Here is a 55843-nt window from a genome sequence, read left to right on the forward strand (position 1 = left end):
CCATGAGGCGCGCATGGGTCTTGGCCTTGTTCCATTTGCATCGCTCGTCCGGCGAGCCTAAGCAGAATTAACTTCCTTTCCCCACCAGACCCGCCCCCTTGCTAGAACCCCCGTTAAAAGATCCGGCGCCTGCCGATGACGCCGCCGACGCCGAGCCGCGTCCGCCCCGCAAGCGCAAGCCGATCGGCTGGTCGATGATCGTGATCGGCGTCTTGGTCGTGGTTTCAGCGGCGCTGGTGTACCGGCGCGACGGCATCAACGGCGTCACGGAAATCCTGAGCCATGATCTGGCGCTGTTCGGCGGCATCCTGCCGCGGGTGCTGGCGGGCTGCCTGCTCGGCGCTTTTATCGCGGAAATCCTGCCGCACGAAAAAGTGTCGCGCTCGCTCGGGCCGAATTCGGGGCTCAAGGGCCTTTTGATCGGAACGGCGTTCGGCGCGATCCTGCCGGGCGGGCCGTTCACCGCCTATCCGGTGGCGAGCGCATTGCTCACCGTCGGCGCCGATTTTGGCGCCACCATCGCCATGGTGGTGAGCTGGACCCTGATCGGCTACGGCCGCGCGGTGGCCTGGGAAATACCGATCATGGGTACCGATTTCACGCTGTGGCGCATCGTGATCTCGTTGCCGCTGCCGCTGCTCGCCGGCGCGCTTGGGCGTTTTGTCTATGTCCGGATGTATCCCAAGGGCGAGGCGGAATGAGCGCCGCCCTGCTCATCGATATCATCCTGTGGGGCTCGGTCGCAGCCGTCGGCTTCATCGCCTTTCAGCGCGGCCCCACCGTGCTGACTTCCTCGCTGCGCGAAGGCACCATGGATTTTATCAACATCGTGCCGCGCATTGGGCTGGGCGTAATCGGCTCGGGCTATATCGCCGCCGCGATTCCGCAGGAAATCATCACCGGCTGGCTCGGCCCCAACTCGGGCTGGCTGGGGGTGCTCACCGCCGTGATCGCGGGCGCGGCGACGCCGGGCGGGCCGGTGGTCGGATTTTCCATCGGCGCGGTGGCGCTGAAGGCCGGCGGCGGCCCGCCGCAGGTGATCGCCTATGTGATCGCCTGGGCGCTGTTCGCGTTTCAGCGGCTGTTGCTGTGGGAAATCCCCTTCATGCCGGCCCGTTTCGTCTGGTTCCGCGCCGCGGTGTCGGTGCCGTTCCCGTTCGTGGCCGCCGCCATCGCGATGGCGATCGGGAAGCCGTGAGGGCCTGCCAACAACCTTTCCCGTTCCTGGCGAACTTAATTTGGTGAGTTCAGGAATTGGCAAGGATGGTCTCCGGCTCAGTCGGAGGCTTCCTAAGACGTGCTGAAAGCTCTATATTTTGAACATGACCCGATTGCTCGAACAGGCCGTTGAGGCTGTCCGTGTCCTCCCCGACGACGTGCAGGACGATCTTGCGCGGATGCTTCTCCAACTTGCGGGCGTTGAGCAACCGCCTTACGAACTGACGCCCGAAGAAGCAGCCGACATCGACGCTTCACTCGCCGAAGCCGATCGCGGGGAGTTTGCGACGGACGAAGAAGTCCGCGCCATGTGGGCAAAGCATGGCCTGTGAAAGTCCGCTACACACGCCGGGCAATCCGGCAAATGACCGACATACTCGACTACATTGAAGCCCGTTCGCCGCAAGGCGCAGAGAACGTCAAGAGACGGCTAAAGGCCGCCATTGATCTACTCGCTGACCATCCCAAAAGCGGACGCGCCACGAACAAGCGCGACCTCCGCCGCTTCGTGGCAAATCCGTAACCTTATGTCATCTTCTACCGAACGGACGCGACCGGGATTGTCATTCACGGCGTTCGCCACACCGCCCGTCGTCCCCGTTAAGGCTGCCACGCTTTCGTTTGTAGACAGCCGTTATGTTATAATATAACATTTTTTGATGGTTCCAGCCGATCCCCATAGCCACGCCCACGACCATGGCCACGTGCATGCCCACAGCCATGGGCTGTCCTCGCCGCATCCGGCGCAAGCCGCGCCGTGGTCGATCCTGCGCATGCCCGTGCTGTCGCGGCTTGGTGCTGCGGTCGCGGTCAGTGCGGTCATGTGGGCCGTCGTCTGGCTTTCGATGAGGTGAGCATGGCCGCGCAACTCAAATTCCGCGACGTCACGCTGGGCTACGACCGCCATCCGGCGGTGCATCATCTCTCCGGCGAAGTGGCCGCCGGCGCGCTGCTCGCGATCGTCGGCCCCAACGGTGCCGGCAAGTCGACGCTGTTTCGCGGGCTGGTCGGCATCCTAAAGCCGCTTTCGGGTTCGATCGAAACCGGCGGTCTCGATCTCAGGGATATCGCCTATCTGCCGCAGACGGCCGACATCGACCGCAGCTTTCCGATCTCGGTCTATGATTTCGTCGGCACCGGGTTGTGGCGCGCCACCGGATTCTTCGGCGGCATGGGTAAAGCCGCGCGCGAAAAGATCGCGCAGGCGCTGTTAGCCGTCGGCCTCAACGGCTTTGAGAACCGCCCGATCGGCACGCTGTCGGGCGGGCAGATGCAGCGCCTGCTGTTTGCCCGCGTGCTGCTGCAGGATGCGCGGTTGATCGTGCTGGACGAGCCCTTTAACGCCATCGACGCCAAAACCTCGGCCGATCTCTTGGCGCTGGTGCGGCGCTGGCACGCTGAAAAGCGCACCGTGCTGGCGGCGCTGCACGACATGGATCTCGTCCGGGCCAATTTCCCGGAAACCCTGCTGCTGGCGCGCGGGCCGGTCGCCTGGGGCGCCACGGCCGAGGTCCTGACCGCGGAAAACCTCACCGAGGCGCGGCGGATGTGCGAAGCGTTCGACGACAGTGCCGGCGCCTGCGCGGTGACCGATCTGCCGTCGCGGGCGGCCTGACCGTGCTGATCTATGATGCGCTGATCGCGCCCTTTACCGACTTCGAATTCATGCGCCGGGCGCTTGCCGCCGTGATCGCGCTTTCGCTCGGTGGCGCACCGATCGGGGTATTTTTGATGCTGCGGCGGATGAGCCTGGTTGGCGACGCCATGGCGCACGCGATCCTGCCGGGGGCGGCGATCGGCTTCTTGCTGTCCGGCCTCAATCTGTTCGCGATGACGACCGGCGGATTGATCGCAGGCTTTACGGTCGCAATTCTTGCCGGCGTGGTCGCGCGCACCACCGAGCTGAAGGAAGACGCTTCTCTCGCCACCTTCTATCTGGTGTCGCTGGCGCTTGGCGTGACGATCGTCTCGGTCAAGGGCACCAACATCGACCTCCTGCACGTTTTGTTCGGCAATATCCTGGCGATGGACGACCAGACCCTGCTGGTGATCGCCTTCAACGCCACAATCACTTTGATCGTGCTGGCGGTGATCTACCGCCCGCTGGTCATTGAAAGCGTCGATCCGCTGTTCCTGCGCACCGTGAGCCGGGCCGGTGCGCCCTCGCATCTGGCGTTCCTGGCGCTGGTCGTCATCAACCTCGTCAACGGCTTTCATGCACTCGGCACTCTATTGGCGGTCGGGCTGATGATCCTGCCCGCCGGCATCGCCCGGTTCTGGTCGCGCGATATCACCGGCATGATCTGCATCGCGGTCGTCAGCGCTGCCGTGTCGGGCTATGCGGGGCTCGTGCTGTCGTTTCAAACAAGGGTGCCGTCGGGCCCCGCGATCATCCTGGTGGCGGCATTGCTCTATGTCGGCTCGGTCTTGTTCGGCAGTGTCAGCGGCGTGGTCCGGCAGCTATTTCCCGGCCGTCACCTCGAAGCCTAGCATGCGGCGTCTCTGGCTCATTTGTCTGGCGCTCGTGGCTTCAGTAGCTCCGCTGCATGCGCAGGATCGAATGAACGTCGTTGCCAGCTTTTCGATCCTTGGCGATATTGTCCGCAATGTCGGCGGCGATCGCGTCAATGTCACCGCGTTGGTCGGTCCCGATGGCGACGTGCATGTCTATACGCCGGCGCCCGCGGATGCCGAGAAGGTCGCGAATGCAAAACTCCTGATCATCAACGGCCTTGGTCTGGAGGGCTGGCTGCCGCGGCTGTTGCAGGCCTCCGGCAGCAAGGCGCCGATCATCACCGCGACCAAAGGCATCGCTCTGCTGAAACTTGGCTCCGATGCCGATCCGCATGCCTGGCAATCGGTAGCCAACGCCAAAATCTATGTGGCCAACATCCGCGACGCGGTGGTTGCCGCCGACCCGGCGGACGCCGAATTCTTCCGCGCCAATGCGAAAGCCTATCTGGCAAAGCTCGATGCGCTGGAGCGCGAGGTGCGCGAGGCAATTGCCAAGATCCCGCAAGACCGCCGCAAGGTGATCTCGACCCATGACGCCTTCGGCTATTTTGCCGCTGCCTACGGCGTTGAATTCATCGCGCCGGAGGGCGTTTCCACCGAATCCGAGCCCAGCGCGCGCGACATCGCAGGCATCATCACCCAGATCAAAACTTCGAAAATCCCGGCGGTTTTTCTTGAAAATATCAGCGATCCGCGGCTGATCCAGCGGATCGCAGCGGAGACCGGCGCCAAGATCGGCGGGACGCTCTATTCCGACAGTTTGACCGGTGAAAAGGGCGATGCCCCCACTTACATTGATATGGTCAGGCACAATATAAAGACCCTGACCAGCGCGCTTGCCGGTTAGGGCAGGGCCCCCCTGCCGCGGGCGCGCGCCTACCAAGTCGCGTCCCGGAGCTATCATGCCAGAATTGAACTCCCACAAGATTCCCGTGACCGTGCTGACCGGCTATCTCGGCGCCGGCAAGACCACCCTTCTCAACCGCATCCTGTCGGAAAACCACGGCAAGAAATACGCCGTGATCGTCAACGAATTCGGCGAGATCGGCATCGACAACGATTTGATCATCGGCGCCGATGAAGAAGTCTTCGAGATGAACAATGGCTGCGTCTGCTGCACCGTGCGCGGCGACCTCGTGCGCATCCTCGACGGCCTGATGAAACGCAAGGGCAAGTTCGACGCCATCATCGTCGAAACCACCGGCCTTGCCGATCCGGCGCCGGTCGCGCAGACCTTTTTCGTCGACGAGGACGTGCAGAGGAACGCAAGGCTCGACGCGGTCGTGACGGTTGCCGACGCGAAATGGCTGAGCGATCGTCTGAAGGACGCGCCTGAAGCCAAGAACCAGATCGCGTTCGCCGACGTCATCGTGCTGAACAAGACCGATCTCGTGACAAAGCCGGAACTCGCCGAAGTCGAGGCGCGCATCCGCGGCATCAACCCCTATGCAAAGCTGCACCGCACCGAGCGCTGCAAGGTCGCGCTGTCGGACGTGCTGGAGCGCGGCGCGTTCGATCTCGACCGTATTCTCGAAATCGAACCGGAATTCCTCGAAGCCGGCGACGATCACGACCATGATCACCATCACGGCCATGATCACGGCCACAGCCACGGCGGCCTGAAGCACTATCACGACGAGGAGATGCAATCGCTGTCGCTGCGGACCGACAAGCCGCTCGACGCCACCAAATTCATGCCCTGGCTGCAGGACCTCGTCGCCAACGAGGGCCAGAAGATCCTGCGTTCGAAAGGCATCCTCGCCTTCAGCGACGATGATGACCGCTATGTCTTCCAGGGCGTGCACATGATGCTGGAAGGCGATCACCAGCGGAAATGGAAGGACGGCGAGCCGCGCGAGAGCCGCCTCGTCTTCATCGGCCGCGAATTGCCCGAGCAGATCATCCGCGACGGTTTTGAGCGCTGTATCACCACGTGATGAAAGAGTTCGATCCACCCGATCAATCGGCCTCCATCGCTTCCGTCACCGACAAGGTGCGCCCGGTCGCGATCGGCGCACCCGTGACCTCGGTCTATTTCCTCGGCGAGCGCGCGGCCTTTGTCGGCGCCGAGGAAAACGTCTTCCTGGTGACCGGCGCCGGCGAGGTGTCGCCGGTCGCCGTCCATAGCGGCGGCATTTTGTGCGCAACGTCCGATGGCGATCGCATCGTCATGGGCGGCGATGACGGCAAGCTCGTCGCACTCGATGCCAACGGCGAGGTCGCGCTGCTGGCGACTGACCCAAAGCGGCGCTGGATCGATAATGTCGCGCTGCATGGTGATGGCGCGGTGGCGTGGTCGGCCGGCAAGACCGCCTTTATCCGCAGCGGCAAGGGCGAAGAAAAATCGCTCGACGTGGCCTCCACCGTCGGCGGGCTTGCGTTTGCGCCGAAGGGGCTGCGGCTCGCGGTCGCGCATTATAACGGCGTGACGCTCTGGTTTCCCAATATGGCGGCAAAGCCGGAAATCCTGGAATGGGCCGGCTCGCATCTTGCCGTCACCTTCAGCCCGGACAACAAATTCCTGGTCACCGCGATGCACGAGCCGGCGCTGCACGGCTGGCGGCTTGCGGACAGCCGGCACATGCGTATGACCGGCTATCCCGGCCGCGTCCGCTCGATGTCGTGGAGCGCCGGCGGCAAGGCGCTTGCGACCTCAGGCGCCGATGCCGTGATCATGTGGCCGTTTGCCAGCAAGGACGGCCCGATGGGCAAGGAGCCGGCGATGCTGGCCCCGCTGCAGGCGCGCGTCTCCGCCGTCGCCTGCCATCCGAAGCAGGACGTTCTTGCGACCGGCTATAGCGACGGCACCATTTTGATGGTGCGCATCACCGACGGCGCCGAAATCCTGGTGCGCCGGCGCGGCACCGCGGCGGTTTCGGGGCTGGCCTGGAACGCCAGGGGGACGCTATTGGCGTTTGCCCTCGAGGACGGCGAGGCCGGCCTGTTGGACCTCTAAAGCATGATCCGGAAAAGTGGGTACCGGTTTTCCGAAAAGATCATGCTCAGACAAACAGATAGAGCGGGATGACGATTCGAAGAAAAGTCATCACGCTCTAGCGGCCGGACTTGGTTGCGTTTGCCGGTTCCCTGGGGAACAATGGGTTCCAACGTCCGTTGATCTCCGAGGTGATTTGCGGTGAACGAGATGTCTTCGGACGAAGCAAAGCGCGCTTACAGGCAAGACATGCTGCTCGCGTCCGCGTTGGTCGTGGCGGGGCTAGCGCTAGCAGCTCTTTCCTTGGTCCAGATTGCAGCCGGCGATCGGCAGCTCGCGCAGGCGACGCCGCCCTTGCAATCCTCGCCCGCGCCTTCGCCCTCGAATACCCCGCCCGCGGAATCAAAGCCCGGCGGCGAGCGCCCGACCACGCCGGCGCCCGAGCCCGCCCGCCCCGATCCGCAGGCGCAAAAGGACGGCACCAGGCGCACGCTGCCACCGGCGCCGGCGGAAAAGATGGCGCCGCCAATTCCGCAGAAATAACCCACCGTCATTCCGGGGCGATGCGAAGCATCGAACCCGGAATCTCGAGATTCCGGGCTCATCGCTGCGCGATGCCCCGGAATGACGGGCCTGTGACAGGGAGACCGCCGCTGCCGATTTTCCGGCCTCGATTGTTGCCGCCAGCTGCCGCATAATCGCGTTCCGCGCGGCAACACAAGAGGCAGGCAATGAAGATCGAGGATGTCAGGAAAACCGCCTATTCGATGCCGCTGACCAATCCGGCGTTTCCGCCCGGTCCCTACCGGTTCTTCAACCGCGAATATTTCGTCATCACCTACCGCACCGATCCGGAAGCGCTCGCCGCCGTGGTGCCGGAGCCGCTCGAGATCACCGACTCCGTCGTCAAATATGAATTCATCCGCATGCCCGACTCTACGGGCTTCGGCGACTACACCGAAACCGGGCAGGTGATCCCGGTCCGCCTCAACGGCGAGGACGGTGCCTATACCCATGCGATGTATCTGGACGACGAAGGGCCGATCGCTGGCGGCCGCGAGCTCTGGGGATTTCCAAAGAAACTTGCGAGGCCGAAAATCGAAGTCGAGAGCGATGTGCTGGTCGGGACGCTGCATTACGGCTCGGTGCTCTGCGCCTCCGCCACCATGGGCTACAAGCACCGCCCCGCCGATCATGACGCCGTGCTCAAAAGCATGAAGGCACCGAATTTCATCCTCAAGATCATCCCGCATGTCGACGGATCCCCACGGATCTGCGAATTGGTGCGCTTCAACCTCGAGGACATCACCCTGAAAGAATCATGGACCGGCCCCTCAGCCCTCGGCCTGTTTCCCCACGCGCTCTGCGACGTAGCCAAACTGCCGGTGCGCGAAGTGATCTCCGCGCTGCATTTCAAGGCCGACCTCACGCTCGGGCTGGGGAGCGTGGCGTTCGATTATATGAAGAAGTGAGCTGCGCGCGCCGGACAGCCGCGGCGAGCAAAATCTTTCACGTTCGTCATGGCCGGGCTTGTCCCGGCCATCCACGTCTTGGCCGCAAGCAAGAAAGACGTGGATGCCCGGCATCGCAGACAAGTTTACGCAGTCTGCGCGAGGCAGACTGCTACGGCCGGGCATGACGGTGAGGGGCGTTGTTCGCCTCTACCTAACCAGCACGTTCCGAAACTGCCACGGATCGCTTTCGTCAATGTCTTCCGGGAACAATCCCGGCCGGTCGGTGAGCGGGGTCCAGTCGGTGTAAAAGCCCTTTACCGGGCCGAGATACGGCCGCTGGATTTCGAGGCAGCGGTGGAAATCCATTTCGTCGGCCTCGACGATGCCTTCATTCGGATTTTCCAGCGCCCAGACCATGCCGGCCAGCACCGCCGACGACACCTGCATGCCGGTGGCGTTCTGGTACGGCGCGAGTTTGCGGGTTTCCTCGACGGACAACTGCGAGCCGTACCAATAGGCGTTCTTGGCGTGGCCGTAGAGCAGCACGCCGAGTTCGTCGATGCCGTCCTCGATTTCGTTCTCGGTGAGGATTCGCCACGACAGCTGCATTTTGCCGGCGGCGCCGAACAGTTCGTGCACCGATAACACCGCGTCGTTTGTTGGATGATAGGCGTAGTGGCAGGTCGGGCGGTAAATCACCTTGCCGCCGTCGCGCACCGTGAAATAATCGGCGATCGAGATCGACTCATTGTGGGTAACGAGGAAGCCATATTGTGCGCCCGGCGTTGGACACCATGAGCGCACGCGGGTGTTGGCACCGGCCTGCAGCAGATAGATCGCCGCGCCGCAGCCGTACTCATGGGTTCGGCCATTGTCCGGCATCCATGTTTCATGCGTGCCCCAGCCGAGTTCGGCCGGCTGCATGCCTTCGGACACGAAGCCTTCAACCGACCAGGTGTTGACGAACACGTTCATCGGCTTCGGTTTCTTCGCGCGCTGGGTGTCGCGTTCGGCGATATGGATGCCCTTGACGCCGAGCTTGTGGGCGAGCTCGCCCCAGCCTTCGCGGCTCTTCGGCTCGTTGAAGGGCGTATTGGTGTCGCGCGCGATGTCGAGCAGCGCCTGCTTGACGAACCAGGACACCATGCCCGGATTGGCGCCGCAGGTGGAGACCGCGGTCGGCCCGCCCGGGCTCTTGTGCTTGGCCGCGAGCAGGGTCTCGCGCAGCGCGTAATTGGAGCGCTTCTCGGTCCCGATATTCTTGTCGAAATAGAAGCCGAGCCACGGCTCGATCACTGTGTCGATATAGAGCGCGCCGATCTCCCGGCACAGCGTCATGATATCGACCGAGGAGGTGTCGACCGACAGATTGACGCAAAAGCCCTGGCCGCCGCCCTGGGTCAATAGCGGCACCAAGGTTTCGCGATAATTGTCTTTTGTCACCGCCTGCTTGATGAAACGCACGCCGTGCTGCTTGGCGAGTTCGCCATCCTCGTGCGGATCGATGATGACAAAGCGGGATTTGTCATAGGCGAAATGCCGTTCGATCAGCGGCAGCGTGCCCTTGCCGATCGAGCCGAAGCCGATCATGACAATGGGGCCGGAAATCTTCGCATGGATCTGCTGATCGGATGGGCTCATCATGTATCTCCAGAAAGAAAAAAGGTATCAGGCGGCGCGGCGCTTCAGGGCTCGATCTCAGGGGCTCCACGCGGTTTACGGGCTTTTCCCGGATACGCGCAACCCTTGCATATCAGGGGGAACGCTGTGTGACGTCTTGGGCGACGTCTTGGCGCGGCGCTGCGGTCGAGCCCCAGCGGCGCGCAAAAATGTCCCTGACGATCATGACGGCGAGCATGATCATCAGGACGGTGGTGACGGCGCGGCGGAGGCGCGAAGGCGCAGCATCGCGCGTGGTGGGCAAGCTCTTCGACATGATGCTTGGCGTCAGGCGGCGCGCGGCGCGGCTAGCTGCGCCTTCTTGGCGCGCGATGCCTTGATTTTCGGCAGCGAGCGGCCGCCCGGCACCACCATCCCCGAGGCGCCGTCGAGCGCGCCATCGGATAGTTCGAGGCCGAGCAGGCGGTCGCGTTCGAACGGACCCGGCAGCGACAATCCGCCGGTCTTGGCCGCCGAGAAGCCGAAGCGGGCGTAGTAGGGCGCGTCTCCCAGCAGGATAACCGCGCGATGGCCGCGCACTTCGGCGGCGATCAGCGCGTGCTTTATCAGTGCGGCGCCGACCCCGAGCTTGCGGCACGAGGGGTGAACCGCCAGCGGGCCGAGCACCAGCGCCGAGATATCCCCAGCGCTGACGTGCCACAACCGCAGCGTCCCGACCAGCCGGCCCTGCGCCAAGGCCGAAAACGCAAGGCCTTCGGCGGGCGTGTGTCCGTCGCGCAGGCGCTGGCAGGTGCGCAGTTGGCGGTTTTCGCCAAAGCAGGCATCAAGCAGCGCTTCGCGCGCAACGACATCCGAGGCTCGTTCCGCACGGATCGCGAACGGAGCGGCATCGCCGTTGTGGGCAATCTGGGTCTTCCGCAATTGGATCATGGCACGTCAGTCCTCGCTGCCACCGGCGGTAAGCGCCGGCGGAGCGTTGTCAGCAAATTCGCAAATGAAGGGATGGGAGCCGGCGGACCGGCTCCCGGGTTATCTTGGCCCTAAAGAGGCCGCCTCAGATGTGGTAGGTCCGCAGCGGCGGGAAGCCGTTGAATGCCACCGACGAGTAGGTCGACGTATACGCCCCGGTCCCCTCGATCAGCAGCTTGTCGCCGATCTCGAGCGTCACCGGCAGCGGGTACGGCAGCTTCTCGTACAAGACGTCGGCGGAATCGCAGGTGGGCCCAGCGAGCACGCACGGCGTCATTTCCGCACCGTCATGCGGGGTGCGGATGGCGTAGCGGATCGACTCGTCCATCGTCTCGGCGAGACCGCCGAACTTGCCGATGTCGAGATACACCCAGCGCACCTCGTCCTCGTCGCTCTTTTTCGAGATCAGAACGACTTCGGTCTCGATGATGCCGGCATTTCCGACCATGCCGCGGCCCGGCTCGATGATGGTCTCCGGGATCTGGTTGCCGAAATGCTTGCGCAGCGCACGGAAGATCGACCGGCCGTACTGCACGACCGGCGGCACGTCCTTGAGGTACTTGGTCGGGAATCCACCGCCCATGTTGACCATGGACAGGTTGATGCCCCGCTCGGCGCAGTCGCGGAACACGCTCGAGGCCATCGCCAGCGCGCGGTCCCACGCCTTCACCTTGCGCTGCTGCGAGCCGACATGGAACGAGATGCCGTACGGCTCCAGCCCTAGGCGCTTGGCCGCATCGAGCACCTCGACCGCCATCTCCGGATCGCAGCCGAACTTGCGCGACAGCGGCCATTCGGCGCCTGCGCAATCGTAGAGAATGCGGCAGAACACTTTTGAGCCGGGGGCGGCTCGGGCGATCTTCTCGACTTCCGCGGTGCAGTCGACCGAGAACAGGCGAATCCCGAGCGCGAAGGCGCGGGCGATGTCACGCTCCTTCTTGATCGTATTGCCATAGGAGACGCGCTCCGGCGACGCCCCGGCGGCCAGCGCCATCTGGATCTCGGCCACCGACGCGCAGTCGAAGCACGAGCCCATCGAGGCCAATAGCGACAGCACTTCCGACGCAGGATTAGCCTTCACCGCGTAGAACACGCGGCTATCCGGCAGCGCCTTGGCAAAACTCTGGTAGTTGTCGCGCACGACTTCGAGGTCGACGACGAGGCACGGCTCGACGTCATGGCCCTCGTTCCGGCGGTTGCGCAGGAATTCCTGAATACGTTCGGTCATAGCACCCTCCAAACGGCCCAGCGACGGGACGCGTTCAAATGTGATCTCGGATAAGAGCGCTTCGGCCACATCGCGCGATGGAGGCGCAACGAGGCCAAATGACTCAAACCGAATTGTGCTGCCGTGGATTGGTTGGGAATGATCCCGCCCGCACACCTGGCAATGAAGGACAAGCCTCTTCGGTATTCGCGCCGGCTGGTGGAGAGCCGGCAGAGACCAAAAAAGCCCGATCCGTCGTTGCTTTAAGTCGCGTCCCCCGTTGAGAACGAGGTGCGCCGGTTCGCCTCCGGCTGCCAGTCACGGTTGCAAGGAGCGAAGAGACCTTCAACGGCATCTCTTGAGAGAGGTGCTGGCCTCTTAAGTCTCGCGACTTAAGCGACCCTCGGTTCTTCATCCCTTGGCGGCTGTCCGGCCTCTTGTCCGGATACCTACCGACTGACACACGACCACAGGCACGTGCGAAATTGGGCAGTTCCGCAAATAAGCGTTTTGACTCTGCTATGCAAGAATTTTTTTAGGCTGCGGCAAAATTTCCCTAACAGGTGCTTGCGACACAGCGCACCGCGCGCGCTCGCGGCGTTGAAAATGAACAGGCGTTAAGATTTTCTCGTGAAGCACGAGCGTTCGAGGCAAGAGCGCGCGGCGTGTCGCTCGAAGTTAGCCTACGCGCGCCGCGTAAACGGCTCGACGCGCTGCGCCGCGCGGATGAAGGCCGCCATCACGAACACACCGAGCGCGAACAGCACGGCTTGGAGGATGTGCGCGCCGGTGTCGTCGAGGCCGAACAGGATCGCGAGCGCCCAGCCGCCGGCAAACGCGGCGCCGAACACCTCGGCGCCGATCAGGATCGCCGCGCTGATGACGGTGACGACGCTGGGCCAAACGATCTGGCGGGGGCTTTTCGGAGAGGTCAGTGAATCCATGGATGGGGTCCTGTTGAGGGCCGCAATCTCTCCGAAAAGTGCGCTGCTATCAAGCGCAAAAGGCCCAAAAAAGCCCCACCGCGTGGTATAGATTCCTCCCACATTTGGGACACAAAACGGGATTCGCGATGCCAGAAACCTTGCAAACTGCGGCAACTTCGCAAGCTCAGGAAAACCCGCTTTTGAAGCCGTGGCTGACGCCCTTGGAGACGCCGCCATTTTCGGAGATTGCGCCCGAACACTTCCTGCCCGCCTTCGAGCGGGCCTTCGCCGATCACTCAGCCGAGGTCGCCGCCATCGAGCACGATCCGGCGACGCCTGACTTTGCCAACACCATCACCGCGCTGGAGCGCGCCGGAAAGCTGCTGTCGAAGGTCTCGGCGGTGTTCTACGACTTGGTGTCGGCGCATTCCAACCCGGCGCTGCTCGAGATCGACAAGGAGGTGTCCTTGCGGATGGCGCGGCACTGGAACCCGATCATGATGAACGCGGTGCTGTTCGGCCGCATCGCGCTGCTCCACGAGAACCGCGCTACGCTCCCGCTCACCGGCGAAGAGAGGCGGCTCCTGGAGCGCACCTATACCCGCTTCCACCGCTCCGGCGCCGGCCTCGACGAGGCGGCCAAGGCGCGGATGGCCGAGATCAACGAGCGGCTGGCCCATATCGGGACCACCTTCAGCCATCATCTGCTCGGCGACGAGCAGGCCTGGTTCATGGAGCTCGGCGAGGCCGATCGCGAAGGCCTGCCGGACAGCTTTGTCGCCGCCGCCAAGGCCGCAGCCCACGAGCGCGGCATGGAGGGCAAGGCCATCATGACGCTGTCGCGCTCCTTCGTGGAGCCGTTCCTGAAGACCTCGAGCCGGCGCGACCTGCGGGAGAAGGTGTACAGGGCCTTCGTCGCCCGCGGCGACAATGGCAACGACAACGACAATAACGCCACGATCCTCGAAATATTGGCGCTCCGCGAGGAAAGCGCGGAACTGCTGGGTTTTGCCAATTTTGCCGCCTACCGTCTGGAAGACTCGATGGCGAAGACGCCGCAAGCGGTGCGGAGCCTCTTGGAGCGGGTCTGGAAGCCCGCCCGGGCGCGAGCGATGGCCGACCGCGATGCGCTGCAGGCGCTGGCGGCGGAGGAGGGCGGCAATTTCGCCCTCGCGCCCTGGGACTGGCGCTATTACGCCGAAAAACTCCGGCAGCGCCGCGCCAATTTCGACGACGCCGCCATCAAACCCTATCTGGCCCTCGACCACATGATCGAGGCCGCCTTCGACTGCGCGAGCCGCCTGTTCGGGCTGAGTTTTGCCGAGCGCAAGGATATCCCGGTCTGGCATCCCGATGTCCGGGTCTGGGAGGTGAAGGACGCTGCCGGCCGCCACAAGGCGCTGTTCTATGGCGACTACTTTGCCCGGCCCTCGAAACGCTCCGGGGCCTGGATGACTTCGCTGCGCGACCAGCAGAAGCTCGACGGCGACGTCTCGCCGCTGGTCATCAATGTCTGCAATTTCTCCAAAGGCGCCGACGGCGAGCCCTCGCTGCTGTCGCCCGATGACGCCCGCACGCTGTTCCACGAATTCGGCCACGGGCTGCACGGCATGCTGTCGGACGTGACCTATCCATCGCTGTCCGGCACCAGCGTGTTCACTGATTTCGTCGAATTGCCCTCGCAGCTCTACGAGCACTGGCAGGAGCAGCCGCAGGTGCTGCAGCAATTCGCCCGGCATTATCAGACCGGCGAGCCGCTGCCCGACGATCTGCTAAAACGCTTTCTGGCGGCACGGAAATTCAACCAGGGTTTTGCCACCGTCGAGTTCGTCTCCTCGGCGCTGATCGACCTCGAATTCCACAGCCAGCCGGCCGCGGCGATTACCGATGTCCGGGCGTTCGAGCGTGCGGAGATGGAGAAAATCGGCATGCCGGCGGAAATCTCGCTTCGCCACCGGCCGCAGCAGTTCGGCCATATCTTCTCCGGGGATCATTATGCGGCGGGCTATTACAGCTACATGTGGTCGGAGGTGATGGACGCCGACGCCTTCGGCGCCTTCGAGGAGGCCGGCAACATTTTTGACCCGGCAGTGGCAAAGCGCCTGCACGACGACATCTACTCCTCGGGCGGTTCGCGCGACCCGGAGGATGCCTATGTCGCCTTCCGCGGCCGCGAGCCCGAGCCCGATGCGCTGCTCCGCCGCCGCGGCCTGCTCGAACCCGAGGCGGCCTGAGGTGAATATTCTGTCGCGCCGCTTGTTCGCCCTGCTGCTGCTCGCCGGCAGCCTGGCCTTCACCAACCCGGCCTGGGCGCATCCGCATGTCTGGATCACCGCGACCAGCGAATTGATCTATGCGCCCGATGGCTCGGTCACCGGCGTGCGCCACGCCTGGACCTTTGACGACATGTTCACGACCTACGCCTTGCAGGGCATCGAGACCAAGACGAAAGGCGTCTATAGCCGCGAGGAGTTGGCGTCCCTGGCCCAGACCAACGTCGAATCGCTGAAGGAATTTGCCTATTTCACCTTCGCCAAGGCCGACGGCAAAAAGGAAAAGTTCGAGGAGCCGGTCGACTACTACCTCGAATACAAGGATTCCGCGCTGACGCTGCATTTCACCCTGCCGCTGAAGACGCCGGTGAAGCCGAAGGAATTGGCGGTGGAAGTGTTCGACCCGTCGTTTTTCATCGACTTCACGCTCGCCAACAAGGATCCCGTGAAGCTGGTCGGGGCACCCGCCACTTGCCAGATGAAATTCCAGCGGCCGAACGATGGCTCCGCCAATGCCCAGAAGATCGGCGAGCAGAATTTTCTGAGCGGGGCGAACGCGAATTATGGCGCGATGTTCGCCAACAAGATCACGGTGGATTGCCCATGAGACTGAATTCGGGTTCGGCGCGCACGCTGGCGCTTGGCGTCGCGGTGGCCGTTTTGGTGCTGGCGCTCGACGGCGCCGTGCATGTCTTGATGGCCCAGAATCCTTTCGGCGGTCCGCGCCCGCCTGCCGAGCCGCAAGCCGGCGGCATCGTCGGCTGGCTGCTCGCAAAACAATCGGAATTTTACCGGGAAATGTCCTCGACCATCCGCGCCGCGAAATCCGACGGCTCAGCGGTCTGGACCCTGCTCGCGATCTCGTTTGCTTACGGGATCTTTCACGCCGCCGGCCCTGGCCACGGCAAGGCGGTGATCTCGTCTTATCTTGTCGCCAACCAGGAGACCGCGCGGCGCGGCATCGTGCTGTCGTTTGCCTCCGCCTTGATGCAGTCGCTGGTAGCGGTGGTGATTGTCGGAATTTGCGCCTGGCTGCTCAACGCCACCGCGAAGACCATGTGCGGGGCCGAAAAGGCAATCGAGATCGCCAGCTACGCCCTGATCGCGGCCTTCGGCGCCCGGCTGGTCTGGACCAAGGGCGGCGGCTTCTTTCGCGCGCTGCAGGCGCGCCAACCGGCGCTGGGGCCGGCGCCGGCGATGGCGCTGGCCGCGGCGGTTCCCCACGATGATGGACACGACCATCATCACCACGACCATGCCCACGCCCATGTCGCGTATCATGATCACGATGACCACGGGCATGACCACGGGCATGACCACGATCACGACCACACTCACGTCCATGACGAGCATTGCGGCCATTCCCATGGGCCGACGCCGAGCGAGCTCGCCGGCCCCGGCGGCTGGCGGCGTGGTTTTGGTGCGATCCTCACCGTCGGCATCAGGCCGTGTTCCGGCGCGATCCTGGTCTTGGTATTCGCACTGGCGCAGGGGCTGTTCTGGGCCGGCATCGCCGCGACGTTTGTCATGGGCCTCGGCACCGCGATCACGGTTGCGACCATCGCGGTGATCGCAGTCTCCGCCAAGGATCTGGCGCGACGGCTGTCGGGCGCCAGCGAAGGCGGCGGCGCGCTGATCATGCGCGGCCTGGAATTCGGCGCGGCGGGCCTGGTGCTGTTGTTCGGCGTCGGCCTGTTGCTAGGTTACATCGCCGCCGAGCGCGTGACCTGCTTGTGAGGGCGAGAATTCAGCGGGCAGCTTTCGGAAAACCCGACATATTGTTCCACCCAGGTGGCAGCGAACCTCCAGGCCGAGCCGAAGGCACATCCGGCTCGGGCATACGAATTAGACCGAGCTGAAGCATAGCGCTCAACGCATCTTCTTGCCCCAGCTCCTCGGCGATCCGCCCCTGCTCAAGGCGAAGAACCGTTGTCCCCGCGAACTTCATCTTTCGACCCGAAGCGGCGGGGATCGAACCCATGCGGAAATCACTGAAGGCTGGGCCCGTGTGGGTGCCACCACCCTCCCATCGGCCCACGACGTAATCGCCCTCTGCGATGAGATTGCCAACACCCCGAAAATTGAGATCGGGAAAGGCATTGCGAAACTCCGTCATGAACTTCGCAACGGCTGCACGCCCTTTCTTTGGCTCATGCATCGGGTAGTGCACGATGATGTCGGATGTCGCGAGCTCGTTTACGATTTTCGGATTCCAGGGGTTTCCCCAAAATTCCTTGAACCACCGGGTTACGACACTCTTGTTATCCTGTGACATCAGATCGTCTCCGTTCGTTCGGTGCCGGATTCGCGAGAAGCAGAACCTGCCGCGTCTCTATGCGTATTAAGCAGTCGGGGCATACTCCGCGCCACCCGATTTCAGGCTTGGTCGCACTGCCAGATTCTGCGGAGATCGCGGCAGGTTAGACGCTCCTGCTTCGTCATCCCGCAGGGCTTTTCGGAATTTGGGGAACATCACCGATCGTCCGGTAATCGGGTGGCTCGCCGGTCCAGAACTCCTACCGTGGTTCAAACACACAGGAGCACACCATGCGTAAATTTCACTCGATCGCCGCTCTGTGCGGCGACGGACTTCGGCCCGAGTTGCAAGCGCTATTCGATCGCCTCGCAATCGACCCACGCCGCGAACTCTTCGTAAGAGACGACGGCATGGTCCAAGCCGGTCCGGACCCGGCTGACGAGACAGCGCTAACACGCGTTGTGCCTCTAAAAAAAAGAATGGCTTGATTCAAAATGGCGAGCGGCCGATTTTCTTATCCAGTAGGCCGGCAATTTAGGCGGGCATCGCCGCGACCTTCGTGATGGGGCGCGGCGCCGCGATCACCGTTGCAAGCATTGCGGTGATCGCGGTGTCAGCCAAGGATTTGGCACGGCGCCTCTGCGGCGGCGGCGCGCTGATCATGCGCGGCCTGGAATTCGCCGCGGCGGGATTGGTGCTGTTGTTCGGCGTCGGCCTGTTGTTGGGCTACATCGCCGCCGAGCGCGTGACCTGCTTGTAGCCGGTAGGGAAGCTCAAGACGGCTTCACCTTATCGAGAAATGGTTTCCAGGAGAGCGCCTCACTGTTGGCCTCGTCAAAATGTCCATCCTCCAAAAGCTTGCCGACACATCTGAAGTATTCACAAAGGAATGACGCATCCGGCAATTGGTACACGTGCTCATTCGGCGCCCACAAATCAAATTTCTTGGCGGAGATAAATACAGACAGGATTGCAGGCTTAAGGTCACGCACATTGTCCGGCCATTCCGACGCGGTCCGAATTTTGATGTTATCTGAAAGACCGCGAAATTTGGTGCCGAGGCTTCGGAGCTCGAAAGCTTTTCTTTCGTCCGACTTGCGGTTTAACCATTCTAATGAAACGCCAATTACGATTCCGGTCAAAAGGACGAACGCAAACTCAAACCAACGCTGTTGGCCCAGTGCGAGGAGGTTGTTAAAAACGGTCGTGGCCATGGCGTTAGGAAAAACCGTCGTGGCCGTACCGTTAGGATCGGAGAAGACGTTTTCCTCCAACCATTTTTCAAGGGTAGGCGTGATCAGGGGGATCAGCAGTAGACCCCAAATCCCAAACAGAAACTGTTTAAGCCATTTCGACATAGAGCCTTCAGCCATCCAGCCGAACTAACCCGACCATCCACCCACCCCAAAACCCAAAAGCGGATTCCCTACCGACTGCCGCTTACCGCATCTCTTTAACATTCATTCGACCACCTCGTCGGCGCGGGCAAGCAGGGTGGGCGCGACAGAAAGGCCAATAACCTTGGCCGTCTTCAAGTTGAGGGCAAGCTCATATTTGGTCGGCGCCTGAACCGGAAGATCGGCGGGCGGGCTGTGCCGGCAACTGGTCAGCCCTATTTGATTGGCGGCGGGCTCGTCCAGCGCTCTTGCGCCACGGCGTCGGTCCACGCCGAGCCCAGCGGAAGCAACGTAATCCAGGTCTCCGCGAGCTTACCCGCCTCTATTCGATAGCTTTGCATCCCCGCCCGGCTGCGCGGCTCGCCGGTTTGGGGATTGGGCCATTTGAACGCAAAGCGAAACCAGGCGCGGTTACCTTCGAACGAGTGATCATACACAACGACACGAATATCTGGCCGCTCCGCCCGGGTCTTGGCGAGCTCCTCAGCATAGGCCTCTCGTGTCACCGTCCGATCGCCTCCTTCATCATGCCGGATGTAGTGCGCTCCGACGCAGCTCGGGATCAGGTCGTACTGGCCGTCATGCCAAACCCGCTCCCATCGGTCGAATAGCTCGCGCGTCACAGACTCCTCAGACATTGACGAAACTCCTTGGGGCTCGTGGCTCAGCGAAAGTAACGGCTTGCTTGTACGACAGTCCTCCTGACAGCGTGGTGTCAGGAGACTGTCAGGAGTATACAATCCGGTGCAACCCGAAGGGAGCTTCATCGGATGCGCCGTGCCGACCGTCTTTTCGAAATCATCCAGCTATTGCGCCGGAAGAAGGCGACACGGGCCGCCGATCTTGCCGCGCGCCTGGAGGTTTCCGAACGCACGATCTACCGCGACATCAGCGACATGGTCTCACGGGGCGTTCCGATCGACGGTGAGGCGGGCGTTGGCTATATCCTGCGGCCGGGTTTTGATTTGCCGCCGCTGATGTTCAATGAGAACGAGGTCGAAGCCTTGTTGTTGGGCGCGCGTATCGTCCAGTCGTGGGCCGATCCAGAACTCGCCGCGGCTGCGGCAACCGTCATGGACAAGGTCGCCGCCGTATCGCCGCAGACCTTGCGTCGACAGCTTGACCTGGTGCGGCTGTGGGCACCGGCCGATCACGCGCGTGAAACCATCGCAATCGACCAGGCGGCACTCCGCCACGCCATCCGCGACCAACGCAAGATCCGCTTCACCTATCAGGATCTCGACGGCCGATCGTCCGAGCGCGTGGCACGTCCTTTGATCATGGCATTTTATGGCCCCGTCTGGTTGCTCGCCGCCTGGTGCGAGCTCCGCAACGGATTTCGTGTTTTCCGGATCGACCGGATGTCCGCCTTCGCGGCGCTGGAAACAAAGTTCGACACCGAGCCGGGGAAGACGGCACAGGATTTCCTGAAGCAGGATGCCGAGAAGAAATAGGCGACGCCTGCGCTCGTCGCCGATCTAGCCATTTGACTGGCGACAAACCCTAACGGATGTCCCGCTTTGGCAGTTTCGTGCCATTGGCAGAAGTCGCGAGATTATTCGATCACCTCGTCGGCGCGCGCGAGGAGGCTGGGCGCGACAGAAAGGCCGATAGCCTTGGCCGTCTTCAGGTTGAGGACAAGCTCATATTTGGTCGGCGCCTGAACCGGAAGATCGGCAGGTTTGGCTCCCTTGAGGATGCGATGGATGTAATCAGCCGCGCGCCCATAGACGTCGTTTACATCTGGTCCGTAAGCGGCAAGACCTCCGCTCGCCACGTAGTATCGAAATGGATACATGGCCGGCAATCGGTATCGCAGAGCTAAAGCGAGCAACAACTCTCTGCGGGTGACGGCCGACGAACTCGCCGTAATGATAACCCCTCCATTGGGCTCACGCGCGAAACTTGCCAACGCTCGCTCGAGCTGAGTGGAGTCGCGAGGATCGATGGCCGTGAGTTCGAGCCCGGACGATGAAGACGCCATCGTCTGGATGGCTGCGAATTGCCCGATACCCGCCGCTATGGAAGGCTCTCGAACCACAGCCACTCGCTTCAAACCGGGCGCAAGCTCCTTGAGAAGCTCCAACCACTTCCCGCTGATGCTGTATTCAAACGCCGTAAATCCCGTCGTATTGCCGCCGGGCCGAGCCAGGCTGGCTACAAACCCGGCCCCGACCGGATCGATCACATTGGCAAAAACGATCGGCACGCTCTGCGTGACCTGTTGTAGTGCGGCGACGCTTTGACTGGCGGAGGCGAGGATCACGTCGGGTGCCGAACCTACCAATTCCCTCGCATATTGGTGATAGCGCTCGGCATCATCGCCCGCCCAGCGGACTTCAATACGCAAATTTTCGCCCTCGATCCAACCGGTCTTCCGGAGCGATTGTGAGAAGGCTTGTATTCTTGCCTTACCCTCAGGGTCTTCCGAGGCAAGATTCATAAGGACGGCGAGCTTGCGTATCCGGTCGGCTTGTTGCGCACGCGCGGCAAGCGACCAAACGGTCGCAGCACTCCCAACGAGCCCGATAAATTCACGCCGGCGCATGTAGCCAACCCCCGAAGCCGCAGGGCCACGCCTAATGGAACAGCTGACACTAGCACTTTGCGACGGGGCGGCCACGGCAAGACTGCACACTTGTGGCGCTCAGACGATGATCAACCCAACCTATTCGCTCACGTCGTCGGCGCGGGCGAGCAGCGTCGGCGGGATTTCGATACCCAGTGCCTTTGCCGTCTTGAGGTTTATGACAAGCTGGAACTTGGTCGGTTGCTGGATCGGCAGGTCGGCTGGCTGGGCGCCCTTCAGGATCTTGCCGGCGTAAACGCCGGTCTGCCGATAGGCATCCGCGATGTCTGGATCGTAACTCATCAGTCCGCCGGCTGTCGTAAATTCGCGAAACTGATAGATCGCCGGCATCGCTGCCGCGGCCACCAATGCGACGAGCACCAAGGGAGCGGATCAAGAATTGCAACGCTGTGATATCAATTGCGACCAACTCCTCCGGGTCACGTGCGCCTGCCTGCTGCGCGCGCAACTTGCGTTTGGTCATTTCAGACTGGCCGCCTTGAGGATTGCGTCGGTGTCGGTCAGCCAGACCGCGTCGTCGGTTTTGAGGCGCAAGAGGACACGCCGCAAGGCGGCCGCCCCGTCGGGCGTACCGACGACAAAGGGATGGATTCCGATGACCACCGTTGTGGCCTCGCGCGCAGGGTCGGCGCGGGCCTCGCGGGCCAGCTCCAACACGTAATCCAGCCAAAGTGTCTCGATCTCTGTCGGCGTCTTCATTCGTGCCAGCTGCTGGCCCATGTCGACCGTGACGACGGGATAGGGCAGCAACACCAATGACCCGTCCGGCGTCTTCAGGCGCGAAATGATGTCGGAATCCATCTGGTCGAGGCTGTAGGTGATGCCCTCGGCGGCCATCGCCTGCATCGTGTCGCCATCGGAATAGACGCTCGGAGATGACCAGCCGCTGGGTTTGACGCCGGTCGCGCTGCCGATCAGGTCCAGCGTCCGGCGGATGTAAGCCCTCTCTTCGGCGAGCCCGCGGCCGAGCGGCAGCATGTGGCTGGTGTTGTTCATGCCGTGGGCGACGATCGGCGCATTCGGCTGGGCCGCGCGGAATTCCTTCCACACCGACGGATAGTTGCCGGGAAATTCGGCGTTCAATACGACGCTGAGCGGCACATCCAATTCCCTGAACAATCGGCCGACGCGCGCGATGCCCCAGTCGATCGCGTATTGACGGAAAGCCTCGTTCACGAGGTCCGGGTTGCGGGTCGCCAGGTCCGGACGGAAGACCGGGCCCTGACCGAAGCCGAACTCCTCGACGAATAATGCAAAGCTGACCGCGACCTTTTTGCCGGCAGGCCAGGCGGCGACGTGGACCGGCTCGCGCGCGAAGCCGGTGACCCGATCTGTACCATCCTGCGCTGAGGTCGCGGAGGGAAGGTGAACGGCGAGCAACAGCGCCATTCCGGCGACGACGCCGACCTTCCGGGGCGCCGCGCCTAGAAGCCTGATGAAATCGCGCCGCCGCATTCGTCATCCTGACAAGACGTTTTGCCGTAACTCAAGCCCAGCGCTTTACAAGCTAGCACTTCGCGGCCGGGAGGCGAGTGAGAAAGGAGCCTGATCGATCTCAAACGTTGATCAGAGCTGATTTCGGGTCATTCAAAGCCAGCGTCACTGGCGCGTAACAGACTATTTACGAAATCAATCCAAAGTTGCTCAACCGTTTTGAAAAACCAAGGGACGAAAATGAAAGAGATTTCGCTTGTTGCGATTGCCACGGTGGGGTTTGCCGTGCCCGTACTCGCCGCGGACCTTTCCGCCCGTCCCTTCACCAAGGCGCAGCCGATGGTCGCTGCCATATACGATTGGAGCGGCTTCTATGTTGGTGCCAACGGCGGCTGGGGCGGAGACAGAAAGTGTTGGAGCCTTGTCAACAATGGAGCCCCCACCATTGATGTGGGCTGCAACAGTGGAAACGGTGGCGTGGCGGGCGGTCAGGTCGGTTATCGCTGGCAGGCCGCCAATTGGGTGTTCGGTGCCGAAGCGCAGGGCGACTGGGCCAATCTGAAAGGATCCAGTATCAGCCTGGTTAATCCTTTGGTGACCAACCAAAGCCAGGTTAACGCGTTCGGCCTCTTCACTGGGCAAGTCGGTTACGCCTTGTACGACGCTCTGCTTTATGTGAAGGGCGGTGCTGCTGTTGCCGCGGACAAATACAATGGTTTGGGCACCACGACCGGCATCGTCTTCGATCGGGCCAGTGAAACCCGCTGGGGAAGCACGGTTGGCGCCGGTATCGAATTCGGCTTCGCTCCAAACTGGTCGGCCGCGGTGGAGTATGACCATCTGTTTATGGGTAGCGCCAACAACACCTTCATCTCGACTGGGTGGGGACCCAATAACAAGGTGGCAGCTGGCGGATTGGAACGGATCGTAAATATCCGCCAGGACGTCGACATGGTCGCGGCACGGATCAACTACCGCTGGGGTAACCCGGCTGTACCGAAATACTGATCTGACTTCTGTTTCCAGCATACTTATTGATTTGTCGGACGGGCTGGTCGGCACTTCGAAACCAAATGACTTGGAAGAAGTCGATTGGATTTGCTATGATGCTGCGATGAAACGCGATGAAGCCATAAGCCGATTGCGGCAACACGAAGCCGATTTGAGGCGGCTGGGCGTCGAACATCTCTAGCTGTTCGGCTCGACGGCGCGTGGCGAGGCGAATGACGACTCCGGCGTCGACCTCTTTTTCGACTATCAAAAGGGCAAGCTCGGCGTGTACGAGCTAATGGACGTGAAGGAATACGCCGCCAGCATACTCGGCCGTAAGGCCGACATCATGACGCGCGACAGCCTGCACAAGACCCTGCGGGAAGCGATAGAAGCAACAGCAGTTCGCGTGTTCTAGTGATCGCGCGTTCGCTCCTGCCCCGTTTGGTAGACATCATCGAGGCGATCGAACGCATCAACGGCGTATTGGAGAATGTGTCGCTCGAAGCATTCGAAAACGATTGGCGGCGGCAGTGGCTCGTTGAGCGTGGTGTTGCGATTATTTCCGAGGCCAGCCGTCATCTCCCGGATGACCTGAAAGCGCGCAATCCGGAAAGTTCGATTACTTCGTCGCGGTGCTTCTCGCAATGACGATCTCTACACCGGCCAAAACCCGCGGATCGCCGGCATGAGGAAAATCGCCAGATTGATCGCAAAGCCGAGGCTCCACAGGATCGAGCGCAGCGTCGGCCGGTCGCCGACATAGGTGAAGACATAGGCGATCCGCACGATCACGAACAATACCGCCAGTTCGTCGACCAGGCGCTGCGGGCCGCCGCGAAATTCAGCCAAAAGCACCGCGAAGGCGAAGAACGGAAAGGTCTCGATGCCGTTCTGGTGCGCGCCCAGCGCGCGGGCGCGGATGGGGTCGTCGTAGAAGGCGGGATCGCGCGGTCTCGAATTGTCGAAGCGGCGAAACCCGATCCATTTGACCGACCCGATGGTCAGCAAATAGAGCATCAGCGCTGCGAAAACACACCATTCGGCGACCGTCATGGCTCCCCCGAAGCACAGGAAAACGTGACACTATCGAAAGAGCCATTATCTTGACAAGGATAGTCCAACGCGCGAAGCCACACCCATCATGGCAACCGTCATACCAATCGAAAGCGCAAAGCCGGCCACCGAGTTGCGGCCGGAACGCATCGGCGTGCTCCTGGTCAATCTCGGAACCCCCGATACCGCGGATGCCAAGGGCGTGCGCGTCTATCTGAAGGAATTTCTGTCCGATCCGCGAGTGATCGAGGATCAGGGGATTTTGTGGAAGCTGATCCTGAACGGCATCATCCTGCGCACCCGCCCGGCCCGCAAGGCGCGCGATTACCAGAAGATCTGGAATTTCGAGAAAAACGAATCGCCGCTGAAGACCATCTCCCGCTCGCAATGCGAAAAACTCGCGGCTGACATTGCGGACCATGACCATGTCGTGGTCGATTGGGCGATGCGTTACGGCAATCCCTCGATCGCCTCGCGCATCGAGGCGCTCACGGCGCAGGGCTGCGGCCGGCTGTTGGTGGTGCCGCTCTATCCGCAATATTCCGCCGCGACGTCGGCGACAGTCTGCGACGAAGTGTTCCGCGTGCTCGCCACCATGCGCGCGCAGCCGACGTTACGGGTGAGCCCGCCCTATTACGACGACCCTGATTATATCGAGGCGCTGGCGGTCTCGATCAACGCGCATCTAAAAACTTTGCCCTTTCAGCCTGAGCTGATCGTGGCCTCGTTCCACGGCATGCCGCAAAAATATGTCGACAAGGGCGATCCCTATTTTGCGCAATGCCATGCGACCACCGATGCACTGCGCAAGCGCATGGAGCTCGACGCCTCAAAACTGCTGCTGACTTTCCAGTCGCGCTTCGGCTCCGACGAGTGGCTAAAGCCCTATACCGACAAGACCATGGAGAGGCTGGCAAAGGAGGGCGTGCGCCGCATCGCCGTGGTGATGCCCGGTTTTTCCGCCGATTGCCTGGAGACTCTGGAAGAGATCGCCCAGGAGAATGCCGAGATATTCAAGCATAATGGGGGCGAGCAGTTTGCCGCGATCCCCTGCCTCAACGACAGCGAGCCCGGCATGGACGTGATCCGCCAATTGGTGCTGCGCGAGCTGCAGGGCTGGATATAGAAGCTGGATATAGAGGCTGGATTTGACGGGAATGGCGGAAACTTCGCGATGAGGCGACGGGAGTTTATCGGCATTCTCGCCGGCGCAACGTTGCCGCTCGCGGCGCGGGCGCAGCCGTCGGGCGCGGGCATGCGCCATCTCGGGGTACTTACGGTAACCGCCGCCGGCGATCCGGCCACGGAGACGCGTACCGCCGTGCTGGTCGAGGCGCTGGCCGCACTCGATTGGAAAGAGGCCGGCAATCTGCGCATCGACTGGCGCCACGGCAGCGGCGAGCGCAAGCTGATCGCAGAGTTCGCCGGCGAATTGGTCGCGCTTGCCCCCGACGTCCTTCTCGCCGCCGGCACGCCGTGCGTCGATGAATTGCGGCGGCGAACCAGCACGATCCCCATCGTGTTTGCGGTCGTCACCGATCCGGTCGACCAGGGTTTTGTCGTAAGCCTCGCGCATCCCGGCGGCAACATCACCGGATTCACCGATTACGACGGGCCGATGGCCGGCAAATGGCTCGAGATGCTGACACAGATCACGCCGCCCGCCGCGCGCGTGGCTGCTCTTTACAATCCTGCGACTGCACCCTTCGCCCATCTCATGCTGCGCGCCATGCATGACGCTGCGCCGTCGCTGGCGGTGACGGTGCGCGAAGCGCCGGTGCACGACCGGGCCGGGATTGCGGCGATCATCGCGGCGCTGGCGGCAGAAAAGAACGCGGCGCTGCTGGTGCTGCCGGATTTCTTCACCATCGCCAATCGCGCTTCTATCCTCGCGGCCGCGGCGCAGGCCAATTTGCCCGCGGTCTATTGGAATCGCGCCTTCGTCGCCGATGGCGGGCTGATGTCCTATGGCACCGATAACGACGATCTCTTCCGCCGCGCGGCTGCGTATGTGGATCGCATCCTCAGGGGCGACAGGCCGAGCGAACTTCCGGTCCAGAACCCGACGAAATTCGAGCTGACGATCAACCTCCGGGCGGCGCGGACGCTCGGCGTCACGATCTCGCCGTCGCTGCTCGCGACCGCCGATGAGGTGATCGAATAGCGGCGTTTCGGCCGCCTATCACCTATCCCGCGTTCAGGTCAGGTTCGACTGGCGGCCGGTAAACTCGTATATAGCTATGCTAGCGGAGAACAGCCGGGTTGAACCGGCGCCGGCGATGGCCAGACCAACGGCAGGGCCTTCGTAAAGCACGTTGGGCGGGGAATTTACGCGGGCACATCCGTGTCCGCCTTGGAGGATTTATGACCGGTTTTGATATTTTCGCGATTGCACTGGTATTGCTCGTTATCTTTACGCTATTCGCCGGCATCAAGACGGTGCCGCAGGGCTATGACTGGACCATCGAGCGGTTCGGCAAATACACCCGCACGCTGGCGCCGGGGCTCAACATCATCGTGCCCTATTTCGACCGCGTCGGGCGCAAGATGAACATGATGGAGCAGGTGATCAGCATTCCCGAGCAGGAGGTGATCACCAAGGACAACGCCACCGTGACGGTCGACGGCGTCGCGTTCTTCCAGGTGTTCGATGCCGCGAAAGCGAGCTACGAAGTATCCAACCTCCAGCAGGCGATCATCGTTCTGACCATGACCAACATTCGCTCGGTGATGGGCTCGATGGACCTCGACCAGGTGTTGTCGCATCGCGACGAGATCAACGAGCGCCTGCTGCGGGTGGTCGATGCCGCGGTGTCGCCGTGGGGGCTGAAGGTCAACCGAATCGAGATCAAGGACATCGTGCCGCCCGCCGATCTCGTTGAGGCGATGGGACGCCAGATGAAGGCCGAGCGCGTCAAACGCGCCGACATCCTGCAGGCCGAAGGCCAGCGGCAATCGGAAATCCTTCGCGCCGAAGGCGCCAAGCAAGGCCAGATCCTGCAGGCCGAGGGCCGAAAGGAGGCAGCGTTCCGCGACGCCGAAGCGCGTGAGCGCTCCGCGGAAGCCGAAGCCAAGGCGACGCAGATGGTCAGCCAAGCCATCGCCCAAGGCGATGTCGCCGCGCTGAACTATTTTATCGCCGACAAATACATCAAGGCGTTCGGGCAATTGGCGGATTCGCCGAACCAGAAGATCATCATGTTGCCGATCGAGGCGATGAGCATTCTGGGATCGCTCGCCGGCATCGGCGAGATCGCGAAGGCGACGTTTGGGGAAAGCGCGGCATCGGCCGCGGCCGCCGCGCGGCGTTCCTCGGTGCCGGCCACCGGCACCGTTCCGCCGGTCCCGCCGCCGAGCGGAGCTTGATCCCAAGCGCATGATCCGGAAAAGTGGATACCGGTTTTCCGAAAAGATCATGCGCCAGAAATAGCGCATGATCCGGAAAAGTGGATACCGGTTTTCCGAAAAGATCACGCGCCAGAAATAAAGGGTCACACCATGACCGAGATGTTCTCAACGTTGGGCACCTGGAACTGGCTGATCTTCGGCGTCATCCTGATGGCGCTGGAATTGGTCGCGCCCGGGGTGTTCTTGTTCTGGCTCGGGCTTGCGGCATTGCTGGTCGGGCTGTTGTCGTTTGTGATCAATCCGTCCTGGCAATTGCAGATGCTGATGTTTGCGATCTTTGCCGCCGCCGCGGTGCCGTTGTGGCGTCGCCTGGCGCGCAGCAATACCGCGGTCAGCGAGAGCAATCCGTTTCTCAACAGGCGCGCCGACGCGCTGGTCGGGCGGGTGTTCACGTTGGAAAAGCCGATCATCGACGGCTCCGGCACGGTGCGGATCGACGACACCATCTGGCGCGTCGCCGGCCCCGATACGCCAGCCGGCAGCCGGGTCAGGATCGTGCAGGCCGACGGCGCCAGCCTGACGGTGGCGGCGGCTTGATCTTACCTCGCCCCGCTCGCGGGGAGAGGGAGAAGTGGTCGCCTCTTCTTCAGCCCTGACCCTTGTTCCACCGCTCGGCAAAGCGATGCAGCGGAAGGAAGGTTTGAAAAAGCTCCCGCCCCATCTCCGTGAGGCGGTAGCCGCTGGCAGGAATGAGTTCGATAAGACCCGTCTCGCGCAGCTCGGACAATCGCGCCTGCAGCACGGTAGGCGAAGCTTCATCGCAGGCGGCGCGCAGCGCGCGCGATGTCAGCGGCTGCTCGCGGAGTTCCCAGATGATCCGCAAGCTCCAGCGCCGGCCCAACAGATCGAGCAGCGCCATGATCGGCCGGCCCGATTTCGAGCCGCGCACGGCGCGTTTTTTCATGGCGGCAGGCTGTTTCGGCACTTTGGTCTCCTTGCGGTCTGCTACAGATAATGTAGCATCTCGCTACGTTTAGTGTAGCACGGGAGACGACCATGTCACGCATCGCGCCGCTAGAGCCGCCTTATGCACCGGAGATTAAAGAACAGTTCGACCGCATCATGCGCGGCGCGCCACCGCTCGTTCTGTTTCGAGTCATGGCAAGCAATCCGCGTGCCTGGGAAAAATTCCGCGCCGGCAGCTTGCTGGACCCTGGCCCGTTGCCGCTGCGCGAGCGCGAGATCGTCATCGACCGCACCTGCGCGCTGACCGGTTGCGAGTATGAATGGGGCGTGCATGTCGCGATATTTGCCGCGGTGGCGCATCTGACCGATGAGCAGGTGCGCGCCACGGTGCTGGACAAGCCAGATGCGCCGTGCTGGTCGGTTGCCGAGCAGGCGCTGGTTGCCGCCGTCGACGCGCTGCATGCCCGCGCGACGCTGAGCGAAGCCGAATTCAAGGTGCTGTCGGCGCATTACGACGACGCGCAGATTTTCGAGATCATCCTGCTGTGCGGCCTCTATCGCACCGTGTCGTATCTCGCGAACGGGCTGGCGCTGCCGCTAGAGGAAAAGGCGGCGAGATTTCCGGTGGCGGCGAACTAAACAATCTTCGTCATTCCGGGATGCGCCTTCCTTCGGCAATTGCCGACCTGAGGCGGCAGGCCCGGAATCCATAACCCCCAATCGTGGTTATGGATTCCGGGTTCGTGCTTCGCACGCCCCGGAATGACGGAAGCGGTAGGGCGCCGCTCGGCGCCTACGCCACCCCGGCGCGGAGCACGTCATGGACGTGCACGATACCGACCGGCTTGTTGCCCTCGGCGACGATCAGCATCATCACCGCAGGCTTCGACGCGGTGACGCTCTCGCGCATGATCTCGCTGGCGAGCATGCCCGGCGCGATCGTCCGCGGATTTTTCGTCATGACGTCGTCGACCAGGGCCGTCATCAAATCGGGCCGCATCTGACGACGCAAATCACCGTCGGTGATGATGCCGGCAATGTCGCCGCCACGGTCGACGATACAGACGCAGCCAAATCCCTTCGACGACATTTCCACCAGCGCGTCCGACATTTTCGTGCCGAGCGGTTTGATCGGGATCGCGTCACCCGTGTGCATGATGTCGCGGACGAATTTCAGCATCGCGCCAAGCTTGCCGCCGGGATGGAAATTGGCGAATTCCAGCGCCGTAAAGCCGCGGCCTTCGAGCAGCGCAATCGCGAGCGCGTCGCCGATCGCGGCCTGCATCAGCGATGACGTCGTCGGCGCCAAATTGTGCGGGCAGGCTTCGCGCGCCTTCGGCAATTCAAGGACGATCTGCGCGGCTTCACCAAGCGGCGAGGCCGCATTCGCGGTCACCGCAATCATCGGAATGGCAAAACGCTTCGAATAATTGACGAGGTTTTTCATTTCCGGCTGCTCGCCGGACCACGACAGCGCGATGATCACATCGTCGGCCGTGATCATGCCGAGATCGCCGTGGCTCGCTTCCGCCGCGTGCACGAAGAACGCCGGCGTGCCGGTCGAGGCCAGTGTCGCCGCGATCTTGCGCGCCACGTGGCCCGATTTGCCAAGCCCGGTGACGATCACGCGGCCTTTGGCCTGCCGGATCAGATCGACCGTCTCTGTAAACGCCAGCCCCAGCGGGCCCTCGAGCGCCGCGGCAATCGCACTGACGCCGTTGACACCGGCATCCAGCGTGCGCAAGGCGGACGCAATGGTCTCGTTCGCGTGATCGGTCCCGGATGATTTTGTCATCAGCGGCTTCGGTTTGGGCATGTCTCGTTCCGAAAGGGGGCATCGCTTTTTGATGCCGGGCCCCTCTCCTTAGCACGGCCGATTTGGCGTTGCGACGCGCGCGGGCGGCTCTCAACGGCTCATTAACCATAATTGTTTTAACTCCATTAACGACGTTTTCCGCCAAGCATCCGGGCGTGCCCGGAAGGTGATCGGCAAGCGTATGAATTCGTTGGGGTATTTTGATCGTGATGGAGGGGCCAGCAAGGGGCCGCCGCAGGCGCGTGATCGCCTTACGCGCTGTCTTGCCATGCCTCGCGCTGATCGCCTTCGCAGGCTCATCGGCCGAGGCCCAGACCCTCACCCCCGACCTGTTCCGCCCGCAGCGCGACGGCTTTTTGACGGCGCAGAATTCGCCGCTGCGCAAGATCGGTGACAAGAGCGATCCCACCGCCGACCCCACCGATCCCGCCAACGACCCAAAGCTCCGCGACAAGGACGTCGCACCGCCCGCACCGTCGCGGATCGGCCAGATCCCGACCTACGGCCTGCCCGCCGCCAATGGTGCTGCTGGCTCCGGCTTCGACTCGCTCAACCGCACCCGCAAGAAGCCAAAATTTTATCCGGGCCAGGCAAAGCCGAAACCGCCGCCGGGTCCCGGCACGCCTGCGCTGTCGACACCGGCCGCGCCTTTGGTTTCCATCGGGCGCGAGCGATTGGCGGTGCCGCCGTCGGAGACTGCTAACAAGCTGCCGATCCCGCCGGCGATGGCCGGCACCGTGGTCGGTCAGCCGCCGCGCAAACGGCTCCTGATCGATAACGATCCGTTCGGCGCGGTCGGCGATTATGTCGGCGGCTTCCTCGTCAAATCCGCCGTCGAACTTTCCGGTGGTTACGACACCAATCCCGCGCGCCTGCCCGAGCCGCACGGCTCGCCGTTCTATGTCGTCGCGCCCGAATTTTTGGCGGTCTCCGACTGGGAGCGCCACGCCGTCGTCGCCGATCTGCGCGGATCCTTCACCGGCTATGGCAACCAGATGCCGCAGATCGTCGACGGCGCGGTTTCACCGGCGCCGACCGACGTCGACCGTCCCAATTTCATCGGCCATGTCGACGGCCGTCTCGATGTCAGCCACGATCTGCGGCTGACCGCGCAGACGCGGCTGTTGGTTACGACCGACAATCCCGGCAGCCCGAACATCCAGGCCGGGCTCGCGCGCTATCCGATCTACACCACGCTCGGCGGCACTTTTGGATTCGACCAGAATTTCAACCGCCTGGAGATCGCCGCCGGCGGCACCGTCGACCGCACCGCCTACCAGCAATCAAAACTCACCGACGGCGCCTTCTTCTCCAACGACGACCGCGATTTCAACCAATATGGCGGCATCGGCCGCGTCAGCTATGATCTGTTGCCCGGCGTAAAGCCGTTCGGTGAGATCGAGGGCGACACCCGCGTCCACGATCTGCAGTTCGACCGCAGCGGTTTTCAGCGCGATTCGAACGGCGGCTACGCCAAGGCCGGCACCTCCTTTGAGTTCTCGCGCCTCCTGACCGGCGAAATCTCGATCGGCTACGCCGCGCGCAACTATATCGACCCCAGGCTCGAGCGCCTGCAGGGCCTGCTCACCTCGGCCTCGCTGATCTGGAACGCGACGCCGCTAACCACGGCAAGATTCTTTTCCGACACCCAGATCGCCGAGACCACGCTGCCCCTGACCTCGGGCGTGCTGGTGCACACCTACACCTTCGAGGTCGATCATGACTTCCGCCGCTGGCTGACGGGAATTGGAAGGTTCACCTTCGGCACGCTCGACTACCAGGGCAACGTTCGGCGCGACAAGACCTACTCGCTCGAGGGCGATTTGATCTACAAGATGACGCGCAATCTCTGGCTCAAGGGTACGCTGCGGCGGGATATTCTGGATTCCAACGTGCCGCTCTCGAGCTCGGCGTCGACGGTGGTGATGCTGGGCGTGCGGCTGCAGAATTAGGGCTCGCTGTCATACCCCGCGAAAGCGGGTATCCAGAACGCCGCGGCCTCTCGATTGATCACCAGCGTCTCTGGACTACTGGATCACCCGCTGGAGCCTGTCATCGGGCGGCGCGTTGCGCCGACCCGGTGGCGGGTGATGACGACTTTTGAGCGTTGTTCTCGAGAAGAACCTACCTTGGCAAATTCGTCGTCCCCATCAGAAACTGATCGATCGCCCGCGCGCAGAGCCGGCCCTCGCGGATGGCCCACACCACCAGCGACTGGCCGCGGCGCATGTCGCCGGCGGAGAAGACGTTGGGGCGCGAGGTCTGGTAGTCCGCGGTGTTGGCGCGGACGTTGCCGCGCTGGTCGAGGTCGACGCCGAGGGTCTTCAGCAGGCCCTCATGCACCGGATGGACAAAACCCATGGCGAGCAGCACGAGCTGCGCGTCGAGTTCGAATTCGCTTCCCGCGATCGGCTTGAATTTTTCGTCGACCTGCACGCAATGCAGTTTTGTCACCTTGCCGTCGACGCCGGAGAATTTTTGCGTCAGCACGGCGTATTCGCGTTTTGCCCCTTCGGCCTGGCTCGACGAGGTCCGCATCTTTAAGGGCCAGTTCGGCCAGGTTAGGCCCTTGTTCTCGCGCTCCGGCGGCGCCGGCATGATTTCGAGCTGCGTCACCGAGAGCGCGCCCTGCCTGAAAGAAGTGCCGATGCAGTCCGAGCCGGTATCGCCGCCGCCGATCACGACGACATGCTTGCCGCCGGCCAGAATATCCGGCGTGCCGTCGAGCGGCTCCTCGGAGACGCGGCGGTTCTGCTGCGGCAAAAAATCCATCGCGAAGTGAATCCCAGCAAGATCGCGGCCGGGGATCAGCAAATCGCGCGCGGCTTCGGCGCCGCCGGTCAGCGCCAGCGCGTCATAGTCGTTGAGCATCGCGCGCGGATCGATCGCGCCGGGTGAAGTGCCGCCGACCGGGGTGTTGTAGTGAAAGGTCACGCCCTCGGCTTCCATCTGCGCAACACGGCGGTCGATGACATGTTTCTCCATCTTGAAGTCGGGAATGCCATAACGCAGCAAGCCGCCGGCCTTGGCCCAGCGCTCGAACAGATGCACGTCGTGGCCGGCGCGCGCGAGCTGCTGCGCGCAGGCGAGCCCCGCGGGGCCGGAGCCGATCACCGCGACCTTCTTGCCGGTCTTGGTTGCCGGGATTTCCGGCTTGATCCAGCCGTTCTCCCAGGCGCGGTCGACGATCGCGCATTCGATGGTCTTGATGGTGACGGGATTGTCGTCGATGTTGAGCGTGCAGGAGGCTTCGCACGGCGCCGGGCAAATGCGCCCGGTGAATTCCGGAAAATTATTGGTCGAGTGCAGATTGCGCGAGGCTTCTTCCCAATTGTTTTGATAGACCAGATCGTTGAAATCCGGAATCTGGTTGTTGACCGGGCAGCCCGGCGTGCCCGGCGCCACCGAGCCGGTGCCGTGGCAATAGGGAATGCCGCAATTCATGCAGCGCGCCGCCTGGTCGCGGGTGTCCTTCTCGCTCAAGGGAACGACGAATTCGCGATAGCTCTTGATCCGCTCGGCGACCGGCTCGTATTTGCGGTCGTGCCGCTCGATCTCAAGAAAACCCGTAATCTTGCCCATTAATAAACCTGACGCCCTCTGCCTCGTCGTTTCTCTCCCCTCATCCTGAGGAGCGGCGTCTTCGCCGCGTCTCGAAGGATGAGGCCTCAGCGTGGCCTCATGGTTCGAGACGGCGCAAGCGCCTCCTTACCATGAGGATAACAATTAAGCCCCGATCGCGATTTTCGGCTCGGCGTCGGCGTTGGCCTTCAATTCCTTCAGCGCGCGGCGGTATTCCACCGGCATCACCTTGCGGAATTTCGGCAGCCAGGTCTTCCAGTCGGCCAGAATGTCGGCGGCGCGCTTCGAGCCCGTCAATTTCGCGTGGCGCGTGATCAGGACATGCAGCCGCTCGATATCGGACTCCAGGAGATTGGCGAACACGTCGACCCGGCCGTGGGCCTCCAGATCGCCCGAGGCGTGATAGGCGTTCTCGTTGATCATCTCTTCCGAGAGCACCGGTTCGAGCTCGACCATCGCCATGTTGCACAGTTTCGGGAAGTCGCCGGCCTCGTCGAGAACGTAAGCCACGCCGCCCGACATGCCGGCGGCGAAATTGCGTCCGGTCTTGCCGAGCACCACGACGATGCCGCCGGTCATGTATTCGCAGCAATGATCGCCGGCGCCCTCGACGACCGCGACCGCGCCGGAATTGCGCACCGCGAAGCGTTCGCCGGCGATGCCGCGGAAATAGCACTCGCCCTCGATCGCGCCATACATCACGGTGTTGCCGACGATGATGGACTCTTCCGGCACAATCGCCGAATTGCGCGGTGGCTTGACGATGATGCGGCCGCCGGAGAGGCCCTTGCCGACATAGTCGTTGCCTTCGCCTTCGAGATCGAAGGTGACGCCGCGCGCGAGCCACGCGCCGAATGCCTGGCCCGCGGTGCCCTTGAAATTCACCTGGATGGTGTCATGCGGCAATCCGGCATGGCCGTAGATTTTCGCGAGGCTGCCGGACAGCATCGCACCCGCACTGCGGTCGGTGTTGTTGATCTCCATGTCGATCTTGACCGGCGCGCCGCGGTCAAGCGCTGCCTGCGCCTTCTCGATCAGCCTCCGGTCGAGCACGGCCTCCAGATGATGGTCCTGCGCCTGCGCGTGATAGATCTTCTGGCCCTTCTCTTCCTTCTGGCGCACGAACAGCTTTGAGAAGTCGAGCCCCTTGGCCTTCCAATGCGCCACCAGCGAGGACTGGTCGAGCATCTGGGTCTGGCCGACCATTTCGTTGAAGGTGCGGTAGCCGAGCTGAGCCATGATCTCGCGGACTTCCTCGGCGACGAAGAAGAAATAGTTGATCACGTGCTCCGGCTGGCCGGTAAAACGCTTGCGCAGCACTGGGTCCTGGGTCGCGACACCGACCGGACAGGTGTTGAGATGGCATTTGCGCATCATGATGCAGCCGGCTGCGATCAGGGGCGCTGTGGCAAAACCGAACTCGTCGGCGCCCAGCAGCGCGCCGATCACGACGTCGCGTCCGGTGCGGAAGCCGCCATCGACCTGGACAATGATGCGGCTGCGCAGCCGCTCTCGCACCAGCGTCTGGTGGGTTTCGGCAAGGCCGATTTCCCAGGGGCTGCCGGCGTGCTTGATCGAGGTGAGGGGAGACGCACCGGTTCCGCCTTCAAAACCTGCGATGGTGACGTGGTCGGCGCGCGCCTTGGCGACGCCGGCGGCCACCGTGCCGACGCCGATTTCGGAGACGAGTTTTACCGACACCAGTCCGTCCGGATTGACGTTCTTGAGGTCGTAGATCAGCTGCGCCAGATCCTCGATCGAATAGATGTCGTGATGCGGCGGCGGCGAGATCAGCCCGACGCCGGGCGTCGAGTGCCTGACACGCGCGATCACGGCGTCGACCTTGTGGCCGGGCAATTGGCCGCCTTCGCCGGGCTTTGCGCCCTGCGCCATCTTGATCTGCATCATGTCGGCGTTGACGAGATATTCGGTGGTGACGCCGAAGCGCCCCGAGGCGACTTGCTTGATCGCCGAGCGCATCGAATCGCCGTTCGGCATCGGCTTGAAGCGGTCGCTCTCCTCGCCGCCTTCGCCGGTGTTGGACTTGCCGCCGATGCGATTCATCGCGATCGCCAACGTCGTGTGCGCCTCGCGCGAGATCGAGCCGAACGACATCGCTCCCGTCGCAAAACGCTTGACGATGTCCTTGGCCGGCTCGACCTGATCGAGCGGCACGGGCCTTCGCTTCTCGTCCTCGGCGGTCTTGATCTTGAACAGGCCGCGCAAGGTCAACAGCCGCTCGGACTGCTCGTTGAGGATCTTTGCGAACGCCCGGTAGCGGTCCAGCGAATTGCCGCGCACGGCATGCTGCAGCGTCGAGACCGACTCGGCGGTCCAGGCGTGATCCTCGCCGCGGGTGCGATAGGCATATTCGCCGCCGACATCGAGCGCGGTCTTGTAGACCGGCGCATCGCCGAACGCGTCGGCGTGGCGGCGCGCGGTTTCCTCGGCGATCTCGGCCAAGCCGACGCCTTCGATCTGGGTGTGGGTGCCAGCGAAATATTTCGAGACGAAATCCGCCTTCAGTCCGACGGCGTCGAAAATCTGCGCGCCGCAATAGGACTGATAGGTCGAGATGCCCATCTTCGACATCACCTTCAACAGGCCCTTGCCGATCGACTTGATGTAGCGCTTGACGATTTCATAATCGTCGAGCGCCGACGGCAGACGGTCCTTCATCGAGATGATGGTCTCGAAGGCGAGGTAAGGATTGATCGCCTCGGCGCCGTAGCCGGCCAAACAGGCGAAGTGGTGCACCTCGCGCGGCTCGCCGGATTCAACCACCAGCCCGACCGAGGTGCGCAGACCGGTGCGGATCAGATGATGATGCACGGCGGCGCAGGCGAGCAGCGATGGAATCGGAATCCGGTCCGAGCCCGCCATGCGGTCGGACAGGATGATGATGTTGACGCCCTCGCGGACGGCTGCCTCGGCGCGCGCGCAGAGTTCGTCGAGCACCTGCTCGAGGCCTGCCGCGCCGAAGCCGGCGTGGAAGGTGGTGTCGAGCGTGCGCGACTTGAAATGGCTGTCGGCGATTTCCGAGATCGAGCGGATCTTTTCCAGATCGGCGTCGGTCAGGATCGGCTGACGCACTTCGAGGCGCTTGGTGAGGCCCGCCATGCCCTGCAGATCGAACAGGTTCGGCCGCGGCCCGATGATCGAGACCAGGCTCATGACCAGTTCTTCGCGGATCGGATCGATCGGCGGATTGGTCACCTGGGCAAAATTCTGCTTGAAATAGGTGAACAGCGGCTTCGGCTTGTCGGACAGCGCCGAGATCGGCGTGTCGTTGCCCATCGAGCCGTTGGCCTCTTCGCCCGTCGACGCCATCGGCGTCATCAGGATGGTGATGTCTTCCTGGGTGTAGCCGAACGCCTGCTGCCGATCGAGCAGCGGTAGGTTGGAGCGCATACCCTTGGTCGGGGCGTCGGGCAATTCCTCGAGCACGATCTGGGTGCGGTCGAGCCATTCGCGATAGGGATGGTTTTTTGCCAATTGCGCCTTGATCTCGTCGTCCGGAATCAGGCGACCCTGTTCGAGGTCGACCAGCAGCATCTTGCCGGGCTGCAATCGCCACTTGGTGACGATGTGCTCCTCGGGGATTTTCAACACACCCATTTCGGAGGCCATGACGATACGGTCGTCCGACGTCACGAGATAGCGCGCCGGCCGCAAGCCGTTGCGGTCCAGCGTAGCCCCGATCTGGCGGCCGTCGGTGAACGCGATCGCGGCCGGGCCGTCCCACGGCTCCATGATCGCGGCGTGGTATTCGTAGAACGAGCGGCGCTGTTCATCCATCAACGGATTGCCGGCCCAGGCTTCCGGAATCATCATCATCACGGCATGCGGCAGCGAGTAGCCGCCCTGCACCAGGAATTCGAGGCCGTTGTCGAAACAGGCGGTGTCAGACTGGCCCTCATAGGAGATCGGCCACAGCCTGGAGATGTCCTTGCCGTAGAGTTGCGAATGCACCGAGGCCTGGCGCGCCGCCATCCAGTTGACGTTGCCGCGCAGCGTGTTGATCTCGCCATTATGCGCGATCATCCGGTACGGATGCGCCAGCGACCAGGTCGGAAAGGTGTTGGTCGAGAAGCGCTGATGCACCAGCGCCAGCGCGCTTTCGAAATCCGGCTCGGACAGATCGGGATAATATTTGCCGAGCTGGTCGGCCAGGAACATGCCCTTGTAAACCACGGTGCGGCACGACAGCGAGACCGGGTAATAGCCGGCGAGCCCGCGGTCGCGGCGCTGATAGATCGCCTGCGAGATCGACTTGCGCAGGATGTAGAGCCGCCGTTCAAAATCGTCCTCGTTCTTGATGTGGGCGCCGCGGCCGATGAACACCTGCATATGCGCAGGCTCGGTCGGCTTGACGGTGACGCCGAGCGAGGAATTGTCTGATGGCACGTCGCGCCAGCCGAGCAGCGTCAGGCCCTCGTCCTTGATCTGGTCGGCGATGATGCTCTTGATGACTTTGCGCCACGCCGTCTCCTTCGGCATGAACAGCGCGCCGACCGCGTACTCGCCTGGCTTCGGCAATTGGAAGCCGAGTTCGGCCGCCTTGCGCTCGAAGAAGGCGTGCGGGATCTGCACCAGGATGCCGGCGCCGTCGCCGGCGCGCGGATCGGCGCCGACGGCGCCGCGATGCTCGAGGTTGCAGAGGATGTTGAGCGCGTCGGAGACGATCTGATGCGACTTCTTGCCCTTGATGTTGGCGATGAAGCCGACGCCGCAGGAATCCTTTTCCAGCGAGGGATCGTAGAGACCCTCAGCGGGCGGCCGCCAATCGTGCTCGCGCAAATTTTCTTCGAGTTGTTCCGCCGGTTTCGAAGCCGGGGCCGCCGACAGCGCATCCGTGGTGGTGTATTCGCGCTCGAACTCCGACCCGCTCATCTCTTCGTCCTCTCGATCCGGTAAGGGCCTCACCGTCGTGGTCGGCGCACCTTGGGCGTCTGCGGAACCCCACCGGGCCACCGCTCGTCCTCCGCGAGCCGCAATTTGATAATTTCAGGCCTGGGCGTCCAGCATCCCCGACGACGGACGGCCTTGCCTGCTATCTCTTCGGCGCCGCGTCTTCGCAAGCCACGCCGCCTGGCCTTGCGTTGCAATCCCTGTGCCGGGTTTGCCGCCGCAATTGCGACAGTGATACTGTCCTAAATGCCACAATGCCAAATTTTTCTTTATCACACAAGCGCATGAAAGTCGCCGCCTGCATGCCGGATACGCGGTGCTGACGAGGTCGGCCGCGGGACCTGCGGATTTGCGGCGAACGCGCCGCGATCCGGCCCAAGCTCCGCCGGAATCAGCCCTGAAGTTAGGTTTGGCACAGAGGCGAAAACGCTCTGGGCGGGGGCGGTACAGGAGCGATGCAATGAAGCTGTTCACGGGATGGGTGGTGTCGGCCGGGCTGGTTCTCGCGGCCACCGCCGCCAGCGCGCAAGGTGTCGCGCCACATGAAATCGGCGGGCCGCGATACGCGCCGGCGTCTGACTTCGATGGCCCCTATGCGGCGATGCCGCCGGAGGCGCCTTCGCCGCGCTACGGCGGGCCGATGTTGCTGCCGCCCGAGGAGGTCTACGCGGTGGTCCGCGAGAACAGGTTTTCGCCGCTCGGAATTCCCAAGCTGCGCGGCTTCGTCTACGTCATTCCCGTCGTCGACCGCACCGGCGAGGACGGCAGGCTGGTGATCGATGCCCGCTCCGGACAGATCATCCGTTTCGTGCCGGCCTACCGGATGGGCGACAATTCCAACGAGGATGTGACTGGGAGCTACGGCCCGGCCGGGCCACTGCCGCCGGTCGGCGTAGCCCACAGGGCGCCCCGGCCGCCGGGTTCGATCCCGCATGTCGCCAGCCGCGCGCCACTGGTGCCGCTGCCGAAACCGCCGCCGGTGCGCCAAGACGACGTGAAGCCGTTGGCGGAAAAGCCCGTCGCACCGCCGCCGCAGCAATCGGCCGCAGTCCTGCCGAAACCGGCTGATGCACAGCCCGCGCCGCAAGCCCCGGCACCGCCGGCGGTCGAAGCAAAACCCGCCGCACCGCAGATTGCGCCGACCCAGGAAATGCCGAAGGTGCAGGGGCTGGAGTAGCGAGGCCACCCATCCACGAGTCGTCCCCGCTCTCCACAAGTCGTCCCCGCGAAAGCGGGGACCCGACCACAGGCTCTAGTTGTTGCGCGAAAGCCGTCGACCAGCGTCTCTCAAAATAACCGCCGCGGCGTATGGGTCCCTGCTTTCGCAGGGACGACCATAAATACGGAACGACCGCTACTTCTTCCGCCCGGCCGCCGCGAGAATCAGATCGGCGACTTCCTTGGGATGAGACACCAGCGACAGGTGACCTGCGTCCAGCTCCACCGTGGTCGCATTCATGCGCTTTGCCAGAAATCGCTCGAGGTCGGGATTGATAGTCTGATCCTGTTTCGACACGGCGTACCACGACGGCTTGGAGCGCCAGGCGGCCGCAGTGGTACGTCCGCCGAACAGTGAGGCGGCGGTAGGCTCCTGCACGGCATAAAGCACTCTTGCCTTACTGGGCTCGACGCCATTGGCAAAATATTTGAGGAAGGACTCCTCGGACAGTTGGGTAAATCCGTCGTGCTCCTGGACACCCGCCCGCACCGCACCTGTCGGAAACTTTCCAGATAGCGCGACAAAATCCTCCCCGGCGTCAGGGGCGCGGGCGGCCACATAGACCAGCGCCGTGACCTTCGGGTCGATCCCGGTCTCGCTGATGACGGTGCCGCCCCAGGAATGGGCGACCAGCACGGTCGGGCCGTCCTGCAGCGCCAGGGCGCGGCGGGTTGCTGCGACGGAATCTTCCAGCGAGGTCAGCGGATTTTGCACGGCGGTGACTTTCAGGCCGGCGGCCTGCAGCAGCGGAATGACCTCGGCCCAGCTCGAGCCATCAGCCCATGCGCCATGCACCAGCACGACATTGCGCGCCTCGACGGGCGTTGCCGCCTGCGCAGCGAATGAGCCGAGCGTCGCGACGAGCGCGCTAACGGCGAGTGCAAGGGCGAACCGAGCTATCTTCATCGAACCACTCCGTGACCAAATCTTCTGAGAAGCATCGTACTTCACAGATGTACGGCCGCGAGAGAGGCAACGTTACAGAACATCACAGCCCTGTGAATCCTCCCGCAGTCATTCCGGGCCTGCGCCAAGAGGCGCATCCACGATGTGCAATTGCACATCGGGGAATGACGATGCAAAAAAACGCCCCGGTTTCCCGGGGCGCTTTCGGACTCAACAAAACAACCGCGTTACGCGGCGGCTTTCGAACCGTCGACCACCTGCGGCGCCTGGGCGCTGGTGGAAATCGGAATGCTGCGGGGCTTCTTGGCCTCGGGGATCTCGCGGACGAGATCGACATGGAGCAGGCCGTTCTCGAGCGAGGCGTTCTTCACCACCACGAAATCGGCGAGCTGGAAGGCACGCTCGAAAGCGCGCGCCGCGATGCCGCGATACAGCACCTCGGATTTGTTGCCGTTTTCATTGGCGGACTTCTCGCCCTTGATCGTCAGCGTGTTTTCCTTCGCGACGATCGAAAGCTCGCCTTGCGAAAAGCCGGAAACCGCGACGCTGATGCGGTAGGTGTTCTCGCCGGTGCGCTCGATATTGTAGGGCGGATAGCCGGGGCTGCCGTCGGCGGCGGCCTGGTCGAGCAGTGAGAAGAAGCGGTCGAAACCGACGGTGGAACGATAAAACGGGGTCAGATCATAACGCATAGGGTAGTCCTCCATTGAGCGACTGTTTAAGTGAACCCGCCCGCCATCGGGCCGGGCCTTTGTCCTGTGCAGCCCCAGTGATCCGTTGCCAGAAACACTGGTAGCGGCCTGCACGAAAATGATATGGGAGGGGTGAGACGGCGTTCAAGAGGGCGGCAACGACGCCCGTTTTTGACGCCCCAACGTTTATCCCACCCTTGATTTTCAGCACTTTTCGCCTAACGGTCCGCAGCCCATGACGCTCGTCTCGATTCCCGCCAATCCCGTTCCCGAAGACGTCGTCTCCGGCATCATCAAGACGCCGGACGGCGCCGAATTGCGCTTTGCGCGCTGGGCGCCACCAGCCAACCGCAAGGGCACGGTCTGCGTCTTCACCGGCAGAAGCGAGCAGATCGAAAAATATTTTGAGACCGTGCGCGACCTGCGCGATCGCGGCTTCGCGGTGGCGATGATCGACTGGCGCGGGCAGGGCCATTCGTCGCGGCGCCTGCGCGATCCGCGCAAGGGCTATGTCCGCGATTTCTCCGATTACGAAATTGACGTCGAGACCTTCGTGCAGCAGGTGGTGCTGCCGGACTGCCCGCCGCCGCATTTCGCGCTGGCGCATTCGATGGGCGGCGCGGTGCTGCTGCGGGTCGCCTATGCCGGAAAGCGCTGGTTCGACCGCATGGTGCTGTCGGCGCCGATGATCGATTTGCCCGGACACCGCACCTCGTTCCCGGCCCGCGCGCTTTTGCGCCTGCTGCGGCTCGCCGGTCAGGGCGGCCGCTACATTCCTGGTGGCAGCGATGCGCTGACCGGCGCGGACTCCTTTGTCAACAATCCCCTGACCAGCGATCCCGTGCGCTATGCCCGCAATGCCGCGATCCTGGAAGAAGATCCGACGCTTGGCCTCGGCTCGCCGACGGTGGCCTGGGCCGATACGGCGTTTGCCGCGATGAACGGCTTTCGCGCCGCGGATTATCCGTTGCAAATCCGCCAGCCGATCCTGATGCTGGCAGCCTCCAGCGACGCCGTCGTGTCGACGTCCGCGATCGAGGAATTCGCCTATCATTTGCGCGCCGGCTCGCATCTCGTGATCGCGGGCTCGAAGCACGAAATCCTGCAGGAGCAGGACCGCTACCGCGCCCAATTCTGGGCGGCGTTCGATGCGTTCGTCCCGGGCACGCCGCTGTTTAAATAATCGATGCCCAAGATAACCGTCATGGCCGGGCTTGTCGCGGCCATCCACGTCTTACTTTTTTGGTCTTGGAAGGACGTGGATGCCCGGGACAAGCCCGGGCATGACGGCCAGATGTTTCGACTGCCTTACGCGGCCATCACCTTAAACACCGCGGCTCCCGCCAGATAAAGCCCAAGACAAATCATCCCGATCAGGAACCAGCGGCGGAAGACGTCGGGCTGCATCCGCGAGCGCACCGCTTGGCCGATGAACATGCCGGCAAAGGAGGCCGCCATCGCGACCGCGCCGGGCAGCGCAGTTGCTGCACCCAGCAGGCCAGCGCTGGTGAGATTGAAGGCGAGCGCCAGCGTCGCGACCGTGAAGAACACCCCGAGCGCCTGCACCAGCTCGTCCTTTTCCAATCCGATCGCCTGCATGAACGGCATCGAGGGGATCACCTGCACGCCGGTTGCGGCGGAAACCAGCCCGGTCGTGACGCCGACGATGCCGCCGATCCATTTTTCATCGCGGCGGGCGACCGTGAAGCTGAATTTGTTCAAGCCCACGACCGCATAGATCACCAGCAACGCGCCGAGCACGATCGAGCCGTAGCGCGCCGAGGGGCCGGTCAGCATGCCCGCGTTCAACCAGATGCCGACCACCGTGCCCGCCATCAGCGGCCACAATCGCCGGATGATGTCGCGCAAATAGGGCCCCCCAAAGGTCTGCCAGATGTTGGTGATGACCGCCGGCACGATGACGATCGCCAGCGCCCGCGACGGCTGCATGGTGACCGCGAGCAGGCCCATCGCCACCGTCGGCAGGCCAAGCCCGAGCACGCCCTTGATGAAACCGGCAAGCAGGAACACCGCGGCGATCAGGATGATGAACGGATCGAACATGCCGGAGACATTGACCGATCGGCGTTATCGGCACAATCTGGAGGTTACGGAGATAGCCTTCGGGACTGACGAAGGCTCTTTCCCTGCGTTGCCACACGCACTACCCTCATCCTGAGGAGCGGCCCTCAGGCCGCGTCTCGAAGGATGGGCCACGGGCCTCATGGTTCGAGACGGCGCAAGCGCGCCTCCTCACCATGAGGGTTGGAAAACCGCCATGCGTTTCGATCTTGTCGATCTCCAACTGTTCGTCGCGGTCGCCGATGCGCGCAGCATCACGGCCGGCGCGGTTCGCGTCCATCTGGCGCTCGCTTCCGCGAGCGAGCGGATCAAGGGGCTGGAGGAAGCACTTGGCGTTGCGCTGCTAAAGCGCGGCCGCCGCGGTGTCGAATTGACGGCAGCCGGCGAAAGCCTGCTCGATCACGCCCGCATCGTCCTCCACAATGTGGAAGCGATGCGCGGCGATCTTTCGGCCTATGCCAGCGGGATCAAGGCCAGCGTGCATCTGCTCGCCAACACCTCGGGCCTGTCGGAGCATTTGCCGAAGGCGTTGGCGGCATTTTTGCGCGAACATCCCGATTTCAGCGTCGATGTCGAGGAACGCGAAAGCGCCGACATTGCCACTGCGATCGCGACCGGCGCGGCCGATCTCGGCTTTGCCGCCGAACATGCATTGCCGGAGAACATCGAACGGTTCCTGTTCAGCGAGGACCGCCTGACACTGGTGACGCCGCGGCACGGGCCGTTCGCCGGCCGCCGCGGAATCGATTTTGCTGATGTGACGGACCGCGACTTCGTCGGATTGACCAACGCGACCGCGTTGCAGGTGCATATTTCAAAACACGCCGCCCGGCTCGGCGTGCGCCTGCGGTTCCGCGCACGCTTGCGGGATTTCGACGCGATCTGCCAGCTGGTGGCGGCGAATGTCGGCATCGCGGTGGTGCCGGAAGCCGCAGCCAGGCGCTGCGCCCGATCGATGCCGATCGCGATGGTCAGGATCCGCGACGGCTGGGCCAACCGGCGGCTGGCAATCTGCGCCCGCAGCTTCAAGACGCTGCCGCGGCCGGCCAAGCAACTGGTCGAGCATCTGCGCAAGGCCGCGCATTAACACCCGTCGTCATGCCCGGGCATAGCCGTCTGAAGGACGGCGTCGCTTCCGCTCGCCTATGTCCCGGGCATCCACGTCTTGACACTCCTGCGATGTCGTAGCCCGGATGTAGCGCAGCGAAATCCGGGAACACCGCCCCGGATTTCGCTTCGCTCCATCCGGGCAACCGCTCACTTCTCCGTCGGAACGCCGGCGTCCTTGATCACCTGCGCCCATTTTTTAGTTTCGGCGTCGATAAAGCTGGCAAAATGCTCCGGCGTGTCGCCGACCAGTTCGGCGCCCTGGCTCGCAAGCTTCTCCTTCACTGCGGGATCGCGCATCGCTTCGCTCGCGATCTTGTTCAGCGCGGCGACGATCGCGGGAGGCGTGCCGGCGGGCGCGACCATGCCGTACCAGTTTTCGGCCAGAAGACCGGGCAAGCCGGCTTCGGCTGTTGTCGGCACCTCCATCGCGGTCGGCGCGCGCTCGGGCGCGCCGATCGCAATCGCGCGCAGCTTGCCGGCCTTGATCTGCGGCAACAGCGCCGGCAGATCGAGAAACGCCATCTGCACCTGCTGTCCCAGCAGATCGTTCACGGCCGGCGCAGCGCCGCGATAGGGCACGTGCACGATGTCGATCCTGGCCTTGAGCTTGAACAATTCGCCTGCGAGCTGCGTCAGGCTGCCGGCGCCGGTTGAGGCAAAATTGAGTTTTCCGGGCTGCGCCTTGGCGAGCGCAATCAATTCGCTCATGTCGTGCGCCGGAACGTTGGTCGCGACCACCAGCATCTCTGGCACGGTCGCCACCAGCGTGATCGGCTGCAGATCCCGGCGCGTATCGTAGGCCACCTTTTCCATGCTCGGGCTGATCGTGAGTGCGCCCGCGCTCGAGATCGCGATGGTGTAGCCATCGGGCGCGGCCTTCGCCACAGCGTCGGTTCCGAGCACGCCGCCTTGTCCGCCGCGATTTTCGATCACCACCGGCTGTTTTGCCAGTTCCGACATGCGCTGGCCGACCACGCGCGCGATGATGTCGTTCGGGCCGCCGGCTGGAAACGGCACGATCAGCCGGATCGATCTGTTCGGAAAATCCTGCGCCCCGGCCAAGACCGGCGACAGCAGCACCGACAATGCGGCCACCAGCGTCCACAGAAGTTTCATGCGAGCCTCCTCCCATCCCACTGCCTCCCCTCATGGTGAGGAGGCGCACTTGCGCCGTCTCGAACCATGAGGCCACGATCGGGCCTCATCCTTCGAGACGCGGCCAGGGCCGCTCCTCAGGATGAGGGGAGGGACCTCGCCAGGCAGAACTAGCTGTTCAACAGCTTGAGCGCCGCTTCATGAACCCGCGGATCGCCGGCCGCGATGATGCGGCCGCCGCCCTGCGCGGGCTTGCCTTCCCAGGTGGTGACGATGCCGCCGGCGCCGGTGATGATCGGGATAAGAGCGGCTATATCGTAAGCCTTCAGTTCGGTCTCGACCACGAGATCGAGATGTCCGGCCGCCAGCATGCAATAGGAATAGCAATCGCCGCCGTAACGCGTCAGCCGCACCGCCGCTTCGATGCGCGCGAAGGCTGCGCGATCGGCGGCGTTCATCAATAGCGGGCTGGTCGTGAACGCCGTCGCCTCCTTCAGCGAGGCGCAGCGCCGCACAGCGAGTTTCCGCTCTCCCGACGGCCCATTATAATGCGCCGAGCCGCTGTCGCCGGAAAACCGCTCGCCGATGAAGGGCTGGTGCATCATGCCGAACACCGGTGTGCCCTTGTGCAACAGCGCGATCAGCGTGCCCCAGATCGGAAAGCCCGCGATGAAGGATTTGGTGCCGTCGATCGGATCCAGCACCCAGACATATTCGGCGTCTTCGCGCTCGTTGCCGAATTCCTCACCGACAATGCCGTGCTGGGGAAAGCTTGCCTTGATCAACCGCCGCATCACCGCTTCCGCCGCGCGGTCGGCTTCGGTCACCGGATCGAAATCTTGGCTGTTGCTTTTGTTGTCGATCGAGAGCGAGGTCCGGAAGAACGGCAGGATGGTTTCCCCGGAAGCGGTGGCGAGGCGGCCGATGAAGGCTGTGAAATCGATGACCGTCACGGCTATCCCTCAAAGGTGCGAAGCGGGGCGTTAAGAATTTTTCTTATCGCTCTTGCCTAGCCCAATCCTGCAACTCGCGCACGGGTCACGGAGGCTTAATCCGGCGTCCGCACGCGCTATTTTGCTCCTCCCGAATCAGCCTGCGCATCGGTGAATTTTTTGATGACAGAGGCGTTCACGAGTTTGAGAATTTAACCATTCCAATTCGGGAATGCGGCATGCGCGGCTTGCGGCGCGTCAGCCAACTGATTGAAATAACGTAAGAAAATTGGACTTTGTGACTTTTTTGTCTTATCCCGGAACTCTGTGAGTTTTTGCACCGGAAAAAGTTCGAAAGGCCTTGCGTTTTGTGCAGCGCGGTCGCATATTGTTGCGGTGCGGTAGCGCTTTTGCGTTACCGCTGCCCTCCTTGGGCGTTTCCTCCCTAGACTTGGGCCGCTTGTTTACTCAAGCGGCCCTTTTTTCTTTGGAGATTCCCTGGAGAAATTATTCTTTCGTTGAGTGACTCGCCGTCATTCCGGGATGGTCCGAAGGACCAGACCCGGAATCTCGAGATTCCGGGTTCGCTTCGCGCCCCGGAATGACGAGCGAAATGGATTTTATTCAGCCGCCGCCTGGAATGGCCCGAGGTCGCCGAGCGGAACGGCGGCGAGCGCGTCGGCCAGCGTCGCGAAATCCGTGATCACCTGCGCGAATCTTGGGCCGCGTTCGCGCCGACGCTCATCCATGTAGATCGCGCGGTTGAGCTCAAGCTGGATTGTATGCAATCCGCTCGCGGGATTGCCGTAGTGCTCAGTAATGAAGCCGCCGGCATAGGGCTTGTTGCGCCCGACCGAGTAACCGAGCCGGCTCATGGTCTGCTCGACCTTGTCGGGCAACAGCGCCGCGCAACTGGTTCCATAGCGGTCGCCGATCACCACATCCGGCCGCCGCGGCTCGTCCCGCGATACGCCGATCGAGGGCATCGAATGGCAATCCACCACGATCACCGTGCCGAACGCCTGGTGCGCCTTGTTGATCAGCCGCCGCAGCGCGCGGTGATAGGGCTTGTAGAGCGCCTCGATCCGCGCCAGCGCGTCGTCGACCGAAAGCCGCTCGCGATAGATTTCCTGGCCGTCGCCGACCACGCGTGGGATGGTGCCGAGACCACCGGCCACCCGCATCGAGCGCGTGTTGGCAAAACTCGGCAAGCGCCCTGAAAACATCCGCGGATCGAGCTCGTAGGGCTCGCGGTTGACGTCGACATAAGAGCGCGGAAAGTTCACCCGGACGGTCGGAAAGCCGCGCGCGCTCAAGCCCGCGATCAACTCATCCATGAACGAATCTTCCGAGCGGCGCAGCGAGGTCAAATCGATGCGCGAGGCGCTCAGGAATTCGTCCGGATAGACCGAGCCGGAATGCGGGGAGTTGAAGATGATCGGCGCCCGCCACTCAGCCGGCTCCACGATCTCGAACGGAGGCGACTGTTCGCCATCAAACAGGGTCATCGTCGGGCGCCGTCCCTTGCATCCGCTGATCCGGGCAAGGTTGATTCTGCCAGAAAAACGGGGTTTTTATGAGAAGTCATTGTCGATAATCACAACCGTTCTGCCAAGCGAAAAAATATTACCCGGCCTGGAATGTATCTTGATTGCCGAAAACGCCCGAGTTCATTGCTTTGAAGCGCGTTCCGGTACAGAAATAGATAAGGCCTCAGCCGATCCTCAGCCTACGCCCTTTCACCCGAAATTTACCCTCTGTCGGGCTTAGTGAGCGGACTGATCCTCCAATCGGGATTCGACGACTAGCCGCCATGCACAAGATACTCCTCGCCGAAGACGATAACGACATGCGCCGCTTTCTGGTCAAGGCGCTGGAAAACGCCGGTTTTCAGGTGTCGCCCCATGACAATGGCCTGTCCGCCTACCAAAGGCTGCGGGAGGAGCCGTTCGAGATGCTGCTCACCGATATCGTGATGCCCGAGATGGACGGTATCGAGCTGGCGCGGCGGGCCTCGGAACTCGACCCCGACATCAAGATCATGTTCATCACCGGCTTTGCCGCCGTGGCGCTCAATTCGGATTCCGAGGCGCCGAAAAACGCCAAAGTGCTGTCCAAGCCGGTCCATCTTCGCGAATTGGTCAGCGAAGTGAACAAGATGCTGGCGGCCTGAACAGGCCGCTCAAGGCTCCAAAAGTCCCGGCCCGGCAACCTTGCCTGCCTGCTTTGGAGCCGATATACGGACCCCACCCGTAGGTCCTGGGTTTGGGGCGCGTAGCTCAGCGGGAGAGCACCTCGTTGACATCGAGGGGGTCACAGGTTCGATCCCTGTCGCGCCCACCATCCCAGCTCCTCGGCCGCGTTCAACCACTTGTCGTGATGGCCGCGTGCGCGGCTTCTACGGGCTGCTTCTGTTTGCGACCGAGCTTGCGAACCACGGTATAGAAGGCAGGCGTAAACAGCAGCCCGAACGCGGTCACGCCCAGCATGCCGGCGAACACCGTGGTTCCAAGTGACTGCCGCATCTCGGAGCCCGCGCCGGTCGCGACGACGAGCGGAGCGACGCCGAGGATAAACGCAAACGAGGTCATCAGGATTGGACGGAGCCGCGTGCGCGCGGCCGTGACGGCGGCTTCCGCTGGGGTGGCACCTTCTTCTTCCGCCTGCCGCGCAAATTCCACGATCAAAATCGCGTTCTTGGCGGCGAGACCGACCAGAACGACGAAACCGATCTGTGCCAGAACATCGACTGCCATATCGCGCATCAACAAACCTGATACCGCGGCAAGAAGGCACATTGGCACGATCATCACCACCGCAAGAGGTAATTTCCAGCTCTCATACTGGGCTGCGAGCACCAGGAAAACAAACAGGGCTGCCGCTCCGAACACCAGCAAGGCCGATGTTCCGGGTTGCTGCTGCTGGAAAGCGAGCTCCGTCCATTCGAAACCGATGCCGGGCGGCAGCACCTCGCGGGCGAGCTCTTCCATCCGCCGCAAGGCGGTGCCCGTCGCGACATCGGGCGCAGCGACGCCCATCACTTCGGCCGCGGGAAACAGGTCATATCGGGGTACGCGATAGGGCGCGTTCTCGTATTTGAGCCTGGCCACCGTGCCGACCGGCACCATTTCGCCTGAGCTGTTGCGTACCTTCAGTCGTGCGACATCCTGCGGATCCTGTCTAAAGCCGCCATCGGCCTGCGCAATCACCTGATAGGTTCTACCGAGATAGTTGAAGTCGTTGACGTATTGGGATCCCAGATACACCTGCAGGGTCGAGAAGACGTCGGTCGGAGTGAGGCCGACTTTCTCGGCTTTCTCGCGATCGATATCCGCGTAGATCGACGGCGCGCGCGTTCCGAACAGCGTGAAGACGCCTGCGAAATCCGGATCCTTATTGGCCGCGGCGACAAGCTTTTGCGCCGCTTGCGCCAACGCGTCGGAGCCGAGGCCAGCGCGATCCTGGACCATCATCTTGAAGCCGCCGGTGTTGCCGATGCCCTGCACCGGCGGCGGCGGGATGGTCAGCACATGAGCTTCCTGAATCACCGACAGGCGCTTGCGCAGGTCAGCGAGAACGGTTGCTGCCGTCAAACCTTTGATCTCGTGATTGTACAAGGACGGCAACCCGGAAAAGATGGTTCCGGCGTTCGACGCAATCGTAAAGGTGGTCGCGTCCAGCCCTGCGAACGGCGCGACGTGCTCGACCCCCGGCGTCGTCAAGATGATTTCGATCGCCTTCTTGACAACCGCTTCCGTCCGATCAAGCGATGCGCCGGGCGGTAATTGGACGACCGTGATGAGATAGCCCTGGTCTTGTTCGGGAATGAAGCCGGTAGGCGCCCGGGCAAATTGAAAGCCTGCGAGGCCAATCAACAGGGTGTACGCCAGAAGCACCACCCCGGTTACCTGCGCAAGCCGGCGCGTCAGCCGCCCATAGCTGGTCGACAGCCATTCGAATCCGAAATTGAAGCGGTCAAAGCCCGCCTTGACAAGGCGGACTATTGGTGCAGGCCGGACCTTGTGGTCAGGCCGGTGGGCCTTGAACAGCACCGCGCAGAGGGCGGGACTCAAGGTCAGCGAGACGAAGCAGGAGATCAATGTCGACGCCGAAATCGTGACCGCGAACTGGCGAAAGAACTGGCCGGAAATCCCGGACAGGAACGCCGACGGCACGAACACCGCGCAAAGCGTCAGCGCAATCGAAATCAGCGCGCCGCCGACCTCATCCATCGTGACATGCGCGGCTTTCGCGGGCGTCATCCCACGCTCAAGGTTGCGCTCGACGTTCTCGACCACGACGATCGCGTCGTCGACGACAATGCCGACCGCGAGCACCAGGCCGAACAGCGACAGATTATTCAGCGAAATTCCGAGGCCATAGAGCACGGAAAAGGTGCCGACCAGCGAGACCGGTATCGCGATCACCGGAATGATCGCGGCGCGCCAGCTCTGAAGAAACAGGAACACGACGCCGACGACCAGCAAAATGGCGACGAAGATCGTCTTGATCACCTCGTTGACCGACTTGCCGACAAATATCGTGGGATCGTAGATGATCTTGTAATTGAGGCCGGGCGGAAACTCTTTTACGAGCGTTTCCATGGTCGATAGAACTTCATGCTCTACGGCAAGCGAATTCGCCCCGGGCTGGGCGAAGATCAGCAAGGGCATGCCCGGTCCGCGATCCGTGAAGGCGGTCGACCCATAATCCGATGCGCCAATCTCGACGCGCCCGACATCGCGCAGGCGCGTGACGCGCCCCAGCGAGTCCGATTTCAGGACGATGGCCGCGAATTGTTCGGGCGTGGCCAGTCTGCCAAGCGTCTGCACGTTGAGTTGGTAGGCCTCTCGCGAGGCGACCGGTGGCTGATTGAGGACACCCGCCGAGACTTGAATATTTTGTGCCCGCAGCGCGCTAAGGACTTCGCCGGCGCTCAGATTATGGGCTGCGACTTTATCGGGATCGAGCCATATCCGCATCGCATATTCGCGGCCGCCTATGATCTGCACGTCGCCGACGCCCGGCAGGCGCGCCAGCATGTCCTTGACGTGCAAGGTCGCATAGTTCGAAATATAGAGCATGTCGCGCGAGCTATCCGGCGAATAAAGGTGAACTGCCAGCAGGATGTTGGGTGTCGACTTCCTCACCTGCACGCCGAGGCGCTGCACATCCTCGGGCAGTCGGGGCAGGGCATCCTGCACGCGGTTCTGGGTCAGCATCTGCGCGACGTTGAGGTCGGTCCCAATTCGGAACGTCACGGTTATCGTGAGCTTGCCATCCCCCGTCGCCTGGCTGCTCATGTAAAGCATGTTTTCAACGCCGTTGATTTGCTGCTCGAGCGGCGTTGCGACGGTCCTCGAAACGGTCTCCGCGGACGCGCCCGGGTAGGTCGTCGTGATCTGGACCGTCGGAGGCACGATCTCCGGATATTGCGCAACCGGCAGGATGGCGAGCGCACCAAGTCCGATCAATGTCACGAAGACACTCAGGACGGTGGCGAAAATCGGCCTGTCGATAAAGATGTGTGAGAGGCGCACGGGAGAGCTCCTGCTTTAGCCTTGGTCTAACCTTGGCCGTCGGTGGCGGCGTCATAGCGGATCGCGCCGTCCTGGGGCGCGACCTTGGTGCCCGGAATGGCTCGCACCAGACCATCGATGACGACGCGGTCGCCCGCCTCCAGGCCGGATTTGATGACGCGCAGTCCACCGCGAAGCTCGCCGATTTGCACGATCTTCGGCGTAACGGTTCCATCCCGACCAACCGTCATGACCAGGTGCTGCGACTGATCGAGCACGACTGCAGAGTCAGGTAACAGGGCGGCCTGCGTGGGCGGTGCGACCGTCACGCTCAGCCGTGCAAATTGCCCCGGCGCGAGGAAGAGATCGTGATTGGGCACTGTCGCGCGCGCGTGTATCGTTCCGCTCGAACGATCGAGGGAATTGTCGACAAAGTCGAGTGTTCCTTCGCGCGTGAGGCTGTTCTCATCGCTCAAGCCGATCAAGACCCCGTCGGCGAGCGGACCCGCGACGCGCGCGCGTTCGCGCGCAAACGTCAGATAATCGGATTCGCTCATGTCGAAGTCGAGATAGAGAGGATCGAGCGAAACCAGCGTCGCCAGCAGGGTCGTCGGACTGACCGCCGCACGGCTGCCCGCGACCAGGCTTCCGATCGAAACCTGGCGGGCGCCGATGCGTCCCGTAAAGGGAGCGGTGACGCGGCAGTATTCAAGGTCAAGCTGGGCATCGCGTATGCGCGCCTTGGCGTCTTCGACGGCGGCCTCTGAGGCGTCCTGGTCGGAGGTACGTTGATCGACCGTCTCCTGGGTCGCGAACTCGTTGCGGCGAAGCGATTGTGCGCGCGTAAGCTGGTTGCTCGCAAACGCGACACGTGCCTTCGCTGTCTGTAATTGGGCGTTTGCCTGCGCAAGCTTGATTTCATATGGGCGGGGGTCGATGACGAAAAGAAGATCGCCTTTGTGGACGATCTGGCCATCCTTGAAGTGGATTTCAGTCAGAGTACCTCCAACCTGAGCCCGCAGTTCTATTCTGTCGATCGCAGAAAACTGGCCGAGAAATCCAAGCCGGGTGTCGACCGCGCGCTGCAAGGGCTTGCTTACCGTTACGAGCGGAAGTGCCGCTGGTGGCGCGACCGCTCGAGCCTCCCTGTGATGGAAAATGCCCAGATACGTGAACGCGGCAAGGACCGCCAAGGCCACGCCTGCTGCGCCTACCCTCCAGGCCCCGGCCCGCCGTTGGTCAGGTAACCCGGCCGCGTCGCTTTCAAAGCTGGAATGATCGCTGATTTGATCGGTGATACCGTCCATGAGCCCTCGCTCCGCCGAAAGGGGGTTGATATCTGGAGGCCTTACTCCAATATCTGCCCATATAAACGCGGGGAGACGTCGGTCAAGGATTATTGGAGCGATGGCACCAAAAATAGTCGAAGGCGCCAGGCGTGGCCGCGGAAGGCCGTCGGTGTTCGACCGCGACGCCGTGCTCGATAAAGCGATGAAGCTGTTCTGGGAGCGCGGCTATCAAGGCACGTCGTTCGACGATCTGATCGCCGCCATGGGGATCAGCGCCTCGAGCTTTTACAATTCGTTCGGCAGCAAGGAGGAGCTCTATTGCGAGGCCACGCAATCCTACCTCGATTCGTCCGGTCGCTGGTTCTTCGGCATCCTCAATGACGAAGCCACCGACACCCGAACGGCTTTTTCGCGTCTGTTTGCCGCGACCGCAGAGGAGTTCACGCGCGGCGATCATCCGCCGGGCTGCATGATCTCGCTGGCGTGTACGCAGACCCCGCCGGCGCTGGAGAGCATTCGTGAAGTGATGGTTGAGCATCGCGCCTTTTCGGAAGGCACGATGGCGGAGCGCCTTCGCAAGGGGATCGCCGACGGGGACGTGCCAGAGGACACCGACGTCGACATGCTCGCTGCCTATTTCAGCGCGGTGGCGCGTGGACTAGCGGGGCAGGCGCGCGACGGCGCGTCGCGCGAGAAGCTGACGGAAATAGGCCGTCTGGCCATGCGCGCCTGGCCGGCGGGCAAGGCTAAGAGACGATCAACGCCGGTGAAATCAAAGGGAAGAGCATGAGGAAGCAGCGCCGATGATTACCGCCATCGTTCTCTATGACCTGCCGCCGTCGATCGGCCTCGAGGAATGCCGCGCGCATTTCACCAAGATCGCGCCGGATTTCCTGAAAGCAAAAGGTTTTGTCCGCAAGCAGTTCATCTGCCGGAAGGAAGGCGGCGTCGCCGGCGGCGTCTATATGTGGGAGACCCAAGCCGACGCCGAAGCGTTTTACAGCGGGCCCTGGCGCGACGGCATCCGCGCGCGCTACGGCAACGACCCGAAGATCCAGTATTTTGAAACGGTCGCGCTGACCGACAAGGCGACGGGTAAGGCCGGCGCGATCTAGGCAACCGGCTGCCCATCAAATTTGGTGTCAGACCTATTTTGGCAGCTTGTCGGTCAGGATATCGATCTTGTGGATCGTCGGCGGCTTGGCCAGCAATTCGCCCGCCTTCGCCATCAGCGCCGCGGCGACCTTGCCATTGAGATGCGCCTCGCGCCCGGCCTCGTCGTTGAACGTGTCGAAAATCGCGAACGACGATGGACCTTCCTGGATTGCAAACCAAGTGACCGTGCCGGGTTCGGCGTTGACCAGCGGCAGCGCCGATTTGAGGAAATCCGCGACTTCCTTTTCTTTACCCGGCTTGGCCTCGAGCGGAACGTACAGCGCAACCTTGGACATCGCTCACTCCTGACAATGATGATTGACCCGGACGGAGAGAATACCGTCTCATAAATCGGGTATCAGGATGAACATTGAAGGCAAA

56 protein-coding genes, 1 tRNA gene and 1 pseudogene are annotated in these 55843 nt (G+C 62.6%); 33 read left to right on the forward strand and 25 right to left on the reverse strand.

Annotated features, from left to right (window positions below; translation table 11 throughout):
* Positions 1-98 precede the first annotated feature (98 nt).
* The 12 genes from B5526_RS24715 to B5526_RS24770 all read left to right on the forward strand — a co-directional run bounded on the left by B5526_RS24715 (position 99) and on the right by B5526_RS24770 (position 8139).
* On the forward strand, positions 99-701 hold the full coding sequence (locus B5526_RS24715; RefSeq protein ID WP_079542461.1) for a permease: 603 nt from the start codon (positions 99-101) through the stop codon (positions 699-701).
* Positions 698-1198 carry a hypothetical protein gene (locus tag B5526_RS24720; protein WP_079542462.1) on the forward strand — a complete coding sequence of 167 codons (501 nt, stop codon included), beginning with the start codon at positions 698-700 and terminating at the stop codon, positions 1196-1198. Before B5526_RS24715 ends, B5526_RS24720 begins: the two co-directional genes overlap by 4 nt.
* A 124-nt stretch (positions 1199-1322) precedes the next feature.
* Positions 1323-1550, forward strand: a complete 228-nt coding sequence (locus tag B5526_RS24725; RefSeq protein WP_079542463.1) for a hypothetical protein — start codon at positions 1323-1325, stop codon at positions 1548-1550.
* A complete protein-coding gene (locus B5526_RS39120; protein WP_283807554.1) occupies positions 1547-1741 on the forward strand; it encodes a type II toxin-antitoxin system RelE/ParE family toxin in 195 nt (64 codons plus the stop codon). Before B5526_RS24725 ends, B5526_RS39120 begins: the two co-directional genes overlap by 4 nt.
* Before the next feature lie 136 nt (positions 1742-1877).
* Entirely contained in the window at positions 1878-2072 is a 195-nt protein-coding gene (locus B5526_RS24735; RefSeq protein WP_079542464.1) for a hypothetical protein, read from the forward strand.
* Positions 2073-2074: 2 nt separating this feature from the next.
* Positions 2075-2833 carry a metal ABC transporter ATP-binding protein gene (locus tag B5526_RS24740; protein WP_079542465.1) on the forward strand — a complete coding sequence of 253 codons (759 nt, stop codon included), beginning with the start codon at positions 2075-2077 and terminating at the stop codon, positions 2831-2833.
* Between the two features lie 5 nt (positions 2834-2838).
* A complete protein-coding gene (locus B5526_RS24745; RefSeq protein ID WP_079545322.1) occupies positions 2839-3708 on the forward strand; it encodes a metal ABC transporter permease in 870 nt (289 codons plus the stop codon).
* A gap of 1 nt (position 3709) precedes the next feature.
* Positions 3710-4579, forward strand: coding sequence for a metal ABC transporter substrate-binding protein (locus B5526_RS24750; RefSeq protein ID WP_079542466.1), 870 nt, complete (start codon positions 3710-3712; stop codon positions 4577-4579).
* A gap of 55 nt (positions 4580-4634) precedes the next feature.
* On the forward strand, positions 4635-5669 hold the full coding sequence (locus B5526_RS24755; protein ID WP_079542467.1) for a CobW family GTP-binding protein: 1035 nt from the start codon (positions 4635-4637) through the stop codon (positions 5667-5669).
* On the forward strand, positions 5669-6688 hold the full coding sequence (locus B5526_RS24760) for a WD40 repeat domain-containing protein (protein WP_079542468.1): 1020 nt from the start codon (positions 5669-5671) through the stop codon (positions 6686-6688). Before B5526_RS24755 ends, B5526_RS24760 begins: the two co-directional genes overlap by 1 nt.
* Before the next feature lie 189 nt (positions 6689-6877).
* Entirely contained in the window at positions 6878-7210 is a 333-nt protein-coding gene (locus tag B5526_RS38480; RefSeq protein ID WP_079542469.1) for a hypothetical protein, read from the forward strand.
* Positions 7211-7398: 188 nt separating this feature from the next.
* Positions 7399-8139, forward strand: coding sequence for an acetoacetate decarboxylase (locus B5526_RS24770; RefSeq protein WP_079542470.1), 741 nt, complete (start codon positions 7399-7401; stop codon positions 8137-8139).
* Positions 8140-8328: 189 nt separating this feature from the next.
* On the opposite strand, the gene B5526_RS24775 is transcribed toward B5526_RS24770, so the two are convergent.
* From B5526_RS24775 to B5526_RS24795, 5 genes are all read right to left on the reverse strand, one after another.
* A complete protein-coding gene (locus B5526_RS24775) occupies positions 8329-9762 on the reverse strand; it encodes a homospermidine synthase (RefSeq protein WP_433994596.1) in 1434 nt (477 codons plus the stop codon).
* A gap of 112 nt (positions 9763-9874) precedes the next feature.
* Positions 9875-10057: a hypothetical protein gene (locus B5526_RS24780; protein WP_079542472.1), complete on the reverse strand. Its 183-nt coding sequence runs from the start codon at positions 10055-10057 to the stop codon at positions 9875-9877.
* Between the two features lie 11 nt (positions 10058-10068).
* Entirely contained in the window at positions 10069-10671 is a 603-nt protein-coding gene (locus tag B5526_RS24785; protein WP_079542473.1) for a GNAT family N-acetyltransferase, read from the reverse strand.
* A gap of 124 nt (positions 10672-10795) precedes the next feature.
* Positions 10796-11938, reverse strand: a complete 1143-nt coding sequence (locus B5526_RS24790) for a type III PLP-dependent enzyme (protein ID WP_079545324.1) — start codon at positions 11936-11938, stop codon at positions 10796-10798.
* A gap of 662 nt (positions 11939-12600) precedes the next feature.
* Positions 12601-12861 carry a hypothetical protein gene (locus B5526_RS24795; protein ID WP_079542474.1) on the reverse strand — a complete coding sequence of 87 codons (261 nt, stop codon included), beginning with the start codon at positions 12859-12861 and terminating at the stop codon, positions 12601-12603.
* A gap of 128 nt (positions 12862-12989) precedes the next feature.
* Here B5526_RS24795 and B5526_RS24800 point away from each other — a divergent pair, with 128 nt between their 5' ends.
* The 3 genes from B5526_RS24800 to B5526_RS24810 are packed head-to-tail and all read left to right on the forward strand — an operon-like array spanning position 12990 to position 16853.
* Entirely contained in the window at positions 12990-15077 is a 2088-nt protein-coding gene (locus B5526_RS24800) for a M3 family metallopeptidase (protein WP_079542475.1), read from the forward strand.
* The gene (locus tag B5526_RS24805) at positions 15031-15723 is read left to right on the forward strand and encodes a DUF1007 family protein (RefSeq protein ID WP_079542476.1); all 693 of its coding nucleotides are present in this window, start codon (positions 15031-15033) and stop codon (positions 15721-15723) included. Before B5526_RS24800 ends, B5526_RS24805 begins: the two co-directional genes overlap by 47 nt.
* Positions 15720-16853 (forward strand): nickel/cobalt transporter, encoded by a 1134-nt coding sequence (locus tag B5526_RS24810; RefSeq protein WP_172842101.1) that lies wholly within the window; start codon positions 15720-15722, stop codon positions 16851-16853. The genes B5526_RS24805 and B5526_RS24810 overlap by 4 nt, the downstream gene beginning before the upstream one ends.
* Before the next feature lie 10 nt (positions 16854-16863).
* On the opposite strand, the gene B5526_RS24815 is transcribed toward B5526_RS24810, so the two are convergent.
* The gene (locus B5526_RS24815) at positions 16864-17391 is read right to left on the reverse strand and encodes an ester cyclase (protein ID WP_079542478.1); all 528 of its coding nucleotides are present in this window, start codon (positions 17389-17391) and stop codon (positions 16864-16866) included.
* A 520-nt stretch (positions 17392-17911) separates the two neighbouring features.
* On the opposite strand from B5526_RS24815, the pseudogene B5526_RS24820 reads away from it, so the two are divergent.
* Positions 17912-18133 (forward strand): annotated as a pseudogene (locus tag B5526_RS24820) (nickel/cobalt transporter); the annotation flags it as partial.
* Positions 18134-18146: 13 nt separating this feature from the next.
* Here B5526_RS24820 and B5526_RS24825 read toward each other — a convergent pair.
* Both B5526_RS24825 and B5526_RS24830 read right to left on the reverse strand, forming a co-directional pair.
* Entirely contained in the window at positions 18147-18746 is a 600-nt protein-coding gene (locus B5526_RS24825) for a hypothetical protein (protein WP_079542479.1), read from the reverse strand.
* Positions 18747-18985: 239 nt separating this feature from the next.
* Positions 18986-19408 (reverse strand): nuclear transport factor 2 family protein, encoded by a 423-nt coding sequence (locus B5526_RS24830; RefSeq protein ID WP_079542480.1) that lies wholly within the window; start codon positions 19406-19408, stop codon positions 18986-18988.
* A gap of 132 nt (positions 19409-19540) precedes the next feature.
* On the opposite strand from B5526_RS24830, the gene B5526_RS24835 reads away from it, so the two are divergent.
* Positions 19541-20224, forward strand: coding sequence for a helix-turn-helix transcriptional regulator (locus B5526_RS24835; protein ID WP_079542481.1), 684 nt, complete (start codon positions 19541-19543; stop codon positions 20222-20224).
* Positions 20225-20325: 101 nt separating this feature from the next.
* Here B5526_RS24835 and B5526_RS24840 read toward each other — a convergent pair whose 3' ends face one another.
* The 3 genes from B5526_RS24840 to B5526_RS24850 form a co-directional block, all read right to left on the reverse strand.
* Positions 20326-21318 carry an ABC transporter substrate-binding protein gene (locus B5526_RS24840; protein WP_079542482.1) on the reverse strand — a complete coding sequence of 331 codons (993 nt, stop codon included), beginning with the start codon at positions 21316-21318 and terminating at the stop codon, positions 20326-20328.
* Positions 21319-21438: 120 nt separating this feature from the next.
* Positions 21439-21720, reverse strand: coding sequence for an ABC transporter substrate binding protein (locus B5526_RS24845; RefSeq protein ID WP_244562395.1), 282 nt, complete (start codon positions 21718-21720; stop codon positions 21439-21441).
* Between the two features lie 99 nt (positions 21721-21819).
* Positions 21820-22815, reverse strand: a complete 996-nt coding sequence (locus B5526_RS24850; protein ID WP_079542484.1) for a polysaccharide deacetylase — start codon at positions 22813-22815, stop codon at positions 21820-21822.
* Positions 22816-23034: 219 nt separating this feature from the next.
* On the opposite strand from B5526_RS24850, the gene B5526_RS24855 reads away from it, so the two are divergent.
* The 3 genes from B5526_RS24855 to B5526_RS24865 all read left to right on the forward strand — a co-directional run bounded on the left by B5526_RS24855 (position 23035) and on the right by B5526_RS24865 (position 24435).
* Positions 23035-23802, forward strand: coding sequence for an outer membrane protein (locus B5526_RS24855; protein WP_079542485.1), 768 nt, complete (start codon positions 23035-23037; stop codon positions 23800-23802).
* A 184-nt stretch (positions 23803-23986) separates the two neighbouring features.
* Positions 23987-24202 carry a nucleotidyltransferase family protein gene (locus B5526_RS24860; RefSeq protein ID WP_244562396.1) on the forward strand — a complete coding sequence of 72 codons (216 nt, stop codon included), beginning with the start codon at positions 23987-23989 and terminating at the stop codon, positions 24200-24202.
* A complete protein-coding gene (locus B5526_RS24865) occupies positions 24202-24435 on the forward strand; it encodes a HepT-like ribonuclease domain-containing protein (RefSeq protein ID WP_154071444.1) in 234 nt (77 codons plus the stop codon). Before B5526_RS24860 ends, B5526_RS24865 begins: the two co-directional genes overlap by 1 nt.
* A 6-nt stretch (positions 24436-24441) precedes the next feature.
* Here the strand turns inward: B5526_RS24865 and B5526_RS24870 are convergent, their stop codons facing one another.
* Entirely contained in the window at positions 24442-24840 is a 399-nt protein-coding gene (locus tag B5526_RS24870) for an MAPEG family protein (protein WP_079542486.1), read from the reverse strand.
* An 88-nt stretch (positions 24841-24928) separates the two neighbouring features.
* Between B5526_RS24870 and hemH the strand changes: the two genes are divergently transcribed.
* The 4 genes from hemH (at position 24929) to B5526_RS24890 (ending at position 28785) form a co-directional block, all read left to right on the forward strand.
* On the forward strand, positions 24929-25966 hold the full coding sequence (gene hemH, locus B5526_RS24875; protein WP_079542487.1) for a ferrochelatase: 1038 nt from the start codon (positions 24929-24931) through the stop codon (positions 25964-25966).
* A 48-nt stretch (positions 25967-26014) separates the two neighbouring features.
* Complete coding sequence (locus tag B5526_RS24880) at positions 26015-27004, forward strand: ABC transporter substrate-binding protein (RefSeq protein WP_079542488.1); 990 nt, start codon at positions 26015-26017, stop codon at positions 27002-27004.
* A gap of 200 nt (positions 27005-27204) precedes the next feature.
* Positions 27205-28206: an SPFH domain-containing protein gene (locus B5526_RS24885; RefSeq protein WP_079542489.1), complete on the forward strand. Its 1002-nt coding sequence runs from the start codon at positions 27205-27207 to the stop codon at positions 28204-28206.
* Positions 28207-28338: 132 nt separating this feature from the next.
* Positions 28339-28785: an NfeD family protein gene (locus tag B5526_RS24890; protein ID WP_079542490.1), complete on the forward strand. Its 447-nt coding sequence runs from the start codon at positions 28339-28341 to the stop codon at positions 28783-28785.
* A 49-nt stretch (positions 28786-28834) separates the two neighbouring features.
* Here B5526_RS24890 and B5526_RS24895 read toward each other — a convergent pair whose 3' ends face one another.
* Complete coding sequence (locus B5526_RS24895) at positions 28835-29152, reverse strand: winged helix-turn-helix transcriptional regulator (protein WP_154071754.1); 318 nt, start codon at positions 29150-29152, stop codon at positions 28835-28837.
* Between the two features lie 92 nt (positions 29153-29244).
* On the opposite strand from B5526_RS24895, the gene B5526_RS24900 reads away from it, so the two are divergent.
* A complete protein-coding gene (locus tag B5526_RS24900; protein WP_079542492.1) occupies positions 29245-29793 on the forward strand; it encodes a carboxymuconolactone decarboxylase family protein in 549 nt (182 codons plus the stop codon).
* A 154-nt stretch (positions 29794-29947) separates the two neighbouring features.
* Here B5526_RS24900 and B5526_RS24905 read toward each other — a convergent pair whose 3' ends face one another.
* Positions 29948-30970: a KpsF/GutQ family sugar-phosphate isomerase gene (locus B5526_RS24905; RefSeq protein ID WP_079542493.1), complete on the reverse strand. Its 1023-nt coding sequence runs from the start codon at positions 30968-30970 to the stop codon at positions 29948-29950.
* A gap of 209 nt (positions 30971-31179) precedes the next feature.
* Between B5526_RS24905 and B5526_RS24910 the strand changes: the two genes are divergently transcribed.
* A complete protein-coding gene (locus B5526_RS24910; RefSeq protein WP_079542494.1) occupies positions 31180-32922 on the forward strand; it encodes an outer membrane beta-barrel protein in 1743 nt (580 codons plus the stop codon).
* 172 nt (positions 32923-33094) lie between these two features.
* Here B5526_RS24910 and B5526_RS24915 read toward each other — a convergent pair whose 3' ends face one another.
* Positions 33095-34552, reverse strand: a complete 1458-nt coding sequence (locus B5526_RS24915) for a glutamate synthase subunit beta (protein ID WP_079542495.1) — start codon at positions 34550-34552, stop codon at positions 33095-33097.
* A gap of 144 nt (positions 34553-34696) precedes the next feature.
* On the reverse strand, positions 34697-39445 hold the full coding sequence (gltB, locus tag B5526_RS24920) for a glutamate synthase large subunit (protein WP_079542496.1): 4749 nt from the start codon (positions 39443-39445) through the stop codon (positions 34697-34699).
* A 478-nt stretch (positions 39446-39923) separates the two neighbouring features.
* On the opposite strand from gltB, the gene B5526_RS24925 reads away from it, so the two are divergent.
* Positions 39924-40640, forward strand: a complete 717-nt coding sequence (locus B5526_RS24925; protein ID WP_079542497.1) for a hypothetical protein — start codon at positions 39924-39926, stop codon at positions 40638-40640.
* Between the two features lie 177 nt (positions 40641-40817).
* Here the strand turns inward: B5526_RS24925 and B5526_RS24930 are convergent, their stop codons facing one another.
* Together B5526_RS24930 and B5526_RS24935 are read right to left on the reverse strand one after the other, a co-directional pair.
* Positions 40818-41588, reverse strand: coding sequence for an alpha/beta fold hydrolase (locus B5526_RS24930; protein WP_079542498.1), 771 nt, complete (start codon positions 41586-41588; stop codon positions 40818-40820).
* Between the two features lie 227 nt (positions 41589-41815).
* Entirely contained in the window at positions 41816-42280 is a 465-nt protein-coding gene (locus B5526_RS24935; protein WP_079542499.1) for an Hsp20 family protein, read from the reverse strand.
* 235 nt (positions 42281-42515) lie between these two features.
* Here B5526_RS24935 and B5526_RS24940 point away from each other — a divergent pair, with 235 nt between their 5' ends.
* Positions 42516-43463, forward strand: coding sequence for an alpha/beta fold hydrolase (locus tag B5526_RS24940; RefSeq protein WP_079542500.1), 948 nt, complete (start codon positions 42516-42518; stop codon positions 43461-43463).
* A 125-nt stretch (positions 43464-43588) separates the two neighbouring features.
* On the opposite strand, the gene B5526_RS24945 is transcribed toward B5526_RS24940, so the two are convergent.
* The gene (locus tag B5526_RS24945; RefSeq protein ID WP_079542501.1) at positions 43589-44344 is read right to left on the reverse strand and encodes a sulfite exporter TauE/SafE family protein; all 756 of its coding nucleotides are present in this window, start codon (positions 44342-44344) and stop codon (positions 43589-43591) included.
* A 214-nt stretch (positions 44345-44558) separates the two neighbouring features.
* On the opposite strand from B5526_RS24945, the gene B5526_RS24950 reads away from it, so the two are divergent.
* Positions 44559-45449 (forward strand): LysR substrate-binding domain-containing protein, encoded by an 891-nt coding sequence (locus B5526_RS24950; RefSeq protein ID WP_079542502.1) that lies wholly within the window; start codon positions 44559-44561, stop codon positions 45447-45449.
* Positions 45450-45619: 170 nt separating this feature from the next.
* On the opposite strand, the gene B5526_RS24955 is transcribed toward B5526_RS24950, so the two are convergent.
* The 3 genes from B5526_RS24955 to B5526_RS24965 form a co-directional block, all read right to left on the reverse strand.
* A complete protein-coding gene (locus B5526_RS24955; protein ID WP_079542503.1) occupies positions 45620-46588 on the reverse strand; it encodes a Bug family tripartite tricarboxylate transporter substrate binding protein in 969 nt (322 codons plus the stop codon).
* Positions 46589-46737: 149 nt separating this feature from the next.
* A complete protein-coding gene (gene hisN / locus B5526_RS24960) occupies positions 46738-47520 on the reverse strand; it encodes a histidinol-phosphatase (RefSeq protein ID WP_079542504.1) in 783 nt (260 codons plus the stop codon).
* A gap of 599 nt (positions 47521-48119) precedes the next feature.
* Positions 48120-49007 (reverse strand): N-formylglutamate amidohydrolase, encoded by an 888-nt coding sequence (locus B5526_RS24965; RefSeq protein ID WP_079542505.1) that lies wholly within the window; start codon positions 49005-49007, stop codon positions 48120-48122.
* 305 nt (positions 49008-49312) lie between these two features.
* Here B5526_RS24965 and cpdR point away from each other — a divergent pair, with 305 nt between their 5' ends.
* Both cpdR and B5526_RS24975 read left to right on the forward strand, forming a co-directional pair.
* A complete protein-coding gene (cpdR, locus tag B5526_RS24970) occupies positions 49313-49672 on the forward strand; it encodes a cell cycle two-component system response regulator CpdR (protein WP_079542506.1) in 360 nt (119 codons plus the stop codon).
* A 95-nt stretch (positions 49673-49767) separates the two neighbouring features.
* Positions 49768-49842, forward strand: a tRNA-Val gene (locus B5526_RS24975).
* A 20-nt stretch (positions 49843-49862) separates the two neighbouring features.
* On the opposite strand, the gene B5526_RS24980 is transcribed toward B5526_RS24975, so the two are convergent.
* Positions 49863-53039 (reverse strand): efflux RND transporter permease subunit, encoded by a 3177-nt coding sequence (locus B5526_RS24980; protein WP_079542507.1) that lies wholly within the window; start codon positions 53037-53039, stop codon positions 49863-49865.
* 26 nt (positions 53040-53065) lie between these two features.
* Positions 53066-54325, reverse strand: a complete 1260-nt coding sequence (locus B5526_RS24985; protein WP_079542508.1) for an efflux RND transporter periplasmic adaptor subunit — start codon at positions 54323-54325, stop codon at positions 53066-53068.
* A gap of 100 nt (positions 54326-54425) precedes the next feature.
* Here B5526_RS24985 and B5526_RS24990 point away from each other — a divergent pair, with 100 nt between their 5' ends.
* The gene (locus B5526_RS24990) at positions 54426-55097 is read left to right on the forward strand and encodes a TetR/AcrR family transcriptional regulator (protein WP_197688366.1); all 672 of its coding nucleotides are present in this window, start codon (positions 54426-54428) and stop codon (positions 55095-55097) included.
* Positions 55098-55110: 13 nt separating this feature from the next.
* The gene (locus tag B5526_RS24995) at positions 55111-55422 is read left to right on the forward strand and encodes a YdhR family protein (protein ID WP_079542509.1); all 312 of its coding nucleotides are present in this window, start codon (positions 55111-55113) and stop codon (positions 55420-55422) included.
* A gap of 33 nt (positions 55423-55455) precedes the next feature.
* Here the strand turns inward: B5526_RS24995 and B5526_RS25000 are convergent, their stop codons facing one another.
* A complete protein-coding gene (locus tag B5526_RS25000) occupies positions 55456-55758 on the reverse strand; it encodes a putative quinol monooxygenase (protein ID WP_079542510.1) in 303 nt (100 codons plus the stop codon).
* Positions 55759-55843: the final 85 nt, after the last annotated feature.

Source organism: Bradyrhizobium lablabi (assembly GCF_900141755.1).
GTDB lineage: Bacteria > Pseudomonadota > Alphaproteobacteria > Rhizobiales > Xanthobacteraceae > Bradyrhizobium > Bradyrhizobium lablabi_A.

Bases quoted from the DNA above. Each gene is read 5' to 3' on its own strand.
- B5526_RS24720 (WP_079542462.1), top strand. From the start codon at position 698: ATGAGCGCCGCCCTGCTCATCGATATCATCCTGTGGGGCTCGGTCGCA.
- B5526_RS24725 (WP_079542463.1), top strand. From the start codon at position 1,323: ATGACCCGATTGCTCGAACAGGCCGTTGAGGCTGTCCGTGTCCTCCCC.
- B5526_RS24735 (WP_079542464.1), top strand. From the start codon at position 1,878: ATGGTTCCAGCCGATCCCCATAGCCACGCCCACGACCATGGCCACGTG.
- B5526_RS24740 (WP_079542465.1), top strand. From the start codon at position 2,075: ATGGCCGCGCAACTCAAATTCCGCGACGTCACGCTGGGCTACGACCGC.
- B5526_RS24750 (WP_079542466.1), top strand. From the start codon at position 3,710: ATGCGGCGTCTCTGGCTCATTTGTCTGGCGCTCGTGGCTTCAGTAGCT.
- B5526_RS24755 (WP_079542467.1), top strand. From the start codon at position 4,635: ATGCCAGAATTGAACTCCCACAAGATTCCCGTGACCGTGCTGACCGGC.
- B5526_RS24760 (WP_079542468.1), top strand. From the start codon at position 5,669: ATGAAAGAGTTCGATCCACCCGATCAATCGGCCTCCATCGCTTCCGTC.
- B5526_RS38480 (WP_079542469.1), top strand. From the start codon at position 6,878: ATGTCTTCGGACGAAGCAAAGCGCGCTTACAGGCAAGACATGCTGCTC.
- B5526_RS24770 (WP_079542470.1), top strand. From the start codon at position 7,399: ATGAAGATCGAGGATGTCAGGAAAACCGCCTATTCGATGCCGCTGACC.
- B5526_RS24775 (WP_433994596.1), bottom strand. From the start codon at position 9,762: ATGAGCCCATCCGATCAGCAGATCCATGCGAAGATTTCCGGCCCCATT.
- B5526_RS24780 (WP_079542472.1), bottom strand. From the start codon at position 10,057: ATGTCGAAGAGCTTGCCCACCACGCGCGATGCTGCGCCTTCGCGCCTC.
- B5526_RS24785 (WP_079542473.1), bottom strand. From the start codon at position 10,671: ATGATCCAATTGCGGAAGACCCAGATTGCCCACAACGGCGATGCCGCT.
- B5526_RS24790 (WP_079545324.1), bottom strand. From the start codon at position 11,938: ATGACCGAACGTATTCAGGAATTCCTGCGCAACCGCCGGAACGAGGGC.
- B5526_RS24795 (WP_079542474.1), bottom strand. From the start codon at position 12,861: ATGGATTCACTGACCTCTCCGAAAAGCCCCCGCCAGATCGTTTGGCCC.
- B5526_RS24800 (WP_079542475.1), top strand. From the start codon at position 12,990: ATGCCAGAAACCTTGCAAACTGCGGCAACTTCGCAAGCTCAGGAAAAC.
- B5526_RS24805 (WP_079542476.1), top strand. From the start codon at position 15,031: ATGCGCTGCTCCGCCGCCGCGGCCTGCTCGAACCCGAGGCGGCCTGAG.
- B5526_RS24810 (WP_172842101.1), top strand. From the start codon at position 15,720: ATGAGACTGAATTCGGGTTCGGCGCGCACGCTGGCGCTTGGCGTCGCG.
- B5526_RS24815 (WP_079542478.1), bottom strand. From the start codon at position 17,391: ATGTCACAGGATAACAAGAGTGTCGTAACCCGGTGGTTCAAGGAATTT.
- B5526_RS24825 (WP_079542479.1), bottom strand. From the start codon at position 18,746: ATGGCTGAAGGCTCTATGTCGAAATGGCTTAAACAGTTTCTGTTTGGG.
- B5526_RS24830 (WP_079542480.1), bottom strand. From the start codon at position 19,408: ATGTCTGAGGAGTCTGTGACGCGCGAGCTATTCGACCGATGGGAGCGG.
- B5526_RS24835 (WP_079542481.1), top strand. From the start codon at position 19,541: ATGCGCCGTGCCGACCGTCTTTTCGAAATCATCCAGCTATTGCGCCGG.
- B5526_RS24840 (WP_079542482.1), bottom strand. From the start codon at position 21,318: ATGCGCCGGCGTGAATTTATCGGGCTCGTTGGGAGTGCTGCGACCGTT.
- B5526_RS24850 (WP_079542484.1), bottom strand. From the start codon at position 22,815: ATGCGGCGGCGCGATTTCATCAGGCTTCTAGGCGCGGCGCCCCGGAAG.
- B5526_RS24855 (WP_079542485.1), top strand. From the start codon at position 23,035: ATGAAAGAGATTTCGCTTGTTGCGATTGCCACGGTGGGGTTTGCCGTG.
- B5526_RS24870 (WP_079542486.1), bottom strand. From the start codon at position 24,840: ATGACGGTCGCCGAATGGTGTGTTTTCGCAGCGCTGATGCTCTATTTG.
- hemH (WP_079542487.1), top strand. From the start codon at position 24,929: ATGGCAACCGTCATACCAATCGAAAGCGCAAAGCCGGCCACCGAGTTG.
- B5526_RS24880 (WP_079542488.1), top strand. From the start codon at position 26,015: ATGAGGCGACGGGAGTTTATCGGCATTCTCGCCGGCGCAACGTTGCCG.
- B5526_RS24885 (WP_079542489.1), top strand. From the start codon at position 27,205: ATGACCGGTTTTGATATTTTCGCGATTGCACTGGTATTGCTCGTTATC.
- B5526_RS24890 (WP_079542490.1), top strand. From the start codon at position 28,339: ATGACCGAGATGTTCTCAACGTTGGGCACCTGGAACTGGCTGATCTTC.
- B5526_RS24895 (WP_154071754.1), bottom strand. From the start codon at position 29,152: ATGAAAAAACGCGCCGTGCGCGGCTCGAAATCGGGCCGGCCGATCATG.
- B5526_RS24900 (WP_079542492.1), top strand. From the start codon at position 29,245: ATGTCACGCATCGCGCCGCTAGAGCCGCCTTATGCACCGGAGATTAAA.
- B5526_RS24905 (WP_079542493.1), bottom strand. From the start codon at position 30,970: ATGCCCAAACCGAAGCCGCTGATGACAAAATCATCCGGGACCGATCAC.
- B5526_RS24910 (WP_079542494.1), top strand. From the start codon at position 31,180: ATGGAGGGGCCAGCAAGGGGCCGCCGCAGGCGCGTGATCGCCTTACGC.
- B5526_RS24915 (WP_079542495.1), bottom strand. From the start codon at position 34,552: ATGGGCAAGATTACGGGTTTTCTTGAGATCGAGCGGCACGACCGCAAA.
- gltB (WP_079542496.1), bottom strand. From the start codon at position 39,445: ATGAGCGGGTCGGAGTTCGAGCGCGAATACACCACCACGGATGCGCTG.
- B5526_RS24925 (WP_079542497.1), top strand. From the start codon at position 39,924: ATGAAGCTGTTCACGGGATGGGTGGTGTCGGCCGGGCTGGTTCTCGCG.
- B5526_RS24930 (WP_079542498.1), bottom strand. From the start codon at position 41,588: ATGAAGATAGCTCGGTTCGCCCTTGCACTCGCCGTTAGCGCGCTCGTC.
- B5526_RS24935 (WP_079542499.1), bottom strand. From the start codon at position 42,280: ATGCGTTATGATCTGACCCCGTTTTATCGTTCCACCGTCGGTTTCGAC.
- B5526_RS24940 (WP_079542500.1), top strand. From the start codon at position 42,516: ATGACGCTCGTCTCGATTCCCGCCAATCCCGTTCCCGAAGACGTCGTC.
- B5526_RS24945 (WP_079542501.1), bottom strand. From the start codon at position 44,344: ATGTTCGATCCGTTCATCATCCTGATCGCCGCGGTGTTCCTGCTTGCC.
- B5526_RS24950 (WP_079542502.1), top strand. From the start codon at position 44,559: ATGCGTTTCGATCTTGTCGATCTCCAACTGTTCGTCGCGGTCGCCGAT.
- B5526_RS24955 (WP_079542503.1), bottom strand. From the start codon at position 46,588: ATGAAACTTCTGTGGACGCTGGTGGCCGCATTGTCGGTGCTGCTGTCG.
- B5526_RS24965 (WP_079542505.1), bottom strand. From the start codon at position 49,007: ATGACCCTGTTTGATGGCGAACAGTCGCCTCCGTTCGAGATCGTGGAG.
- cpdR (WP_079542506.1), top strand. From the start codon at position 49,313: ATGCACAAGATACTCCTCGCCGAAGACGATAACGACATGCGCCGCTTT.
- B5526_RS24985 (WP_079542508.1), bottom strand. From the start codon at position 54,325: ATGGACGGTATCACCGATCAAATCAGCGATCATTCCAGCTTTGAAAGC.
- B5526_RS24990 (WP_197688366.1), top strand. From the start codon at position 54,426: ATGGCACCAAAAATAGTCGAAGGCGCCAGGCGTGGCCGCGGAAGGCCG.
- B5526_RS24995 (WP_079542509.1), top strand. From the start codon at position 55,111: ATGATTACCGCCATCGTTCTCTATGACCTGCCGCCGTCGATCGGCCTC.
- B5526_RS25000 (WP_079542510.1), bottom strand. From the start codon at position 55,758: ATGTCCAAGGTTGCGCTGTACGTTCCGCTCGAGGCCAAGCCGGGTAAA.